This window comes from Pseudomonas juntendi (genome assembly GCF_021560075.1).
In the GTDB taxonomy this organism is placed as follows: domain Bacteria; phylum Pseudomonadota; class Gammaproteobacteria; order Pseudomonadales; family Pseudomonadaceae; genus Aquipseudomonas; species Aquipseudomonas juntendi.
In genome coordinates, this window is sequence record NZ_CP091088.1 from 1,759,519 (window position 1) to 1,814,187 (window position 54,669).

Here is a 54,669-nt window from a genome sequence, read left to right on the forward strand (position 1 = left end):
TTTACACGCGTGCATCCGTGCGGGCTAAGGGCCAGCATCACTGGCCCTCATCAGTCGGCTGATGGTGCCCCGATCAGTGATGCGCGCTATCCACCGCAATGCTCTCGCCGCTCACCGCGAGGTAGCTGGCGTTGCGGTTGGCGAGGGCGTAGTGGATCAGCCCACCCAGGCCGGCGCCGAAGAACCAGGAGAACTGCGACAAGGTCTCGAAGGCTGGCACCAGCGCCAGCACGATGGCGATCAGTGCCGCCGGCACGAATGCCGCGACGGCACGCAGGTTGACCCCGCCGCTGTAGTGGTAGGCCGCCTGCCTGCTTTCGCTGTAGAGCTGCGGCAGGTTCACCCGGCTGCGGCGTACCAGGTAGTAATCGGTGACGATGATGCCGTACAGCGGGCCGAGCAGGGCGCCCAGGCCACCGAGAAAGTACACGATCACTGAGGGGCTGTTGTAGAGGTGCCAGGGCAGGATCACGACCGCAATGGCGGCACTGAGCAAGCCTGCGCGGCGGAAATTCAGCAGGTTGGGTGCCAGGTTGGTCAGCACGTAGGCCGGGGCGACGAAGTTGGCCATGATGTTCACTGCCACGGTCACGATCAGGAAAGCCAGGCAAGCCAATACCAGGCCGGCGGTGTTGGGGATGGCCGCAACGATTTCGGTCGGGCTCTGCACCAGCTTGCCATCGATGCTGAACTGCGCACCGGCCAGTACCACTGCAATTAGGGCAAAACCAAGCATGTTCACCGGCAGGCCCCAGAAGTTGCCTACGCTGATGGTGCGCCGGTCCGGGCAATTGCGCGTGAAGTCACAGAAGTTGAGAATCATGGTGCCGTACAGCGAGACCCACAGCGCAGCAGCGCCGAGCACTTTCAGCCACATGGCCGAACCGGTCGGGGCATTGCCGCTGGACCAGGCGATCGACAAGCCGCTGCGCCAGTACATCCAGCCGGCCAGGCTGGCGAAGGCGACCAGAATGATCGGCCCGGCCAACGACTCGAAGCGGCGCACCATTTCCATGCCGTAGGCGAAGATCGCCACCTGCACGCACCAGATGCCGAGGAAGGTGACCCAGCCCAGGCTCGACAGCCCGAGGATGCTGTTCTGGTCGTAGGCCTTGAGGTCTGGGGCGATGGCGGTGAGCAGTACACGCAGCACCACCGAAGCCAGGTAGGTCTGGATGCCGAACCAGGCAATGGCGATCACCGCGCGGATCAGTGCCGGAATCTGGGCACCATGGATGCCGAAGCTGATGCGGCACATGACCGGGTAGGGCAGGCCGGTTTTCTGACCCATGTAGCCGGAAAGGTTCATCAAGCCGTAGATCACCAAGGCACCGAGGGCGAAGGCGGCCAGGATCTGCGCCCCGCTCATGCCCAGGGCGAACAGCCCGATGGCGAACGAGTAGTTGGCCATGTTGTGCACGTCGTTGGTCCACAGCGCGAACAGGCTGTAGCGACCCCAGGTGCGCTTGGCGGCACGGGTAGGGGCCAGGTCGGCACTGTACAGGCGCGGGCTCAATGTCACCTGGCCGGGATCCGCCGTGGCGGTGGGGCGTGCATCAAGCTGGCTAACATCGGAACGCGAAATCGACGCCATCGGGACTCCATGATGGTTGTGTACTTTTGTTTTTGGATTTGTATACAAACAAGATTCGTACCAATCGGTCAGGCGCAGGTAATTACAGCGGGTTGCCGGTCTCTAACCGATCATTGCCTAGCGGGCGCGTATTTGAGTTGGGAATTTTGTGCACATTTCAGGTGCGCATTTGTTACCCCGCGCGCCAAGCCGAGGCGCTTGCTGTGAACAACGCAGATACACTCAGGCCATTGGTCAGCAAATGATCGGCAAATGGCCTGAAAGCGAACACAGTAGCCGCATTTGGCTGCAAGCAACGGCTGCACAGGCCCGTTTTCCAACAGGGATCCGTATCGATGTTCACCTCAGTGCGCCGCGCTGTGCGGCTTGCGATGGCCATTGCCGGCCTGTTCATTCTCGGTGCCTGGCACAGCGCTCAGGCGCAGTCGCTGCCCAGTGCTGCCGAGCTGCAGCGGTTGGCACCCGCCGCCAGTCTGGCGACCTTGGCCCTGGCGCTTACCGCCTATCACTGTGCGAGCCAGGGGGGAGGGGACAAATTGCTGACCGTTATCGATTATTCCAGGGCCTCGCGTGACAAGCGCTTGTGGGTGTTCGACCTGCGCGCCAGGCAGCTGTTGTTTGAAGAGTGGGTCACCCATGGCAAGAACAGCGGCGCCGATCTGCCGAACGCGTTTTCCAATGCGCCGAACAGTTACCAGTCCTCCGTCGGCCTTTATGAAACCGGCCAGGCCTACAATGGCAAGCATGGGCGCTCGTTGCGCCTGCAGGGGCTGGAGCCAGGGTTCAATGACAACAGCATGGCGCGGGCGATCGTCATGCACGCCGCAGCGTACGCCGACCCCAGCGTGGTGCCTAGCCTCGGCCGCCTTGGGCGCAGCCAGGGTTGCCCTGCCGTGCGCCCGGCGATTGCCGAGAAATTGATCCACACGCTGCAACGCGGCAGCTACGTGTTCGCCTACTACCCGCAGCAGGCGTGGCTGAAGCATTCGCGTTACTTGAACGCCCAACGTTGCGTGGCAAGCCCATCGATCGCCGGCAAGTGACGAGGCGCGCTTACCTCGTCAGCAGCCTCACACGCTACGCGTCAGGCCGCCGTCGACCTTGATGTTCTGCCCGGTCATGTAGGCAGCACCCTCGCTGGCAAGGAACGCGATGGTGGCGGCAATTTCTTCGGGGGTGCCGTAACGCTTGAGCGGTACGCTGTCGCGGCGTTGCTCTGTGGCCGGCAAGCTGTCTATCCAGCCCGGCAGCACGTTGTTGATGCGCACGTTATCGGCGGCGTAGGTGTCGGCGAAGATCTTGCTGAAGGCCGCCAGCCCCGAGCGGAACACCGCGGAAGTGGGGAACAGGTCGCTCGGCTCGAATGCCCAGGCGGTAGAGATGTTGATGATCACGCCACCCTTTTGCCGCTGCATATAGGGCGTCACCAGGCGTGTCGGGCGAATGACATTGAGCAGGTAAGTGTCCATGCCTTTGTGCCAGTCCTCGTCGCTGATCTCCAGGATGGGCGCACGTGGGCCGTGCCCCGCGCTGTTGACCAGCACATCGATGCGGCCCCATTTGCCGACCACAGCGTCTACCAGGCGCTGCAGGTCTTCAACCGACTGGTTGCTACCGGTAACGCCGATGCCGCCAAGCTCTGCGGCCAGGGCCTCGCCCTTGCCCGATGAAGAAAGGATGCCCACGTTAAAGCCATCCGCGGCCAGGCGCCGGGCTGCGGCGGCACCCATGCCGCTGCCACCAGCCGTGATAATTGCAACTTTGTCTACTGTCATGCTGCCTCCCAGTTTGGCGTTCATTTGATTGCGTAGGTGCTTCCACCATAGCAGCGCCCTCGGGTGGCAAGTGAGACAGTCAAGCTTCTCAGAGCCAGTAGTTAAGCTATTGGCTTGTTGCGCGTGGCAGGGGCCAAGTCGCGCAGACGCAGACCGGCGGCACGCAGATGATCTTGACGTGTGAAATTTTTAATGTATTTTTTCATGAAAAATATCTGCGAAAATTTCACGAGCGCCCAGGCTATTGAAGCCGTGCCAGAGGTTGAAGCCCTTGCAAGCGCGGGCGGCATTCAAGGGCGAGTCTTCACTTGAGTTGGTTCACCCCACAAGGACAAGAACATGAGTGCCCCCTCTGCGGATTTGCTGCTTGAAGTGCGTGCGTTTCGGGCGCAGCACCCGGCCATACGTTATGTCGACCTGATTGCGCTGGACATTCCCGGGCATTTCTACGGCAAGCGCTACCCCATCGACATGCTGGAAAAGGTTGCAGCTGGGGCACCGCTGAAGCTGCCGCAGAACTGCGTGCTGCTGGGTACCCAGGGCGGCCTTTACCCCATAGGTGACTACTGCTTTGCCGACGGCGACCCGGATGCTGTACGGCGGCTGGTGCCAGGTACGCTGAAGCCGGTGCGCTGGGAAAAAGAACCGATCGCCCAGATGCTGATCACCTCCGACGGCACCGCCAGGCCGATCGAGTTCGAGCCACGGGAAGTGCTGGCCCGCGTGCTGCAGCGCCTTGCCAGGCGTGGGATACGCCCGGTGGTGGCGTTCGAGCTGGAGTTTTACCTGTTCGACCGCGCGCTGGACAACGGCTTGCCGTGTTACCCGCGTGACACTGCCAGCGGCGACGCAGACGACCAGCCGAACATGCACATCGAGCGCCTCTCGCGCTTTTCCTCGGTGTTGCATGAAATGGTCGATGGCGCCAATGAGCAAGGCGTGCCGGCGAACGTGATCACTGCCGAGCTGGGCCCAGGCCAGTTCGAAATCAACTTCTTGCACAGCGACGATGCCCTTGCCGCGGCTGACTGGTCGGCACTGTTCTGCCGCAGTACCCGGGGCATTGCCCTGAAGCACGGCTACCGCGCCAGCTTCATGAGCAAGCCCTACCTGGATGCGCCAGGCAGCGGCATGCACGTGCACGTCAGCCTGTACGACAACGACGGCAACAACCTGCTCGCCGCTGCCGAACAGCGCAAGCTGCGCCATGCGGTGGCGGGGTGCCTGGAACTGCTGCCGCACTGTATGCCGATTTTTGCCCCCAACCACAATGCCTACCGCCGTTACGGTGCCATGGTCAACGCCGCGAGCAAGGCCAGCTGGGGCTTCGAAGACCGTGATGCGTGCATTCGCATCCCCGAATCCGACCCGCGCAACCTGCGCATCGAGCACCGCCTGGCAGGCGCAGATGCCAACCCGTACCTGGTGCTGGCGGCCATTCTCACCGGCATGGAGTACGGCCTGGAGCGGGGCGTCGAGCCCATCGCCCCGCTGAACAACGACCGCCAGAGCGGCATCGACTTCCCCAAGGACCCGCTCAGCGGCCTGGCCGCCATGCGTCATCACCCGGTGCTGGAGCAAGGCCTGGGCAGCGAGTTCGTGATGGTCTACTGCGAAAACAAGTACCAGGAGCAACTGGACTTCATGCGCCACATCGATGCCCGCGAGTATCGCTGGTTCCTGTAGCGCCTGCGGTTCGCCCCCATCCCTTGCCAACCTAAACCACGCGCAATACCCATTGCCGGAGGACGCTATGCCACGTGTGCCCGTGATCGGGATCACCGCTTGCACCACCATGAGCGGGCAGCATGCCACCCAGACCATTGCCGAGAAGTATGCACGTGCGGCAGCCAAGGCGGCGTGCGGCCTGCCCATCGTGATACCCAGCCTGGGGGAGCTGCTCGACAGCGCCGACATCCTCGAGGTGGTAGACGGACTGATCTTTACCGGTTCGCCGTCCAATATCGAGCCGTTTCACTACCACGGCGCGGCCAGTGCCGAGGGCACCCAGCATGACCCGCTGCGGGACGCCACCACGTTACCGCTGATGCGCGCGGCGATCGCCGCCGGCGTGCCGGTGCTGGGCATCTGCCGTGGTTTTCAGGAAATGAACGTGGCACTGGGCGGCACCCTGCACCAGAACGTGCATGAGGCTGGCGCATTCATGGACCACCGCGAAGGCGCGGGCGAGCCAATTGCCAAGCAATACGGCCCGCGCCACACCATGCATGTGCAGCCAGGCGGTTTGCTCGAACGCCTGGGCTTGCCGGCAGTGTTCGAGGTCAACTCCATCCACGGCCAGGGCATCGATGTGCTGGCGCCGGGGTTGAGGGTGGAGGCATTGGCGCCCGACGGCCTGGTGGAGGCGATCTCGCTGGACAACGGCCAGGGCTTCAGCCTGGCCGTGCAATGGCACCCCGAGTACCAGGTCATGGACAACCCGCAGTACCTGACCCTGTTCCAGGCGTTTGGCGCGGCATGCCGCCAGCGCTCGCTGCTGCGCCAGAACCGCAAGCAACCCACCGCGCAGCGCGCCTGCGCGACCTGACGGAGTGAAGACAATGAGTGCACAGAATTCGCAGACCCAGGCCTGGCAAGCGCTTAGCCGCGACCACCACCTGGCGCCGTTCAGCGATGTTAAACAGTTGGCCGAGAAAGGCCCGCGCATCATCACCCAGGCCAAGGGCGTATACCTGTGGGATAGCGAGGGCAACAAGATCCTCGATGCCATGGCTGGCCTGTGGTGCGTGGCGGTCGGCTATGGCCGCGATGAGCTGGCCGAGGTCGCCAGCCGGCAGATGAAGCAGCTGCCGTACTACAACCTGTTCTTCCAGACCGCGCATCCACCGGCGCTGGAGCTGGCCAAGGCGATCGCCGACCTGGCCCCGGCCGGCATGAACCATGTGTTCTTCACCGGCTCCGGTTCCGAAGGCAATGACACCGTGCTGCGCATGGTGCGCCACTACTGGGCGCTGAAAGGCCAGCCCGACAAGAAGGTGATCATCGGCCGCATCAACGGCTACCACGGCTCTACCGTGGCAGGCGCTGCCCTGGGGGGCATGAGCGGCATGCACCAGCAGGGCGGGGTGATCCCGGATATCGTGCATATCCCGCAGCCGTACTGGTTCGGCGAAGGCGGCGACATGACCGAGGCCGACTTCGGCGTGTGGGCCGCCGAGCAACTGGAGCGCAAGATTCTGGAGGTGGGCGAAAACAACGTCGCAGCCTTCATCGCCGAGCCGATCCAGGGTGCCGGGGGCGTGATCATTGCGCCGGACACTTACTGGCCAAAGGTCAAGCAGATCCTTGCCAAGTACGACATCCTGTTCGTGGCCGATGAAGTGATCTGCGGCTTTGGCCGCACCGGGCAGTGGTTCGGTACTGACTACTATGACCTTGAGCCCGACCTGATGACCATCGCCAAGGGCCTGACTTCGGGCTACATACCGATGGGCGGTGTGATCGTGCGTGACGAGGTGGCGCGGGTCGTCAGCGAAGGTGGCGATTTCAACCACGGCTTTACCTATTCCGGCCACCCGGTGGCCGCGGCGGTGGCGCTGGAGAATCTGCGCATCCTGCGCGACGATCAGATCATCACGCAGGTGCAGGACAAGACTGCGCCTTACCTGCAGCAGCGCCTGCGTGAGCTGGCCGACCACCCGTTGGTCGGTGAGGTGCGTGGCCTGGGCATGCTGGGCGCGATCGAGTTGGTAAAAGACAAGGCCAGCCGCACCCGCTACCCAGGCAAAGGCGTGGGCATGATCTGCCGCCAGCACTGCTTCGACAACGGCCTGATCATGCGCGCGGTGGGCGACACCATGATCATCGCGCCGCCTTTGGTGATCAGCCTTGCCGAGATCGACGAGCTGGTGGCAAAGGCGCGCAAATGCCTCGACCTCACGTATGAGGCTGTTCGCTGAGCGGCAGGTAGCCTCAGCGGGGCTGCAAAGCGGCCCCGGTTTGCCTGGCTGGCGCGCGCAAGGCCTGGAAGCATTTTGCTTTGCAGGTTGAATCCTGTACTTTTCAGGGCATTGTTTTTCCGTCCGAACGTCGCGATTCAACTATGAAAGTGCACGAAGAAATCGAAGGCCTGGCAGTACTGATTCGCGATCTGCGCAAGTTCAAGGGCCTGACCCTTGGCGAGCTGGCCCAGCGTATCGGCCGCTCGGTGGGGTTCCTGTCCCAGGTCGAGCGCGGTGTTTCGCGCCCGACCGTCGCCGACCTGACGGCCATCAGCGAAGAGCTCGGTGTGTCGACTGCCTACTTCTACAAGCTGGCCAAGCCCCGCGAGCTCGGCTGGGTCACCCGCCCGCACGAGCGCCGCACCTTGCACCTGGCCGGTGGCATCACCGACGTGCTGGCATCGCCCAGCATCAGTGGCGCCTTCTCCATGCTCGATAGCCACCTTGAACCTGGGGCGAGCAGCGGCGAGGAGTACCTGGACGACAGTTCAGAGCAGGGGTGTTTCGTGCTCGAAGGCGAATTGACCGTGTGGCTCGACGGCGGTGAGCCCGTTACCCTGCGCGCCAATGACAGTTTCCAGCTGCAGCCACATGCCAGCTTTCGTTATGCCAACCTGACCGGCAAACCAACGCGGGTGTTGTGGGTATTCAGCTGATGGAAAGATGACCTGCAAACACTGGGGTGGCTGCATGGGTTATCCTTGCACCCCGCAATCAACCACAAGCAGTGAATTGAACGATGGGTTTTGAACAACTAGCAGAGCTACGCGACCGCCTGCGGGCGGAGAAACAGCAGGTAAAGGCCGAAAGCGCGAAACAGCCAAAGCGCAAGCCGTCCCCGCAGGCGAAGCCGCGCGAACAGGATCCGGCGGTCGCTGCGATCTGGCCTTTGCAGAAGCATTTTCCCCTGGCCTTCCCGGTCAACCCGGCCCCCAAGGTGCCGCTCAAAGAAGGCATCTTCAAGGATGCCGAGCAACACCTGGAGCTGCTCGGGCTTACCCGTGAACAGCTGAAGCTGGGTATTTCCACCTGGTGCCGCGGCGCCCGGTACTGGGCCAGCATGGTCGAAAATGCACCGCGCCTGGACCTCAGTGGCCAAGCAGCGGGTACCGTGACTGCTGCACAGGCACTGCATGCCAAGCAGCAGGCTGCGCGGCACCGCAGCCAGGAACGCCGTAACCGGGCGAAGGCCAAGGCACAAGCTGCCGCCCCTGCCGCCGAGCCTGCTGGCGAGCAGCCTGAGGCCTGACCCGGCCCCTCGCCAACCTGGCGAACCTACTGATCGCCTCCATGCATCGGTGCCTGGGGCTGCCCTGCTGGCCAGCCCCGGGCACAACGTCAACCGCGACCGTGAGCGTTGATTGACATGTGCCTGCAACTGATCCCTGCCACTACCAGCCACTGCACCTTCGCCCGCGACCTGACTCGCCGCGCCATGCTGCCTTATTACGGCCAATACGGTCTGCTTTGGGTGGAAGACGCCTTCGACCAGGCCTGGGGCTGGCGCGAGCAGTGGTTGGTGGCAGATGGCACCGCGGTGCTGGGTTACTGCAGCCTCAGCCAGGACCGCCAGGCCCTGTTCATCCGCGAGTTGCATTTGCTCCCCGAGCACCGCGGGCGCGGTGTTGGCAGTTTGGTGCTGGAGCAGTTGGCACTGTGGGCCAGGCAGCGGCAGTTGCCGCTGCTCAGGCTGATGGTGTTTCGCAGCAATCCGGCACGCCGCCTTTATCAGCGCCATGGGTTTATCGAGATGGGTGAAGACGATTGCTTCGTGCGTATGCAGCGCGCTATCGAGTGATCGCCAGGCGCTGGCGTGTCCAGCGCGAACGGCGCAGGCATCAAGGATCCATATCGACGATCAGCCGGCACGTTGCCTACCTGCTGGCGCGCTTGACGGGTCATGTTAAACCCCGGTAAACAGTATGGATTCTCACAGTTGAGCGTCGGACGTTTCTGACGGAAGTAATGCGTTAGGCCCACTGTGAAAAATTTTGTTAAGGTGGCGGGATCCAATCGCCCTGCTGATGAGGTGTGTGCTTGATTAGGGTCTTAGTCGTCGATGATCACGATCTGGTACGAACCGGTATTACGCGCATGTTGGCCGACATTGACGGCCTGCAGGTGGTGGGTGAGGGGGACTCGGGCGAGTCGGCGCTCAAGCTGGCCCGTGAGCTGAAGCCAGATGTGGTGCTGATGGACGTGAAAATGCCCGGCATCGGCGGCCTGGAAGCCACTCGCAAACTGTTGCGCAGCCACCCGGACATCAAAGTGGTTGCAGTCACCGTGTGCGAGGAAGACCCGTTCCCCACGCGCTTGCTGCAGGCCGGCGCTGCCGGTTACCTGACCAAGGGCGCAGGGCTCGATGAAATGGTCCAGGCCATCCGCCTGGCATTTGCCGGCCAGCGCTACATCAGCCCGCAGATCGCCCAGCAGCTGGCGCTCAAGCCGTTCCAGCCACAAGGCTCGCCGTTCGACGCCTTGTCCGAGCGGGAAATCCAGATCGCCCTGATGATCGTCGGTTGCCAGAAAGTGCAGATCATCTCCGACAAGTTGTGCCTCTCGCCCAAGACCGTCAATACTTACCGTTATCGGATCTTTGAAAAACTCTCGGTCACCAGCGACGTCGAATTGACCTTGCTGGCCGTTCGCCACGGTATGGTTGACGCAAGCCTGTAAACCTCATGTCCCAAGTTTTTGATGCCAGCGCATTCCTGGCGACCTGCAGTGGTCGCCCCGGCGTTTATCGGATGTTCGACGGCGACGCCCGCCTGCTGTATGTGGGCAAGGCCAAGAACCTGAAAAAGCGCCTGGCCAGCTATTTCCGCAAGACCGGCCTGGCCCCCAAGACCGCCGCGCTGGTTGCGCGCATCGCCCAGGTCGAGACCACCATCACCGCCAATGAAACCGAGGCGTTGCTGCTGGAGCAGAACCTGATCAAGGAATGGCGGCCGCCCTACAACATCCTGCTGCGCGACGATAAGTCCTACCCCTACGTGTTCTTGTCTGACGGGGAGTTTCCCCGCCTGGGTATTCATCGGGGCGCGAAAAAGGCCAAGGGCCGTTACTTCGGCCCATACCCCAGCGCCGGCGCCATACGTGAAAGCCTCGGCCTGTTGCAGAAGGCCTTTTCCGTGCGCCAGTGCGAAGACAGCTATTACGCCAACCGCACCCGGCCCTGCCTGCAGTACCAGATCAAGCGCTGCAAAGGGCCGTGCACCGACTTGGTAAGCGCCCAGGAATATGCCGAGGACGTGCGCCATTCGGTGATGTTTCTGGAAGGGCGCAGCCAGCAGTTGGGCAATGAATTGAATGCCGAAATGGAGAAAGCCGCCATGGCCCTCGATTTCGAAAAGGCCGCCGAACTGCGCGACCAGATCAGCCTGCTGCGCCGCGTGCAGGACCAGCAGTACATCGAAGGTGGCACAGGTGATGTCGATGTCATCGCTGCCTTCGTCAACCCGGGTGGCGCCTGCGTGCACCTGATCAGCGTGCGCGGTGGGCGGGTACTGGGCAGCAAGAACTTCTTCCCGCAGGTGGGCATTGAGGAAGACCTGGCCGAGGTCATGGCCGCTTTTCTTTCCCAGTACTACCTGGGCAATGCAGAGCGCGAATTGCCAGGCGAGTTGATCGTCAACGTTGTGCACGAAGACTTCGCCGCCATTACCGAGGCCCTGCACACGTTGCGTGGGCGCGAGCTGACCATCAGCCACCGGGTAAGGGGCACCCGTGCCCGCTGGCAGCAACTGGCCGTGACCAACGCCGAGCAGGCGCTCAACGCTCGGCTGGCCAACCGTCAGCACATGGCGGCCCGCTTTGAGGCCCTGGCCGAGGTCCTGGGCCTGGACGAAGTGCCGCAGCGCCTGGAGTGCTACGACATCAGTCACTCCAGTGGCGAAGCCACCGTAGCCAGCTGCGTGGTGTTCGGCCCCGAGGGGCCGATCAAGTCCGACTACCGCCGCTTCAATATCGAAGGCATCACCGCTGGCGATGATTACGCCGCCATGCACCAGGCCCTGACCCGCCGCTATGGGCGTATCAAGGACGGCGAGGGCAAACTGCCCGACGTGCTGCTGGTGGACGGTGGCAAAGGCCAGCTGAACATGGCCCGCGATGTGATGCAGGAGCTGGGTTTCAGCGAACTGACCCTGCTGGGTGTCGCCAAGGGCGTCACGCGCAAGGCCGGTTTCGAAACCCTGTACCTGAACGACGTGCACCACGAATTCACCCTCAAGGGCGATTCTGCGGCCTTGCACCTGATCCAGCAGATCCGTGACGAAGCACACCGCTTTGCCATCACCGGCCATCGCGCCCGGCGTGGCAAGGCGCGGCGGGTGTCCAGCCTGGAAGATGTTGCTGGGGTAGGGCCAAAGCGCCGCCGCGACCTGCTGAAACATTTCGGCGGCCTGCAGGAGCTCAACCGCGCCAGTATCGATGAAATTGCCAAAGCGCCCGGCATCAGCAAAAAGCTTGCCGAATCAATTTATGCCAGCCTGCATAGCGAGTAGAATGCCGGCTCAACTTGCGGCCAGTCGTACCGATGAATATTCCAAACTTGCTCACCGTTCTACGCGTCCTGCTCATCCCGTGCTTCATTCTGCTGTTCTACATGCCGTACCAGTGGAGTTACATGGCCGCCAGCAGCGTGTTCGCGGTTGCCGCTGCCACCGACTGGCTGGACGGCTACCTGGCGCGTCGCCTGCAGCAAAGCACGCCGTTCGGTGCCTTCCTCGACCCGGTGGCCGACAAGCTGATGGTGGCGGTGGCCCTGGTGCTGCTGGTACAGACCCATGCCAATTTCTGGCTTACCCTGCCGGCAGCGGTGATCATAGGCCGTGAAATCGTGGTTTCGGCACTGCGCGAGTGGATGGCCGAGCTGGGCGCGCGGGCACACGTGGCCGTGTCCAACCTGGGCAAGTGGAAAACCGCAGCGCAGATGCTGGCGCTGGTGATCCTGCTGGGCAACCCGCCAGCGGTGACCTTCTGGGTGATCCTCGGCTATGCACTGCTGTTGGTGGCGGCGGGGCTCACACTGTGGTCGATGGCGCACTATCTGCTGGCGGCCTGGCCGCACCTGCGCGAAGGTTCGGAGCAGAAGTAAAAGTTTTTTTGAATCAAGGGGTTGACGCGGTTTTTGAAATCGCTAGAATGGCACCCATCACGACGCGGGAATAGCTCAGTTGGTAGAGCACGACCTTGCCAAGGTCGGGGTCGCGAGTTCGAGTCTCGTTTCCCGCTCCAAGTTATGATCTACAGACTTCTACTGACGTCTGTAAGTCGTTGAAAAGAGGGGCTTCGGCCCCTCTTTTCATTCCAGCGAGCGCCACGGAAATCCACCCACAGCCAGCCTTTTTTAGGCGCCAATGTAGGCACAGGAATATGGGTGAGACGGCTTCCGGATAGTTGCTGGGGCTGAGCGGGAACCATGACGAGCATAGGCCTAAGTCATCACTTAGGAGCCTCGAAATGGCACTCTCTGATCTGATCGTCCGGCAGGCCAAGACCGCCGGCAAGCGCTACACCCTCTACGACAACGACTGCCTGAGCCTGATGGTCTCTGCCGCAGGCGGCAAGTCGTGGATCTTCCGTTACTGCTGGTTGGGCAAGCAAAAGCGCATGTCTCTGGGCAGCTATCCCGCTCTCAGCCTGCGCGAGGCCCGCGCCGAGCGGGACAAGGCCCAGGTTCTGCTCGCCAAGGGCATTGATCCCCAAATCGAACGCGACCAGCGGCGGCACGCGGCCAAGCTGGCGGGCGAATACACCTTCAAGAACGTCTTCGACGCCTGGGTCGAGCATCGCCGCAAGGAACTCAAGGAAGGCCGTCAGAGCACGCTGTCGCAGATCCTGCGCATCTTCAACAAGGACGTGCTGCCTACCCTGGGGAAGATGTCGATCTACGACATTCGTCGGCCCCAGCTCGTGGGCGTCGTGGCGGCGATCGAGAAACGCAAGGCGTTCACCACCGCCGAGAAGGTCCGCACCTGGTTCAACCAGATGTTCCGCTATGCCCTGGTCATCGCCGAGGGGCTGGAAGTCAACCCGGCCGCGGACCTGGATGTGGTGGCCGAGCCCAAGCCCCCGGTGGCCCACAACCCCTATCTGCACCTGCCCGAGCTGCCCGAGTTCCTTCAGAAGCTCCGGCGCTACAACCCCCGCGGCTGGCAGACCCAGCTTGGCGTCCGGCTGCTGTTCCTGACGGGGGTGCGCACGGGCGAGTTGCGGCTGGCCGAACCTGAGCAATTCGACCTCGACCGCGGCTTGTGGATCATCCCGCCGCAGGTCGTCAAGCAGCTTCAGGACGAAATGCGCAAGGCCGGCAAGCGGCCGCAGGACGTGCCGCCCTACATCGTGCCCCTGTCCCTGCAGGCCATCGAGATCGTGCGCTATCTCCTGGGCGTAATGCGGCCGGCGCAGAAGTACCTGCTGTCGCATCGCAGCGAACTCAAGAAGCGCATCAGCGAGAACACCCTCAACAAGGCCGTGCAGCTCATGGGCTACGAGGGGCGCCTGACCGGCCACGGCATCCGCGGCACCATCTCGACGGCACTCAACGAGATCGGCTACCCGAAGATTTGGGTGGACGCGCAGCTTTCGCACTCCGACCCGAACAAGGTCAGCTCGGCCTACAACCACGCCAAGTACGTGGAGCCGCGGCGCCGCATGATGCAGGACTGGGCAGACCGTCTCGACCTGCTCGAACAGGGTGAAGTGGAAGCCGCGAGCGCGCACCTGACCATCCGCATCGACGGGGTGCCGGCGATGGCGGAAGTGGAGGAAGCGCTGGGTGCGGCCCCCACGGCGGCCGAGCCCGCTGTCACCGGCGTGCCACCCGTGGTGGCCACGCCCATCGTCGTGACTCCCAACAGCGGCGGAATCACGTTCCAGCGGCTGTCACAGGTGCCGCCGCCTCCGATGCATGCCCCGGAGCCGGAAGTCTCCGCGATCCAGCGTGAGCGCGAAGAAATGCTTGCCATCTACGAGTCGCCGAACAATCTGCCGGTCCCGCTGTTCGGCAAGCTGGCCGGGAAATCCAAGGACCAGATCAACCGCGAGCTGAAAGCCGGCAAGCTGCTGTCGATCAGCCTGGGCAACCGGGGGCAGAGGGTTCCCGACTGGCAACTGGTGCCGCTCAAGCACAAGCTGGCCCAGGTGCTCATGAACCAGTGCCCACACGCGGATTCCTGGGACCTGTACCGCATGCTGACCCAGCCACACCCCGACCTGGGGGATCGTGCGGCCATCGATGCGGTCACGCCGACCAACGTGCCCGCGATCATCCGGGTCATCATGGGCGGCTACCAGCGCCATGAGGATGCGCCCGAGGCCATTGCCATGCGGCCCATCCCCGAAGATGTGCGGCTGAGCGTCCGTCGGCTGGTAGATAGCGCAGTAGTGCTTGAGGGGGCCTAACCCCATTTCGACCTATAGCCGGGGCCATGACCTCGGCCATAGGGGCGCCACTACGTGGCGCCAGTCCCGGTGACTTGCATCGCTCTGCGCTCGAACCGCTCCGCAACGGGTTCGGCTTGCGCGTGGGGCCGCTGCAGATAGGTCACGATTTCATAGGGGCCGTCGGCGAGCGGTCGCATGGTGATTCCCCATCCATGGGCACGCTCGATGCGCGATCGCGCAGATACCCCGATGCCGTAGCCCGCTGCAACCCATAGCGCCAGCATCTCGAAAGAAACCACCCGCCGGATGCTCTTCTGGTCTGCTGGCATGAGGGAGGCCAGCCTCTCATTCAGAAGCGGACAGGCCTCTGCCTGCCAGCGATAGACGGGATAGTCCTGGAGATCGGCGATGGTGAGCTTCGCCTTGTCGACCAAGCGGGACCGAGGCGGCATGGCGACGGCCATAGTCTCCGTCCACAAGAGCTGCGTTTTGAGAGCCGGGTCGCGATCCCCCTGAAGCGACATTCCGACGTCGTAGCGGCCTTCAAGAAGCCCATCAAGCAGGACGTCCCCTGCAACCTCGAAGAACGAGAGGGTGACGTCTGGCTCTTCCGCGCGCTGTCGCGCGAGAAGCGCCGAAAGGTGTGATGACGGTACGCCCGGTGCTACGGCAAGTCTGAGACGGGGGGGCGGACTGGTGGCATCGTGCATGAAAGTCCCCACGGAGAGTGTCGATTGCGAAGACAACGCGACATGATACTAATGAGTTAAATTTAACGTGGTTAAATTTTTGTGCCTGATCGACGCTTCTGTTAATGCAGAAGCGTACTGTTCAACGAGGGCGTCCTCCGGGTACAACCAGATTTGAGGCCGAGCCAGCCCTGGCTTTCGGCAAGGCCGTGCGTACGTTTCGTGTGGATCAGGGTATTGCGCAGGAGGAGTTGGCCGCGCGGGCCGGGATTGAGCGTTCACATATGGGCAAGATCGAGCGAGGGGAACACTTGCCCTCGCTGGCCGTAATCTTGAAAGTTGCCGCAGCGCTCAAAATGAGCGGCACCGAACTGATGACTGCAACGGAACGCAATCTGCATGCCGATGCAGGCTGACGCCCCATCGGAAAGGGCTTCTATCCGTCCACCTGCGAGCGCAGGCGAGCAATGAAGCGCTCCAACGGAGGGCTCGGCGTGTCTCTTCGAGGCCGGAGTAGGTAGGTGGTAATCACGGCCGAATCTACGGCCAAAGGACGAGCAACGACATCGGCGCGCCGGCTGACCGCAAGTCTGGCGGCTGTGGTGAAGCCGAGACCGTATCCAGCCCCGACCAGTGTGAGCATCATGTCCAACGAGGATGCGTGTCCGACAATATTTGGTTCTCTCTCCAGTGGTCGCAGCAACCTTGATAGCTCGCGGCAGTAACCTTCACACACCCGAGGGTCACACAAGACCAGGGGGTGATCCCCGATCTCCTGAAGTGGAACCTCCTTGTGGGCAAGCAACTCGTGCCTGGCCGGAACAGCAATTACCAAGGGGTCTCGCCAGATGGGTTCGGCAACAATATCATTCTCGACATCAGCTGTATGTGCAAATCCAATAGTGAAATCGCCAGACCGCAGTCCGCGTATCTGTTCAGCCAATGGAACCTCAGAAAGCCGTATTTCAATCTCTGGCTCTTCCTCTCGGCAGTCCGCGAGGAACGCAGACAGGCGCTGGTCTACGGTGCCGTCTGATATAGCAATCCGCAGACTACCATTGAGGCCCGCCGCGACAGCTTTGACGTTTTCTCTGGCCTGATCCAGAACAGTGAAAAGCCTTCGAACATCCTGCAAGAACACAGTGCCCGCTGGAGTCAGACGCGTTCCTCGCCGATCACGATCAAAAAGCAATGTTCCCAGTTCGTCTTCAAGTTCCTTAATGGTGCGGGACAGTGGTGGCTGTTCAATGTGTAATCGCTCTGCAGCGCGTGTGAAGTGCAATTCTTCGGCTAATGCAACAAAACAGCGAAGGTGCCGCAATTCCATGAGCAGTTCTCCTCAATCCTATTCAGGTTCCATGGCGCATCGCATTCGGAATGCGCGGCGAAAGAAGTGAAAATCCTCCCCTATCCTGCTTGAGCCCAAAGAACATTTCAGCAGTTGGAATGAACGTCGCAACCGCGACCCGTCAAACACTCACACTCCAACATCCGCTAATGGCTCGTGGTCATCCGACGTTCACTATGTAATTGCTGGCTTTAAGCCAATGGTGGAACGGCGGGTTGATTTAATGCCTTTCACACTCACAGCATTCATCGTATTTGGCGTTCCGTGCTATCTCAGCAATAAGGTGGGAATTGTTGAGGCTTTCAAAAGCTCGGTTGTCTTGCTGCCAACCACCAAACTGCGCAGTGGCGAATGCCCGAATGCCCCCATGATCAACATATCAATGGCCTGCTCTTGTATTGTCCGAACAATGACTTCCTGCGCCTCACCTGGCGTCATAGAAGACGTCACCTCGAAGCCCGCCACCTCCAAGGCGCCCCTGGCCCACTCCAGTGACTTGGATGCATCTTTGCGTTGCGTGCCTGACATCAGCAACAGAATGGGCAAGCCGCGAAACAATGGACTGCCCGCCACCATTTCAACTCCGCGCCGCGTGACGACACCGCCGTCAAAAGCGATCATCACTCGCTGGGGTGCCTTGAAATCTTCGGTCACGGTCAGGATAGGCCGATTCAGCGCGCGAACCATGTGCTCCACATGGTGCCCCAATTCACTACGCTGCGATGTGGCCGCGTCGGCGCCGCGCCGGCCCAGTACCAGTAGTCGTACGCCCTTCGCCTGCTCTACGACAGTTTCTTCCAAATCGCCGTGACGCTGGCGCACATCGACATCGGTGGCCCCGATGGCCATCGCCCGCTCACGCAGCCGATTTAGGAACAAGCGGCCTTGTTCCCGTGCGCTCTTGGCGCGGGTTTCATCCTCTGCTGACAGTTTGGCCAGCAGACTTTCCTGGGCGTCGATACCGATCGCACCGCTGCGGTCATCGCCCATTCCTCGCTCTGGGTGGCTGTCGATGACATGCAAAAACTCCAGGGGCGCATTCATACGGTGTGCCGCCCATGCCGCGCAGTCAGCCACATAGTCCGCATACCTGGATTGATCGACGCAGGCCAGCACCTTGTTCTCGTTCTTCATGATTCGTTCTCCTTTCAATGGCCCGCAAGCATGTCGGCAGCGCCGTCCTTGTCGTGGACAGCAAACTTGTCCACCATCGTGGCGCTGGCCTCGTTCAGGCCGATCACCTCCACTTCAGTACCTTCGCGCCGGAACTTGATGACCACCTTGTCCAGCGCACTGACGGCAGTGATGTCCCAGAAGTGGGCACGGCTGACGTCGATGCATACCTTGTCGATGACCTCTTTGTAATCGAAGGTGTTGACGAAACGCTCGGCCGACGCGAAGAACACCTGGCCGGTGATGGTGTAGGTGCGCATGCGGCCTTCGTCCTCCGTGCGCGAGGACGCATGGAAGATCCGCCCCACCTTGTGGGCGAAGAAGAAGCCAGACAGCAGCACGCCGACCAGCACGCCCTTAGCCAGGTCGTGGGTGCCCACCGTCATGGCGACAGTGGCCAGCATCACCACACTGGAACTCTTGGGGTGCTCTCGCAGATTTCGGATCGAGGCCCAGTTGAAGGTGCCGATGGACACCATGATCATCACCGCGACCAGCGCGGCCATCGGGATGCGTGCCACCCAGTCGCCGATGAACACCACCATCAGCAGCAGGAACACACCGGCGGCGAGCGTGGACAACCGACCCCGGCCGCCCGATTTCACGTTGATGACCGACTGGCCGATCATGGCGCAGCCTGCCATGCCGCCGAGAAAGCCAGTCGCGATGTTCGCCACGCCCTGGCCCACGCATTCGCGGTTCTTGTTGCTGTTCGTATCGGTCAGGTCATCGACGATGGAGGCCGTCATCATGGATTCCAGCAGGCCCACCACTGCCAGGGTGGCCGACACCGGGAAAATGATCTTGAGCGTCTCCAGGTTCAGCGGCACATCGGGCAGCAGGAACACCGGCAGGCTGTCAGGCAACTGGCCCATGTCGCCCACGGTGCGGATGTCTAGGCCAAGGAAGATCGCCACGGCGGTCAGCACCACGATGGCTACCAATGGGGACGGCACGGCCTTGGTGATGTAGGGAAACAGGTAGATGATGCCCAAGCCCGCCGCCGTCATGGCATAGACATGCCATGTCACATTGGTCAGTTCGGGCAACTGGGCCATGAAAATCAGGATGGCCAGCGCATTGACGAAGCCGGTGATGACCGAGCGCGAGACGAAGCGCATCAGCGCACCGAGCTTGAGCCAGCCCGCGACGATCTGGAGCACGCCGGTCAGCACGGTGGCGGCCAGCAAGTATTGCAGGCCGTGCTCCTTGACCAGAGTGACCATGAGCAGAGCCATGGCGCCCGTGGCGGCTGAGATCATGCCGGGCCGCCCGCCGGCAAAGGCGATGATCGTGGCGATGCTGAAGGAGGCGTAGAGGCCGACCTTGGGATCGACGCCCGCGATGATGGAAAAAGCGATGGCTTCGGGAATCAATGCCAGCGCGACGACGATGCCTGCAAGCAGATCGTTGCGGACGTTGGACAGCCAGTCCTGGCGAAAGGATTTGATCATTGTTCTATTCCGAGAGAAGACTCAGCCACGGGCTGGAACGGACACAGGCGCGAAAGCGTCTTTCCGAACCCGGAATAGAAAGCCACCCCTACGCAAAAAAGGGGGCGGCAAGACGCAGTCAAACGGACGCGCAGCCTCGTGCGAGCAAGAAAGAAATGGGAGAGAAGCTGGCTCGCAGCGAGAATGAGACTTACACCGGCAAAAACTCCAATTGACTGCGGATGAATGCAAAGTCGGTGATTTTAAAGCATTTCGCCTGATGAAGGCAAAAACGGGCTTGGCTTCCATCCTTGCTTCGTGCCGTGCACGATCATCACGCGGCTTTTGTGGTGCGCCGATACATCGCGCCCCAAGCCAACCCCAGCAAGGCTGCCAGCAACGACCCTGCCAGCACGCCCAACTTGGCCGCGCCCAGCAGGGTTTCATTGTCGAACGCGAGCATGGCAATGAAGATCGACATCGTGAAGCCCACGCCCGCAAGCAGGCCAATGAGGACGATACCGCCCCACGACACGCCGGGTGGTAGCCGGCACCAGCCCAAGCGGACCATCAGCCAGCTCACGCCGACCACGCCCAACGGCTTGCCCAGCAGCAGTGCCAGGCCGACGCCGGCCATCACCCACTGCGGGCCTGCGGCGGACAGGTCAATGCCGTCCATGCTCACACCTGCGTTGGCTAGCGCGAACAGCGGCATAATTCCAAACGCCACCCAAGGGTGCAGCGCCGTTTGTACGCGCACCACAGGGGGCAGCAGCTCGCGCTGGGCCAGCCGCAATTGCTTGAGCGGCATGGCAAGGTGGTGCGTATCGTTGGCGTCATCGTGGTTGCGCAGCTTCTGCGCCGCGTACGCCACCATGTCCAGCGGGTGTTCACGCGTGGGCCGCGAAAGCACCGGCGTGAGCATACCGAGAACGACACCTGCCAATGTTGGATGCGCCCCGGTCATCAACAGGCCGGTCCAGACGATGGCGCCAGGCAGCACGTAGGCGAAGGCCGAGCCGACGCCCATGCGCTGAAATCCCAGCACCACGAGGATGCCCATCGCGGCGACGAGAAATCCCGACAGGTCCAGGCCGCCCGAATAGAACAGCGCGATGATGTCGTCGATGATCGCCAGCGCCAGTAGAAAGACGCGCACGTTGCCCGGAATGCTCCGGCCCAGCAGGGCGAGCACGCCCACGGCGAAGGCGATGTCGGTGGCCGTGGGCACGGCCCAACCCTGCAAGCGAGATGGGTCGGTATTCAAGGCCACATAGATCAGCGCGGGCACGGCCACGCCGCCCAGCGCCGCCATGATAGGCAGGCTGGCCTGGCGCAGATTGCTCAAGGCGCCTTCATGGATTTCGCGGCGGATTTCCATGCCCACGACCAGGAAGAAAATGGTCATCAGGCCGTCGTTGATCACGAAGTGCAGCGACTGGGAGACAGTGAGGCTGCCGATGCCAAGTGACACCGGCAGATGCCAGAGCGCGTGATAGCCGGGCGCAAACGGAGAATTGGCCCAGATCAGTGCCACGGCGGCGGCTATCAAGAGCACGATGCCGCTAGCGGCTTCTATGTGCAGGAAACGTTCGAGGGTGGCGAAAGCGCGCTCGGCCAGAAGTTGGGCGCGCGGTAGATCCTGCCGCGTGGTGTGGCGATTCATGGTCGTCAAAACTCCGCGTGGCGGCCCGACCGACGCATGAACCTGTCCCGCTGCGACATGCAACTAACACCCAACTGCCATTTTACAGGGTTGTAGCTAGAAGATCAGCGAGCGTGAAGTGATGCTCATCGAACTCGTTCCCCGGGCAAGAAACATGGCCGTCCATGCTGCCGTTTGCGCTTGTTGCGAACCCGAATCGCCTCCATCAACCCCACAAGCCAGCAGGCTGGACAACCCCGCATGAAGTAGATGGCCAAGCCGAACAGCCCCATTGCCGGCCAGAAGTGAGGGGTTAGCACGATGCCACCTGCCATAGATGCCACGGCCAAAACACCGCGAACCAACTGCGCTGTCACGGAAGTGCTGCAATACATGATGCGCTCCTGTCACCAGAGAACGGTGCGATGGGAATAACTGGGGGATGGCGAGGTTGCCCGCCCTAGACGAGCGTTCTGCCCCTTCCCGCCAATAAGAGGGGCGCGGCCGCCAAAACGGTTCGCGGCAGGCTCAAAAAGTCGGGCTTCGTGAAAACGCGGACGGGTGGAGTAGCGCCGCCGTGCAGATATTTCCGTTCGGTTGCGAACCGCTTTAACGACTCCCAGCCTCTAAATGAACAGCCACCGTTCTTCGCGGCCAAGTTCGCCCCTGCGCGCCGTCGCCTTGGGCGGTTCTCCCCCTTCTTCAAGGACTACGCCTATGAAATTCCGCATGACCGCCGCCTTTCTCGCACTCTCCGCGCTCGCCAGCATCGCCAGCGCCGGCGAGATCAAACCATTCAGTCAGACCGAGTTCGACCGGCTGACACAAGCCGATCAGCCCGTGGTGGTGGACGTGAGCGCGACGTGGTGCCCGACTTGCAAGGCGCAGAAGCCGATCTTGGAAAAGCTGATGAAGCAGCCCGCCTATAAGGACGTGACCGTGCTGACCGTAGACTTTGACAGCGAAAAGAGCATCGTCCGGGCCTTCAAGGTCAGCATGCAAAGCACGCTGGTGGGCTTCAAGGGCGCCCAGGAAGTGGCCCGCTCCGTGGGTGATACCACCGAGGCCGGCATCGAGAGCCTGATTCAGAAGACCACGCGCTGATGACTCTCGGACTTGGTTCTTACGGCCTCGGCTTGCTCGCCGGGGTGCTCTCCACGCTATCGCCCTGCGTCCTGCCCATCGTGCCGGTCCTGATTGGCTCGGCAGTCAACGCCCACCGGCACGCACCGCTGGCCCTGGCGGGCGGCCTTGCGTTGTCCTATGCCATTGTCGGCACGGCGCTGGCCTGGGCAGGTGCCTCGCTCGGCATCGATACAACGATCTTCCGGGGCGTGGGCGCGGTCGTCCTGGGAATGTTAGGAGTGGTGCTCATGTCCAGCGCTCTCCAGCAGCGGTTTGCGTCGCTGACGGCAGGCATCGGCAATGCTGGGAACAACTTGCTTGCGCGTGTCCAACTGGACGGTCTGACGGGGCAGTTCGTGGTGGGCCTGGTGCTCGGACTGGTTTGGAGTCCCTGCGTGGGGCCGACGCTCGGCGCGGCCATCGTCCTCGCTAGCCAAGGCACGAACCTGGCACAAGCGGGCTCGATGATGGCGGTATTCGGCGTTGGGGCAGCATTGCCTCTGGTAGTACTGGCCTATGTGTCGCGTAGCGCCATCGGCCGCACGCGATCCAAGCTCCTGCAGGCCGGCAAGGCGGGGAAAGTCCTGTTGGGCGCGATCATGGTTGCCCTGGCCATTCTGATCCTGACGGGTGCCGACAAGCCGATGGAAGCATGGCTTGTCGAACATTCACCGGCCTGGCTCACGCAACTGACGACGAGGTTCTGAGCGATGCCCCGGCCGAAGTTAACTTTCGTTTCGACCGGGTGACGCCGTGGGAAGCGTCTTGGACAGCATCGCGCGCCGCTGTGGGGAAGGACTGAGCCGCTACCTCAGCCGGCCCCACCACGTGCATAGCGTAGCGCCGCCGACCGATCCATGCCTTCTCATGGCCTGTCTGCGGCCAGGCGACGTGCTGCTGGTCGAAGGGCAGAGCCGGTTCAGCGTCGCCATCAAGTACCTGACGCAATCCACGTGGTCACACGCGGCGCTGTTTGTCGGCTCGGCCGGCAGGCCACTCGACGCCGAAGGGCGGCCTCGCTGCTTTCTCGAAGCCGATCTACGCGAAGGAGTGCGCCTGGTCAGCGTGGCCGAGTTCGCCGATTTGCACACCCGGGTCTGTCGGCCAGTGGGCTTGACCGCTGCCGAGATCGACACCCTGATCGGCTCGGCGGTGGCCCGGCTGGGCCATCAGTACGACTTGAAGAACGTGATTGACTTGGCCCGATACCTGCTGCCCACGCCGCCCGTGCCCGTGCGCTGGCGCCGCCGCATGCTCGCCCTGGGCAGCGGCGACCCGACCCGTGCCATCTGCTCGACGCTGATCGCCCAAGCCTTTGAAACGATCCGCTATCCCGTGCTTCCGCCCATTGACGCCGCGCCATCCGCGGAACCTCAGTGCCCCGGCTGCGTAGCGGAAATCCTCCATGTGCGGCACCACAGCCTGTTCGCTCCGCGTGACTTCGATGTTTCGCCCAATTTCGCCATCATCAAACCCACCCTGGAAGCCGGACTACTTCCACTTAGGAGCAACCCATGAACGCCAAGCTAACACTGCCACTTATTAACGAAGAAACCGCCCCGAGAAGGGCCGCGAATTCCTGAGCAACACGCGCAATAAGCAGGGGTTCATTCCCAGCATATACGGGGAAATGGCCCACGCCCCTGGTGCACTCTCGACCTACCTGCACGGGATGGACTGGTTCCGCAAGGAATCGGGCTTCACGCCGGCCGAGCAAGAAGTCGTGTTGCTGGTCATCAGCCGGATCAACGACTGCCACTACTGCGTGGCCGCTCACAGCATGATCGCCGAGAAGGTATCGAAGGTGCCGCCGCAGGCGCTCCAGGCGATCCGTGAGGGCACGGCGATTGATGACCCGAAGTTGCGCGCCCTGGCTGACTTCGTCAAAGAAATGGTGGAATCGCGGGGCAATCCGTCCCAGGCCAGTTTGCAGAGCTTCACCGGCGCAGGCTACAGCGAGCCGCAGGCGTTGCAAGTGGTGCTCGCTATCGCCATCAAGACGCTCTCGAACTACACCAACCACCTGTTCGACACCCCTATGGAACTAGCCTTTGCGTCCTACGCTCTGCCGGCGGTGACGAAATGAATACAGTGCACACTTTGGAGTCAACCATTACTTGCCCGAAATGCGGTTTCAAAAAAACGGAAGTCATGCCTGTTGATTCGTGCCAGTTCTTCTACGAGTGCCCGGTGTGCCATGAATTGTTAAAACCGAAGCCGGGCGACTGCTGCGTGTTCTGCTCTTACGGCACCAGCAGGTGTCCATCCAAGCAGGAAGGTGTTGCCGGAGGATGTTGTGAGTAGAAGACATGAGATTGTTAGGCGTCCGGTGGTCGCCGCCGCCGTAGGGATTCTTTGGCGAGTCGCTGACCGCACTCTACATGGGCGTGATCGCGTGGATCGCGGTAGCCATGCATGTTGACTACATTCTTTTTCCCGGACTGGGCGCTCTGGCCCATGACGTCATCAAGCGACCGCACGGCACCTGGGCCAAAGCGCCGGGGATGCTCGTTCTCACACCGCTTCTCACCGGATTGGGCATCCTGATCTTGCGACTATTCGATCTGCATGTGCCACCGGCGCTCGCCGTGGGCCTGCTGCCGTTCGTTGTTCCAGTGGTCGACTGCCGATTCGCTGTCGCTGTGGGCATTGGCACCTTGTCTCTGAACATGCTGTTCCTAGTATGGCGCAGGCTGAGAAAACACGTCTCCCACCGTCTTAACGGCGAGGCCGAGCCGGTCGAGTACGTTCATTTCTGGATGGCCTCCTGCGTTATGCCACCCAACGCCTTCGACATGTTTTCCGCGACGGGGCCGCAGTTGTCGGCGCCGTGGCGCGACGCGAGATACTTCGGATCGTTGTAGGCCAGCCAGACTTGCCCGGCCGCGTCCTGCCAGGCCAGCGCCTTCAGGGGTAGGTCGATACCGGCAGTCTGCGCGCATTCCATCAAGGGGGTGCCGCCCTGGGGATTGCCGAACACCAGAAGTTCGGTCGGCCGCAAATCCTTGCCGACCTTCTTGGCACCCTGCGCGTGATCGAGGCGCAAGAAGACGTTGATGCCCCGAGACTTGGCGGCAGTCTCGAAGCGGTCGATGGTCTCCTTGACGCTGTAAGGGCTTTGTACCGCGATCAGCCCATCGGCGGCTCCCGCCGCCGAAGCAAAACAACATGCCATCACGAGGGATGTGGCGCGCAATGCAAGCATGCAGAACTCCTTGTCAGGCCGAAGCCTGTTGGCGCTTCAAGAGTCCGCGAATCCAATGGTCGAGCGATAGTTGTCCCGGCCCGATGGCGATCAAGGCAATCGCCATCGTCGCCCAAGGCAGATGAAAGTTCGCCCACCCGTCCGGCACGATGAGTTGGATCACCGCCGTCATGCCGAGCAAGCCCAGGGCACTCAAGCGCGTACCAAGTCCGAAAATCAGCAGGATCGGAAAGATGATCTCGGCCGATCCACTGGCGAAGGCGAGCACGTCAGGCGCAGGCAGGTCATAGACCTTCCCCAGGATGTGCAGCTTGAATTCCTCTTCAAACAGAAAGCTCGCCGTCGGCGCCAGCGACAGGAAGCCGTCCCATTTGGTGAGGCCCGACTTGAAGAAGGGCAAGGCCAGTGCTACGCGAAGGAACAGCGGCGCCGCCATGCCGGCGATCTTTGTTAGCCAGTGCAATGCGCAGTTCGCCGCGCCAAGTATTCCGGGCCAACCCTTCGGCACTTGGAAGTTACTCATGATCGTTCTCCCTGGCTTCCAACTCGAAGCCGACAAAAGCGCCCATCTGGATCAATTCCCGCAAGTTCTCCGACAGGTCGAAACCGCCGTCGGTGGCGAGGGCTGTTTCCATCGCCTGCGATAGCGTCAGGCCCTGGCCGAGCGCGACCACGAAGTCATGACTCGCGGGGAGCACCTGGCGCACATCCACCTCGGCGTCGGGGCGCAGCGCCATCGTGTCCTGCGCTTCGGAGAGATCAACGGGTGCCGGCGTGCCATCGGGGGCGTTCATCCGCCAGATCGTGAAGGCTGGGAATGGCGAGCGCACCAGGCGCACGGAAGGGTGAAGCCGAAACCGCAGCATGGGTGCTTGGTCTGGCGATACGCTGGCGAGCGCGCTGGGTGCCAACGGCTCTGCTTCGCGCTCGTGGTAAGCCTCGGTCGCGGCGCGCTCGATGCGGGCCACGTCGGCGAGATAAGGCAAGGATTCCGCCGGGGGAAAGGACGCGATGAAGTCCGGGAACTCGGCTCCATAGTGCAGCAGCACCGGCGAGCCGGGCGGCATGGCGGCCGCGAAGACGCGAGCCATCGCCGCGAAGTATTCGTCGCCCACCAGCTTGACGACGCAGGGAAAGCCCGCGCGCAGCGCGTCCGTCAGGCCAACGAACACATTGTTCCGATAGACGGCAAAGCGCCGTGCGCTCGGCTCGCTGTCGGGGCCGACCAGCCCCTCGGGCACCGCGCGTTCCGGGTCGAGCAGCGCCGAGGCAAATTCCTCCAGGCGTTCAGCCAAGCGTGCCATGACGTCGCTCCTGTACGTTGGACATGCCCATCAGCACATCGGCCATCACGGCTTCCGCTTGCAGTTCGGGCCATGCGGGAATGTTGGAATCCCACTCGATCAGCGTAGGGACTGACCCGATGCGTTGGATGACCTGCCTAAAGAGGTTCCACACCCGCTCATCCACTCTTTGGTCGTGTGAGTCGATCAACAAGGGGCGTCCCTTCTCGTCCGTCTGGCGGGAGTGGCCGGCCAGGTGGACTTGCTGCACATGGTCAAGGGGGAAGTCGTTGATATAGGTGCGCGCGTCCCATTGCTGATTCGTGCTCGCCACATGGACGTTGTTCACATCCAGCAGCAGACCGCATCCGGTTCTGCGGGCGATCTCACGGATGAAATCCGTCTCGCGCCAGGTGCTCTCCTTGAACCAGATATAGGTCGCGGGGTTCTCCAGCAGCATTTGCCGGCTCAGGGCCGTTTGCACCTCGTCAATGTGCTGGCAGATGCGGTTCAGCGTCTCGTCGGTGTAGGGCACCGGCAACAGATCATCGAGGTAGCTGGTGCCGTGCGAAGACCATGCAAGGTGCTCCGACACCAGGCCGGGTTCGTACCGCTCGACCAGCGCCTTTAGGCGTTGCAAATGCGCCTGGTCGAGCGGTCTGTCGGCCCCGATGGACAGGCCCACGCCGTGCAACGACAGGGGATAGTGTTCGCGGATGGCGGTCAGGTAGCGATGGGGCGGACCACCGGCGCCCATGTAGTTTTCCGCATGGACTTCAAAGAAGCCCATATCCGGCCACGATTCGATGATCGTGTGGTAGTGATCGGGCTTGAGGCTGACACCCGCTCGCGCAGGGATTTCCCGCTCGGCGGCGTGCCCGGTTTGGTGAATGCCCATGTTGGTCCTCGTTATCGCAAGCTGATGGGCGGGGCGACAGGCCACCGCCCACCAAGGTGAACGCTGGCGTCAGGACTTGGCGGTGAGGCTGCCGTGACCGTTGGGCGTCGAGATCGTGGTGCAGGTGCCCTTGGCGACCAGCTTCCAGGCGTTGCCCTGGTAGTCGGTGGTGCTGGTGCCCGCGCAACTCGTGCCGGCGCCAGCGAAGCAGTCGTTCTGCCCCTTGAGGGCGACGCCGTAGCACTTGTCGAACTTGCCGGTCTTCATCATCTCCATGCTCTTGGCTTGGTTCTCCTGCATCTTCTTCTGCATGTCGGCCTGGCTCATGCCCTGAGAAAAAGCGGGAGCAGCGAAGGCGGCGACAAACGCCGTAGCAACAGCGGCGGACAACATACGGTTTGACATTGCAATCTCCTGAAAGGAAAGAAGCAGCCGGGTGAGCTGCGGGTAATAGGCCAGCAACTGCCAGCCTTATTTACTAGGAGGTGCCCGTCACGCAAAACGGTTCGCGGGCAGCGAAAAAAAGTTCTCGATCGCTGGTCGCCCCATCGCTTGGCAAGCGAGCGCGAGATTCGCCGTCAAGCGCAGGCGAAGGCTGGTTGTGGTTAGATAGCCCGAGGAAGGCGATCAGTACCAATTCGATAAGGCATACCGCCATGCCAGTGGAATCGCACGCAGAGGGCAACGCATGTCGCATGTGCTCTGGGCTTCTGCGGCTTATCAATGCGGACTCTTCCCACGCGGGAGTAGCCTAAAACCCTTTACTTCATCGGGGCGCGGTGACCGGAGGATGGCTCTGAACCAAGCATGTATTCGCGCACCAGTTCACGAGCGCGGTGCAGACGACTCTTGACCGCCCCAGGTTGCTCACCCAACTTGGCGGCGATCTCGGCAATGGTCAACTCCTCGAAGTCGCGCAGAAGTACCACTTCGAGGTAGTGGGCAGGCAACGACTCCAGAGCATGGGCAAGGTCGATTCTCAATTCATCGTCGGGGCGATGAAGCAGCAGCTCCTCTGCTACTTCATCAGGCAGTGGCTCGTGCTTGAACATCATTCGCGCGAGCTTGCGGCATTCGTGCTTGATGATCGTGAACAGCCACGATGAAAAGGCCGCCGCCGCTTTTAGCCCGCTGACCTTGCGAGAAATGATGAGTAGCGATTCTTGAACGGCATCATCAACGTCGCTCGCATGGCAGTGCTTGTACGCATAGCGGCGCGCATCAGCTTGGCACACCGCCAGCAAACGGGAAAGGGCGGCCGCGTCTCCAGTCTGTGCCGCCATGATTAAATTGTTTCGGTCGTTAAAAGAGGCACGCATGCTGATCTCCTGTTCCGGCTCAATGATCAGTTAATCAGTGAGCCTTTATTCCGCCCGTCGTTATGCCGCTCCCATTTTTGGGCTTGCGGCTTCGATTCCTGATCTTCTGATATACACCCGTCGCAAGCAAAGCGGGAGCTGCTATCACGCAAACCGGGCAGACAAACCTGCTAAAACGCTGGTGGCTGTCACATAGCCGCCCAGCCCGACATACAGCGTACTGTTATCCGGCGCCATCTCGCTTTCGGTTGTGACCTCCGTTTCCTTCATCATGTTCGTATCCTCACTGCGGTAGCTGCTGCTCATCAAGGCGTAACAGCCCTGGTAGCACTCGAATTGGCTTGCAGGCGACCATAGGTGTAACCCAGCACCGCACCCCAAATGAGGTGCATCATCAGGGTCATCACCGGCGCCATCATGCCGAGCTTCATCCCGAACAGACCCGCGCCGACCATCGGCATCGGCAGGATCATCATCAGCAGCCAAGCCAGCACGGAGAGGGATATGCCTTTGAGAAACGCATTTCCACCGGGGAGAAGGCCATACAGCAGCTTGAACAGAATGCCCCACAGGACGGTACCGATCATGAAGTGCGCCACCCATCCGACCATCGGGGAGGCCGGCATACCCATGTTTGCGTGTGCCATGTCCGTGAGCATGGCGACGGGATTCAACTCGGGCATCAATCCCATTGCCACCTTCATCAGCAACAGCAGCGACAGCACCACAGTGGCGGCAAACCCAGCGACCATCGAACGAATGTAACAAGACATGGTTTCAAGCTCCTCAAGGCTGGGGATCGCTGATCCCGGAATTGATGGAGGCCCTACGGCGCCCCACTTGTCCTATAGAGGCGCCGAACTGGGAAAACGATTCGGTCGATTCGCTAAATTGTTGGGCCGAGAGTCGTCTTCTCCATCTGCGGCCATCTTCCCGCCGCTCATCGCTGCAGCGTGTCACGCCGTCCAGCGACGCGATGATCGGCAAGCTGGCCTGGCGCAGATTACTCAAGGCACCTTCATGGATTTCGCGGCGGATTTCCATGCTCACGACTAGGAAGAAGATAGTCATCAGGCCGTCGTTGATCACGAAGTGCAGCGACTGGGAGACAGTGAGGCTGCCGATGCCAAGTGACACCGGCAGATGCCAGAGCGCGTGATAGCCGGGGGCAATCGGAGAATTGGCCCAGATCAGCGCCACGCCAGCGGCTATCAACAGCACGATGCTTGGCGGCTTCGATATGCAGGAAGCGTTCGAGGGTGGCGAAGGCGCGTTCGGCCAGAAGCTAGGCACGCGGTAGATCCTGCCGCGTGGTATGGCGATTCATGGTCGTGATAACTCCGCGTGGCGGCCCGACCGATGTATAAACCTGTCAGCCGCGAGATGTAACAAAATGATGATCAGAAGGCCGTGGCCAGTAAATTCGATTCGTCGGATGTGGATTTGTGCCGGTGTGCGACACCTATGCGCCCAGCCACTGCTCAATCATGTTGCGTGGTGGCACGCCGCCGGCATGCACGACTTTCCCATTGATCACAACGCCTGGCGTGCTCATCACGCCGTAAGACATGATCTCACGTAGGTCCTCAACCTTGCTTACTTCGGCTTGCAGGCCTTTGTCTTGGGTAACCTGAATGATCAGTGCGATGGTGGCCTTGCAATTGGCACAGCCTGTGCCGAGCACTTTGATATCCATGATTTTCTCCTTTGATAAAAACTGGCGTTTTGATTGAGTATTGAAATTCACAATATAAGTAGCTACATCGCATTGAGTAGCCACCCAACCAGGGTGAAGACCACCCATAGATAGAGAATAAAGGTCGCTTGCAGTTTGATGGTCATGATCTGACGCAGCATCATGAATTCAGGAATGCTGGCAGCCACAGAACTCATGCAGAAAGCCAGTGTGGTGCCGATAGGCAGGCCTTTCAGAAGCAGGCTCTCCATGATCGGGATAATGCCAGTGACGTTGGAATATAAGGGTATGCCCACCAATACCGCTGAAGGCACAGTCCACCATTGGCCGGTGCCTAGGGAAACTCTGATTTTGCTCTGCGGTCGAACCTTCAACCCATCAGGAACGACACTGTGACCCGACCCAAACAGATGACGCTTGCCACGGAATCGGACGCCGGCTTCGAACGCCATCGCAAGGCGACTCGCCGTGATGTGTTTCTGGCCGAAATGGACAAGGTGGTGCCGTGGGATCGGTTGTGCGCGGTGGTGGAACCGCACTATCCGAAGACGCCCGAACGCGGCGGTCGTCAACCGATTGGGTTGGAACGGATGCTGCGGATTCACCTGCTGCAGCAGTGGTACGCACTGTCGGATCCGGCGGCCGAAGAGGCGCTGTACGACTCGCAAGCCATGCGCCGATTTGTCGGCATCGACCTGGGGCGCGAAGGCGCACCCGACGAGACCACCATTTGCAAGTTTCGGCACCTGCTGGAAAAGCATCAGCTGGCACAGCCGCTGTTTGACGTGATCACGACGTACCTGGGCGAACACGGAATGAAGCTCTCCGAAGGCACGATCGTGGACGCGACGATCATTCATGCGGCACCGTCGACGAAGAACAAGGATCACAAGCGCGACTCGGACATGCACCAAACCCGCAAGGGCAACCAGTGGTACTTCGGCATGAAGGCGCACATCGGCGTCGATGAACGAACCGGATTGGTGCACACCGTAACCACCACGGCAGCCAACGTCGGCGATGTCACCGAAATCGCCAACTTGCTGCACGGCAGGGAAAAAGCGGTCTACGGTGACTCCGGCTATCGCGGTGCCGCCAAGCGCGTGAAACCCAAACGCGGCCGACATTTCTACATCGCCGAGCAGCGCAGCAAGGTCAAAGCCATCGCCGATGCCAAGTTGCGAGAGATCACCGAGCGCATCGAGCATCTGAAAGCATCGATACGTGCCGCGGTCGAACACCCCTTTCGGGTAGTCAAGCGACAGTTCGGTCACACCAAGGCTCGTTACCGCGGCTTGGCCAAGAATCATGGGCAAATGGTCACGCTGTTTGCCTTGGCCAACCTGTGGATGGCCAGAAAGCAACTGCTTGCCGCAGGATAGGTGTGCCTGCAGCACGCGAAAAGGCGTGCTGCAGGCACAAATCAAGGCATAAATGGCCGTTTGGATGGCCATTTGAGACTCATTCTATTTGAAGCTGGGTTCAAATACATGATTTCCGTGAATCTCGGCTTTTGATCAGACCTTCCCTAGGTTGTCAGCAAACCAGTTGTCAGGCACAAAACCATGCAATGCGGCACCGATACCGACGCCAATGACGACCCACTTCCAGACTTTCTTGAAAATGGAGATCATTTCCGCATAAGCAAAATCATGCCGTTGTCGTACCGAGAGTTTTTCAGCCTTGCCCATGCCGTTGGTGTGCTGCATGGCATTCGGCGATTTTCCCATAGCATCGATCACAAATGGTTGCAACCAGCGCTCCGCTTTTAGACTGTCCATCAAGAACCCGCCCAGGATGCCTGCCCCCATGCCAACTGCCAGATAAATGAGCGTGAATTTCCAGCCAAGCAACCCCCACAGCAACACAACCGCAATTTCGTTAATGAGCGGGGAGGTGATCAAAAACGACATGGTAATGCCAATGGGGATGCGAGCCGTGGTGAACCCCAAAAACAGCGGGATGCTGGAGCAGGAACAAAAAGGCGTTGCTGCGCCGAATGATGCCCCTAAAAGATAGCCAAGTCCGCGCCGCTTACCGACGAGATAATCTCGCACCCGCTCTGTATTCATGGAAGCGCGAAGCCAGGCGATGACGTAAATCAGCATCGTCAAAAGCAAAAGAATCTTCACTGTGTCATAAATGAAGAACTCCAGCGAAGCGCCTGCGTGCGAATCAGCAGAAACCCCAAGCAAATCAAATGCGATCCAGTTTGAGGCAGGGAGGATGTAGGAATAAGCCGCCCACCAAAGTGCTGCCAGAGCCGCGATGCTGAAAAAATACCTGCGATTCCACGATTTTGAATCAGGGCTTGGGGCTGCTGCAACAGGTCTTGGCTGGCTGCAGCAGCCCCCTTGGGCGTTAGGCGGGACAGTCATGTTCTTGCTCTCTCTATGTTTATCTGGCCATGCCGCACGATGCGACACGCTCATTGAGGAGACGAACAAGAACGCAAAAGGATTCAGCTCAGCGTGCGTGGCACATGACAGCAAACCCGCCCTGTCTCATCAAAGCCCACTTGGCAGCGCTCAACAAGACTGTCACGCAGTCGCTTTCTGGCCCTGAGGATGCGAGACTTGGCGGCAGCCAGTGTGAGTCTGTAGTCTTGAGCGTATGAACGCACAGTTTTTCCCTGAAGATCGCAGCTCTGGATGATGGAACGATCTTCTGCCGCCAGTTCCGACAAGATGCGCTCAATGCAAATATCTAATTCATCGATGGGCGCGCGCTCGCTTCCCAGCTCGGCCTCCAGATGTTCGGGCAGCTCTTCAAACGGTTTGTTTAAGCTTACCGAATCAATCAATGCGTTGCGCGCCACCTCGAACAACCAGGCACGCGGATTGGTCAGCTCACAAAAGCGCAGCCCCTGACGCATCGACTTCAGGAAGACCTCCTGCAGTAGGTCTTCCGCCATATCCCGGTCGTCCGCACGGTGAATCAGAAAAGCACGCAGCTCTTTTTCGTGTGCTCGCCATGCACGCGAGACACAATCAAAACCTGTGTTATTGAGAGACAGGGTTGGTGTGATTTTTCTCGTACTCATGATGCTTTGACATTACTCTTTGCCAGAAATGAACACCGCTCCCAGGCGCGTTGCCTTGTAGTTTGTCTTTTGCGGCGCCTTGAGCTGTACTCATGAGTCTCTGAGACGAATCAGATCGCAGCCTGTTTAACTCGAATGCTCAATGCCTCGGCACATTCCCTGCGTTCACTGTAGCGATCCACCAGGTACGGCGCCGCGTCGCGCGTGAGCAGCGTGAACTTCATCAGTTCTTCCATCACGTCCACGATGCGGTCGTAGTAGGCCGAAGGCTTCATGCGACCAGCGTCGTCGAACTCCTGATACGCCTTGGCGACCGAGGACTGATTGGGGATAGTCAGCATGCGCATCCAGCGGCCCAGCACGCGCATCTGGTTGACCGCGTTGAACGACTGTGAGCCGCCCGATACCTGCATCACCGCCAGCGTCTTGCCCTGGGTCGGGCGCACCGCGCCGACCGACAGCGGAATCCAGTCGATCTGGGTTTTCATGAGACCGGTCATCGCGCCGTGGCGCTCGGGCGAGCACCAAACCATCGCTTCGGCCCATTGCGTCAGCGCATGCAACTCCTGCACCTTCGGGTGATCGCTAGGCGCATCGTCCACCAGCGGCAGGCCAGATGGATTGAACATGCGTGTCTCGCCACCGAGCGCACGCAGGATGCGTGCGGCCTCTTCGGTGGCGAAACGGCTGTACGAGCGCTCCCGCAGCGAGCCATAGAGCAGAAGAAAGCGCGGCGCGTGGCCTGCACGTTCGGGCGCCAGCAATCGCGCCGCGTCCGGTGGCTGAAATAGCGCTGCGTCGATATTGGGGAGGTCAAGGCGCGCTTCAGACACGGCGACCTTCCGCATTGATGACTGGCTCGCCGTCTTCCTTGTTGAATGCGCCGCGCTGCGGCTGCGGCAGAATGTCCAGCACGGTTTCCGAAGGGCGGCACAGCTTCGTGCCCAGCGGTGTGACCACGATGGGCCGGTTCATCAGGATGGGATGTTGCCCGATGAAATCGAGCAACTGGTCATCCGTCCATTTCGGATCGGCCAGGCCCAACTCTGCATAGGGCGTGCCTTTTTCGCGCAGCACGTCGCGCACGCTCAAGCCGGCATCGGCCAGCAGCTTGACCAGCGTTGCGTGTGAAGGCGGCGTCTTGAGGTATTCGATGACCGTCGGCTCTTCGCCACTGTTGCGGATCAGGCCCAGCGTGTTGCGCGATGTGCCGCAGGCGGGGTTGTGATAGATGGTAATTTGGCTCATACCCTTGCTTCGATTCAGAGATTCGTGGGGTTGGTGGAATACATGCTGGCTCCAGTGAACCGCCACCGGCGGCCCAGCCGCAAGGCAACATGCACTAACAGGATGAGCACCGGCACCTCTACCAGCGGCCCGATCACAGTGGTGAAGGCGACGGGTGAGGCCAGGCCGAATGCTGCGATGGCCACGGCAATGGCCAGCTCGAAGTTGTTGCCCGCGGCGGTGAAAGCGATGGCGGTGGTGCGCGGATAGTCGGCCTGGATCAGCCGGCCCATGAAGAAGCTGATGAGAAACTGGATCACGAAGTAGAGCGTCAGCGGCACGGCGATCTTCAGCGCGTCCAGCGGCAAGCGCACCACGTCGGCGCCCTTGAGGCTGAACATCGCCACGATGGTGAACAGCAGCGCCACCAGGGTGATGGGGCTGATCCGGGGCAGGAAGGTGTGCTCGTACCAGTCCTGTCCCTTGCGCCGGATCAGTGTGCGCCGGGTCAGGAAGCCGGCCAGGAACGGGATGCCCAGGTAGATCAGCACCGCTTCGGTGATCGTCCAGAAGCCCACGTCGATGACACTGCCTTGTAAGCCGAATACAGGCGGTAGCACCGACAGGAAGAACCAGGCGTAGGTCGAGAAGAACAGGATCTGGAAAATCGAGTTGAAGGCGACCAACCCCGCGACGTACTGGTTGTCGCCACGCGCTAACTGGTTCCACACCAGCACCATAGCGATGCAGCGTGCCAGCCCGATCAGGATCAGGCCGGTCATGTATTCCGGCTGGTCACGCAGGAAGATCACCGCCAGCACGAACATCAGCACCGGCCCGATGATCCAGTTCTGCACCAGAGACAGCAGGAGCACGCGCCTGTCGGCGAAGACTTCATGCAGCGTCTCGTAGCGCACCTTGGCCAGCGGCGGGTACATCATCAGGATCAGACCGATGGCGATAGGGACGTTGGTCGTACCGACCGAGAGTGCATTGAGCGCATCGGGCAAACCGTCGAACAGCGTGCCCAGGGCAACGCCCAGTGCCATTGCAGCGAAAATCCAGACGGTGAGGTAGCGATCCAGGAAGGACAGGCGAGCGGGAGGATTCGGCAGCGAATGTCCGCTTTGAGAATTACCTTGATTCATGACATTTTCCAGTTTGCCAAAGCCCGTAGGCGCTCTACCCCTACCGGCTCCTCGGTCAGAAGAGGCACTACGGCATAGCGTTGAGCGTGCCGCGTGGCCACAGCGTCGATTTCCCGCAATTCGTTGCGTGCGCGCTGGCGCAGCAGCGGAGAATGCGGGTGCGCGGCCGCAACGCTGTTGTTGACGACCCAGGCCCACGGTTCTATGCCCGCGCGGCGCAGGTCGTCTTGCAGATTGGCCGCTTCCAGCACGGGTGTGGTTTCGGCCAGGGTGACGATGAGTACCTTGGTCTGCTTCGGGTCTTGCAACTGCATCATCGGCGTCGTGAAGTGAACGTCCGTCTCGCCCATCTGCCGGACGATGTCGCGGTGGTAGGCGCCGGTGGCATCCAGCAGCAACAAGGTATGGCCGGTCGGGGCCGTATCCATGACCACGAACTTCCGTCCCCCTTCGCGGATGGCGCGGGAGAACGCCTGGAACACCGCGATCTCCTCGGTGCACGGTGAACGCAGATCTTCTTCCAGCAGCGCCCGGCCTTCCGCATCGAGCGCTGCGCCCTTGGTGTCCATCACATGCTGGCGGTAGCGCGCAGTGGCCTCCTGGGGGTCGATGCGGCTGAGTGCCAGGCTGGGCAGCGAACCTTCCAGCGTATCGGCCAGATGCGCAGCCGGGTCAGAGGTGGTCAGCTGCACGGGCAGCCCCCGGCCCGCCAATTCCACCGCGATGGCGGCGGCCAGCGTGGTCTTGCCCACGCCGCCTTTGCCCATCACCATGATCAGTCCGTGCCCATCAGCGGCGATCTCATCGACCAGCGCAGACAAGTCCGGCGCATTGATCTGCTCGGGCAGTTCGATGGCATCGGCACTATGCGTAGCGTCGGTATCAACCAGCAGGTGGCGCAGGGCTTCGAGGCCGACGAGGTTGAACGGCTTGAGCGCGATCTGATCCCGAGGCAACGCCTGGAGTGCCGACGGAATGGCGGCCAGCGTAGCCCGCTCTCTTTCATGGATGGCAGCGGCAAGCGTATCGTTCTTGGCCTCGCTGGCAGGGAATACGCCGTTGATGACCAGATGTTGCTGCGACAGGCCAATTGCGGCCAGTTCTTCATGGGTGCGTGCCGCCTCGCGCAGCGTGGTGCGCTGCGCGCGAGCAACCAGCACCAGACGGGTGCGTAAGGGGTTGGCCAACGCTTCTACTGCTGCCTTGTATTGGCTGCGCTGCTTTTCCAGTCCCGCCAGCGGCCCCAGGCACGACGCATCGCCTTTGCCTGCTTCCAGAAAGCCGCTCCATGCGCCCGGCAGTTGCAGCAGGCGGATGGTGTGCCCGGTAGGAGCCGTGTCGAAGATGACATGTTCGTAGTCCTGCGTTAACGCCGTATCGGTCAGCAAGGCCGTGAACTCGTCGAAGGCGGCAATTTCCGTGGTGCAGGCACCCGACAGGGATTCTTCGATGCCATCCACGACCGTATCGGGCAACACGCCTCGCACCGGGCCGACAATGCGGTCACGGTACGCTTGTGCGGCCGCCTGCGGGTCGATTTCCAGTGCCCACAGGTTCGGCACGGCGGCAATCGCCGTGATGCGGTTGCCGATGCGCTCACCGAAAACCTGCCCCACGTTGGACGCTGGGTCGGTGCTGACGAGCAGCACGCGCTTGCCCTGGGCTGCCAGTTGCACGGCCGCTGCACAGGCGATGGAGGTCTTGCCGACGCCCCCCTTGCCGGTAAAGAAAAGAAAACGGGGTGGCTGGGTCAGAAAGTGCATGGAATCTCCTTGTTCAGCAGCAGCGGCCACCAGAGCAACAAGTGTCTTTTGCTGAAGAGGCTTCGAGCGACTCGATGCCAGCCCAGCGGGTCAATTCGCTTCGGCTGGGGTAGCGGCCGGCCAAGGCCACCTCTCCATCAACCAGAATCAAGGGCAGCGACTCTTGGCCTGAGCGTTCCAAAAAGCCCTTCACGGTTGGGTTTTCGGCGAAAGCAAGGGGTTGTTGAGCTAGGTTGAAGCGTTCGACCTGGGCGCCGTTTTGCTTGGCCCAATCCACATCGGCAGCGAAATTCACCAAGTTTTGATCTACTTCAACGCCACATACGGGCACCTCTAAAAACCGCCGTTTTCAGCAGCGTGCCGACTGAGGCAGACCGAGCATTTCAGTTCTGCCCATTTTTTAAGCAAATATGGCATGTTCCAGGGCGTTTTCCGCCCCATTTCTCACGCATTGATCCCCTGCAGGCGCACCTCGCTCTTTGATGGCCCGCCCTTGTAGAACGCATCCACCCCATCTTCGAGGAACCTGGCCAGGCGCTTGAGGTTGTAGCAGGCCGCCATCATGGTCATGGCCACCGCAGCGCGCACCTGGCCGATGGTGCGAATGAGCTTGCCGCCCATGTGGCGCATTTGGGCAAAGGGGTGCTCCACTCGGGCACGGATCCTGGCAATGCGCGTGTTGCGCTTCTTCTGGCATGCGCTCAGGGGCTTGCTCTTCTGGGCCTTGCGCTGGATATGCTCCCGCCAGCCCAGCACCTGGAGCATTTCGCTGCGCCGTGCGCTCGGGTAGCCCTTGTCGGCATAGACATCCCGGCTGGTGTTGTGCTCGTCGAGCACCTCATCGAAGTGCCTGCTGTCGTGCTCGCTGGCCGTGCCGGTGGCGATCTTGCGGATGAACTTGTGCTTGACGTCTACATTGATGCTCAGCTTGTAGCCGTGGTAACTCTTGCCGTGTTTCTTGGTATGGGTGGCGTCCAGGTCTTTTTGCCGGCGCTTGGCATCGCTCCAGTCCTCGGGGGTCTTGCCCTGGGCCAACTGCTCTTTCTCATCCTTGGTGAAGTGCTGGATGGGCGCGGGCACCAGGGTGGCGTCGATGATCTGCCCGCAGCGTGCAATGAACCCGTGGCCCAGCAACTGGCCATCGACCGCCTGGAACAAGGCCGTCACACCATCGGCGCCCAGGCGCTGCTGGTAATGCCAGACGGTATTGCGGTCGGGGATGGTGGCGCTGTCCTCCAGCAAGCAAAAGCGCTGGTAGCTCATGCGGTCGAGTAGTTGGTATTCCACCTGCTCGTCGCTCAGTTGGTTCAGGTACTTCAAGACCAGGATGCGCACCATGACGGATGTGGGGTACGGCGGGCGTCCGCCCTTGCGTCCGTCTCCCCGGGGCAGCAGGTCATCGATGACCTGCGTGAGGTGGTCAAAGTCAATGTGCCGGGCAATGAGCTGCAGCGGATCGCCCAGCGCTTCGATCTTGCGCTTGCGCGCGGCATCGGCAAACAGGTCGAACTTGACGGCGCTGCGGTCGGGAGGTGTGCTCATCGGAGGATTGTCTAACTGTTTGGGCGGTAGGTCAGGGTAGGACGGGGGTTTTTAGAGGTGCCCATACGCCGGTGCTGCAACACAGCGCCGGGTCGAAAATCTGGATGTTTGGCATGGGGTGTCCTTTCAAATCTGGTTGTTAACGAAGCAACGCTCTTTACTCTTGGCCGATGTTTCGCAACTCGCGTTGCAGCGACATCGCGTCCAGGCGTTGCAGTGGCAGCGACAGAAACAACTCGATGCGGCGGCGCAAGGTCAGCGCGGCATCCTTGAATGCCTTGAGTTGTTGTTCTTCGCTGCCTTCGATGGCTGCGGGATCGGGCACGCCCCAGTGCGCCGATACCGGCTTCCCTGGCCAAAACGGGCATGCCTCGCCGGCGGCGTTGTCGCAGACGGTGAAGATGAAGTCGAACACTGGTGCCCCTGGCGCCACGAATTCGTCCCAGCTTTTGCTGCGGTAGCCGGTCGTCGGCATATGCAGCCGCTCCAGCGTGGCAAGTGCCAGCGGATGCACTTCACCCTTGGGCTGGCTGCCGGCTGAGTAGGCTCGGAAGCGCCCCTTGCCCAACTCGTTGAGGATACCTTCGGCGAGGATGGAGCGTGCGGAGTTACCCGTGCAGATGAACAGTGCGTTGTATGTGGTGTCGGTCATGGCATCAGCAGTCACAGTGGGGGGGATTGGTGACTTCGCACACGTTGCCCTGGCAGCAGTGCTCGGTCAGATAGCTGAGTAGCCCGTTCATATGGGCGAAGTCGGCGCGGTAGATCAGGTTGCGGCCCTTTTGCTCGATCGTGACTAGACCCGCGTGGGCCAACTCTTTCAGGTGGAAGGACAAGGTGTTACGGGCGACGTCGAGCTGGTCGGCCAAGACGCTGGGGGTTTGCCCTTCGGGGCCGGCAACGACCAAGGCACGAAATACGCGCAGTCGTTGCGTGTGAGCCAGAGCACTCAGGGCAGAGACAGTTTGATCTTCGTTCATTGTTCGATAATACAACATTTATTGAATTGTTTGGCAAGAGTCAGTGCGAAACCGCATAGCGTCCCGGCGTGCCGCCGTCGGGTTCGCGGGCTACGGCCCCGCGCTTCGTGCCGAATTGCGGCCATCCGGCTTTGCCCCCTGACGCCTTCGGCCTTGGGGGCCTGCGCACCAGCAAGATCAGGATCGATCCGATATGGGTCAAAGAGGCGTGTCGGCGGGCGAATACATGGCTTACACGGCAGAATCTGCTCGCAAAAGCGAGAGATATGGATTATTTGGAGGACACTCGGCAAGCACATGGGCAGGTTCTATCAATAGATAGCCATGCAGCCGACGAGACTTGCGAGGTCCGGTTACTTCACAAGTCCAAATATTCAGGCCGTTGGGATGCTTGCGGTGGTATTGCAGCCGCTCGAAGCGCTTCTGTACCCATTGCCAATCCTGCTGGCTTTCCTGCTTCGCCAGCGTGCCAACTTGCGGGTGCTCCTGCGCGTAACGCTGGAAGACGCCGGGGCTGACCAGGTAGGCGGTGTCGCCCACGGTATGCACGAGCGCCTTGGCGTCGTTGATGATGAGCCGCCGCGAGGCGACGCCCTGTTGCAGCCATGCCATGAAGTGCTCGCCGGATGGCTGCGCGGCCGTGGACGCGGGCGCTGGAGGCAGTGGCTTCGCCACGGACGATGCAGGCATTTCGGGGACTGCGGCAGGCGCTTCGACCGAGACGGCTTCTGCATCCTGCCGGATGCCAGGCAAATCACCCATTCCCACCATCGCGAGCATGTCTTCCATGACATCGGGCACGGCCCGGGCAGCGGACGGGTGAACCGGGGCAGCGGCGCCGCCAGCGTCCGTCCACGGAGCGGACTGCTCCTCTTCGGCAGGAGGCGTTGCCGCGATTGCCGCCGATTGCACCGAGGCATCGGCATCTTTGTCGGCCGCTGTCGTATCGATCGCCACCGTCCCCGCGAACGGCGCTGGCCGTTCGCCGGGCTCCCAAATCAGCGCAGGTGCCAGCCGCAACAGGGTGAACGAGTGGGACCAGCCGGTCGAACTGGTCACGATTGCCCGCCAGATCGCCTTGCCGTCGGGCGTCGGCTGCAACATGCCGTGGTCTTGCAGTACGTTGAACACTGCGGTGTTGTTCGCGGGAATGCCATCGATGCCCTGGGACAGCAGGTGCGCGCGGAGCTTGTCGGAAACGGTTTTGCTCACCAGCCAGAGCGCGTCGTCGGTGAGCCAGCCATCGGAGGCCTCGGGCTGGTTCAGTTTCAGGTCCTCCTTGAGCAGGTAGCGCAGCCCGTTGACCAGCTTGCGTTGTAGTGTGTGCTTGGGCGCGGCCATCGCGCGCGCCGGATCACCGCCGAGTTCCTGGGCCACTGAGGCGCGGTCGGCCTGCACGATCAGTTCGCCCAGCACCCCGGCGTGCTCGTACTGCCCGGCCAGGACGTAAAGCAAGGATGCCCACAAGGACGGATAGCCACTGAGCCAGTCCAAGGCATCGCGGTCGAGCAACTGGCGGTAGAGCAAGCCTGTCGCGGCGCTGTGCAGGCGGTACTCGCGATCGTCGCGGTAGCGGAAGCGGTATGGCTGACGCAGCGAGCCATGCCACGGGTGCCAGGTACTGCCGTCGGCCAGCTCGATGTGCAGATCAACGGCGATCTTGCCGACGTCGTGGAGTAGCGCGGCGTAAGCGACGGCGGCGGTCCAGGCTTCGGACTGTGCGGCCTGATCTTCGGGATTGGCACCGATGGGTAGCAGATGGGACTGCCGCAGCTTCAGGCTGTAGGCGACGATTTCCAGACCATGGTCGAGCATGCCGCCGAGGTATGCGTGGTGGTGTGCTTCGGAGGCCGGGAAAGCCTGGACCAGCTCGGCGTAGCGCTCCAGTGGCGTGCGGTACAGGGTGGCGAACTGCCTGCGCGAGAGCGAGGTGCGCTGCCAGATGTGTTCCAGCAGCTTCTGCCGGCGCGGCGTGGCCAGCAGCGATGCGGCCGATTCCGGCCGCATCAACCCTTTCGGGAGGTCGGTGGCGGGGGCTGGCGACGGCGCGGCAGTGACCGGGGGCCGTTTTCGCTGGAACAGGGAGAGCATGTCGGTGTCCTGATGGCGGGCCGGGCGGGAGGCTTTTTTGCCTTTTCGAGGTAGGGCCTTTCCCCTTGCACCCCATTCCCTTGCCGTTTCGACCCTTTGGCCTTTAACCGTTTCGGTATAGCGGGGCCTGGACTGCGGCTCCAGCGTCAATGTGGAACTCGCACGAATGGATTGGACGGCGACCTGGCGCTGGCCCCGGCCTATGCTGCCGGGACGCTACACCGCCAGGTAGGCTTCCGCTCAGGCGACTAAGTTGACAAATGCGACAAAGGCGACTAAAGTGAACCCTGTCTCAAACCTACTTGGGAGCTGACCATGCCCACTGCGATCGAATTCATTGCCGACCGTCTGCCGCGCGTCACCGTGGAGGATGTGCGCCGTTTCGCGGATACCGTCGAAATCCGCAATGCCCCGGCTTTCGCGGCCGAGTTGCAGGCGTTCATTCATGAGCGCGTGGAAGCGGTGAAGCTGCCCGCCAACCTCGAAGGCGAAACGGTGGTGCAGGCCTTGCAGCGCAAGGCGGCCGCGTTGCGCTCCGACACGCGCTGGGCACCGAATGAAACCGATGTCCAGCGAGGCCGCGCCGTGCTGCTGGAAGCCTTCAACCAGCCGGACAATCTGCCGCCTGCCGAGTTCGCCAAGCTGGCGGACAAGTCGCGCCAGCAAATCTACAAGGACATCCTCGCCCGTCGGCTGCTGGCACTGAACGTGGGGCCGCGCGGCCAGAAGCTGCCCGACTGGCAGCTCGACCCGGTGAAGCAGCAGTTGACCCAAACCGTGCTTCAGGAGGTCGAGGGCATCGACCACTGGACGATCTACCGCGCGCTGTCCGAACCGCTCGAAGGCCTGGGCGGTCGCTCGCCGGTGGATGCGGTCACGCATGGCACGATCGACGACGTGGCGGAGGCCGTGTTCAACGTGCTGGGCGTGCAGGTGCATTGAGGCGAGACCACCATGAGCCGCAAGCTGCCTTCGTTTCTGATCGATGCCGGTGAATTGCTCCAGCACGTGAGCCGCGTCGTCTATCGGGGCAGCCCGCTGTACTATGGCCGCAGCAGCACGAATCGCTACGATGGCCCGACGGGGGCCTACGGCGTGCTCTACCTGGGGCGCGACCTACCCACAGCGCTGATGGAGTCGGTGTTTCACAAGCACCAGTGGCTTGAAGACACGAATCGCTCCATCGCCTTGAAGGAAGTTCAGGCCCGGATGGTTCGCGCAGTAGGCGTACTGGACGACGTTCTTCTGGCCGACCTCACGGCGCCGGGCGTCATGGCGGGCTACTTCGGCCTGAATCTGGAGCAGTTGGCCAGCCGCGACTACATGCACACGCAGCAGGTGTCCGCACAGGTGCATGCAATGCTCGGGGACGACGGCGAGCCGTTGTTCGACGGGGTGCTCTACCCCTCTCGCAACAACTATCCCGCCGCGAGCATCGCCCTGTTCGAGCGTGCCGGAGCGAAGGTCAGCGTCATCGAGGACATCGACCTGGTTGACCATGTGGACTGGCCGCGGTTCGTTGCCACCTACCGCATCGGCGTGGAACCCGATCCCGGCCCGGTGGAGCCGGAGGACGAAGCGTCCTGAAGCAGCAAGAAAGCGCATTGAGGCCTCAAACCGAATGAATTGGAGCAAACTGAAATAGGTATTCCTCAGCAGCAGGAGACGACCATGAACACGACGACCCGCACCAGCACCGCAGAACGCCTCGGCCGCGCCTTTGGCCGCGGATGGCGTGCCTATGCGCGTGGCGAACGGCGGGCGTCGAATTGGCTGGTATTCAGGGGGGTGCCGCGAGCTGGTGCTACCGCACTTGTGTGGGTCTTCAAGCTGGTTGTGCTCGGGGTGCTGCTCTACGTTGCTTTCTGGTTCGCACTCGTGCTGCTGGGCGTGGTGGTGGCAGGATGGGCTATGAATCAGCACCATCCCGATGAAGAAGGGTTTGAACTGCAGTACCCAACCATTGAGGAACTGCGGGCCACGCCCGGCTACGATCCCAACCTGTACAACGATACATCCCACGAGATGTACCAAGACGACTGACGCCGAAGGTCATTCGATCATTTGAGCTTGCCGCCTGAGACAGCACCTGCTCCTTTGCCACCAGCGCTTCCTGCATCCTTTGTGGCAGTGGCGAACGTGTTGGCGATCGCACCGGCACGTACACCGACCCAGGTGAGTGCGCCAATCCAGAACGTAGGCAGGACGATGAACATGGTGCCCATGATGAACATCAGAAGCATGTCTCCAAAGGCATTGTTCAATCCCACCAGCGGGTCGAAGTTTGTGTGCGGCCGATTCCACCCGAAGCCCCAGCCGTAAAGCGCATCGAGGATGGTGCTGTCGATCCAGCGGGCGAGCTGGAACCAGAAGTCCACGAAGAACAGCGCGAACTGCACGACGCTGACGGTGACGACCGTCTTCAGGTCATAGGTGCCGATGACCAGCACGAGCGGAATGCAGATGACCAGTGCCATCTTGAGCAAGGCGAGGACCATGGGCAGAGACTGTCTCACGACGTCCATGGCGGGAAACGCGGCAATCGCGCCGACTGCCATGCCGACGTCGCCCGTGGCGCGCGTCACGATGTTCGGCAGGGTCTTGTCGATCTGGCCGCCGTAGTCTGTATAGACACTGCCCTGGTTCAACTTCTGCTGCCGCGGGGAGGCAATGGCGCGGATCACCGAGTCGTCCACCTCGGCCCTGCTCAGAAACCCGGCCCAGCCTGCGAGGCGATTGAGCAGGCTCGGGTCCACCTGACCCAGCAGGCGTGTCCGCAGGCTGTTGCTGCCATCGGCCCACCACTGCCTGCAGGTCGGATAGCCGCCGCCGCTGGCCACCTGCGCAAGCCCGGCATCGCGGTTGCTGTCGTAAGGCCAGTCGTCGCGCGGCGTGCTTGAACGGTACGTGTCGTAGTAGCCGTTGGTGTCGGTGAAGAACCTCGATCCGATCCAGGTCACGTCGTGCATCTGCTGCTCATCGAGCTGAGGGCGCTGCATGAACAATTTGGCCCGTGCAGGCCCGTAGCAGTCCCGCGAGAAATCCGCCACTTCCTGGGCCAGCACGGGATCGTCAATGCGCGTGGCGTCGATCTCCATGCGCATTTGCCGAAGGTCCGTGCCACATGGGATCGCCGCCACCGAGGCGCTCGTCACGGCGCGCGAGAGCGCGTGCATGAAGGCCCACCAGACCGGCACTTTCGCCGACTGGTTGTTGATGGTGCTGAAGGACTGCGACCAGCCGGTATCCGTGGGCTGAGGCACGCTGACTTGGCACTGGGCCGAGCGCGAGCTGTCGTACTGGATGGTGTTGAGGTCCACGTCGATGAACGGAATGCCCGCGAACATCACCACCACGATGGCGACGAATACCCGGTTCTCGATGCGTGCAGCCGAGAGCAGGCCTTTGTTGCCCTCGTCGGCGCCTTCCGCTCGGGCCTTCAGCCACTCCTGCACGATGATGGCGACGAAAGGCAGCGCGAATACCCCGCTGGACACCAGCACCGCCCAGATGCCGTTGTTGACGATCCAGGACACGAGGGTGAGGTAGTACTCCAGATAGTCGGTCGTGAAGAGCGTCATGGCCCCGATCTCCCCTCAAGCGGCCTGCATCAACAGGCTGGTTTCCAGCGCGACGATGGCGACGACGCCGGCGACCTCGGTGCGGATCAGCCGGCGCCGCGCCTGCCCATCCGTCCCGGTTTGGTCTTCGCGGGCCAGCACCCGGCGGCGCATCCAGAACCATCCATAGGCCGTTGCCGCGTACACGCACAGCCGCCATACCAGGAAGTAGCCCGAAGCAGCCGCCAGCCACCGCTCCCAGCCGGCCACGCTGCCGACGAGGTAGATGCCGAGGATGTTGGCACCCACGGCGGCGACGACGAGCACCACCGTCCACAGCAGCACCTTCGCCGCGCGCCGGCTGAACAGCCAGCGCGGGCGCAGCCATCCGGCGCGGATTGGGTTCATGGGTTGCCTCCCGGAGTGCCCCTCTGGAGCCGGTCGAGGCGATCGGGAACAGGATCACCCTCGTAGATGCCACGCGAGCCAGCCGCGCGCGTGCCGTGGCGCTGGATGATGGCCATGGGCGAGTTGTTGGCCAACTCGCGACGCAGCTCCAGTTCGGTCTTGAGATTGCGGATCTCCTGGTCGAGCGTGTCGCTTTCGTGGTTCACGGCCTCGACCGCCAACTGGTTCGCCGCCACGTTGGGCTCTTTCTTCCCGGTCAACAGGGTCCGCTGGAGCAGCAATGCCTTCTCCAAGACGGACGACAGCGCGACCTCCGAGGCCAGGCGGCGTGCCAGCAGGTCCTGATCAGGTTCGTCGCGCAGCGCCTCGATGACGCCGCGCGTGATGGGCAGCGACGTGCTGCCGGCCGCGCGCAGGTTCTCGAACGTGGTGTTGCGCGTCCCCGAGATCAGCTCCTGCAGGGCTTCCAGCTTCGTCTCGTATTCCTCCTGGATTAGCGGCGTCAACCCGACGCCGGGCACGGTCTCGGTCTTGGTGCAGGAATCGCAAGTGCGCTGCTCCTGCTCCCCGAGCACCCGCGTCGCCCATTCGACCGCTTGCTGCGGCGAGGTCCAGGTCTGGCAGGACAGGCTTGCGCAACTCGCGGGCGCGATGGACGACGTGTCGGTCACGCCGCGGCCGTTGACCAGGTTGTAGCCCGCACGGGTCACGTCGCCGACCACCCGGATTGCACGCTGGCCCGCGCCGCCGGCATTGCTGCCGCCCACCCAGGGCACGCCGTCGTTGCCGCGCCTCGTCTCGGCCTGCTCGATCGCCGAAACGGCATCGGTGCTCGACACGGCATCGCGCAGCGCCATGCCTTCGGCCATTTGGCTCCAGCCGAGCTGACCGCCCGCCATGTCGGCCATCTTCTCGGCCATGGCACGGCACGTCAGCTTGGAGCGATCAAAGTCCAGCCGCGCCTGCAGCACGCCATTGGTGAGCAGGTTGTAGAGGCCGGGATCGGCGCGTTGGATGATCAGCGCAGGCAGGGACGCCACGGCGCTCGTGGCGCTCTGAATCACATTGCTCATGATCTGCTGAAAGCCGTTGGTGATGCCGTTGAGCTGGTTGCGCAGCGTGGTCTGGATGCTCATGTCGCCGCAGATCAGGTTGCTGTTCCAGCCCACGCCCACGCCGATCGAGCGCATGCCGGCCGCACGGCCCATCGACACGGCGCTGCCGCCGCCGATCGAATACATCACCTCGTCGCCGAGGATGGGGCCGCTGGTCTGGTATCCAGCCTGCGCCCACGCGAGGCCGCAGCCCAGGGCGAGCGCCCCGGCCAGCGCCGTGGGACGCAGCAGGCGACGCGCCTGGGTGGAGAGGTTCATCAGTTCAGGACGCTTCATCGCCGTATCCTCAATAGAAATCGACGCTGCCGAGGAACACCTGGCCCCGGCGTTCGCAGCACGCATAGGGCCGCCACAACGCCCAGGCGTAATCACCTTGCTGCGCCTGGGTCAGGAAGCCGCTGCGTGGGAAGACCGTGCAGGACGAGGACAGGACGGGCGTGAGTTCCTGCCACTTGCCGGTGGAAGCATCGCCCTCCATCAGCGCACCGGCGGGCCAGTAGCCGGGCCGCGAGTTGGCGAGCAGCGGCTGATAGACGTGGATCTGCCCGCGGCGCGTGACAACATCGCCCGCACGCTGGGCGACGACTGCGCCGGCCTTGTGATCGTCGGCCTGATGCAGAAAACCGCCACGCGGATACACGTTGCCCCATAGGTTCATCGTGGTGCGTGCGCCGACCTCGCGCCGGCCCGGAATCAGCGCTTCCGGGTAGGCCATCTCGGGCACGTTGTAGCGCCAGGCCAGCGTATCCAGCGTGCTGAGCAAGTACGGCATGAACGCCGTGCCCGCGCCCTCGCAGAAGTAGCCCGACGACGAGACGAACTGGTTGAACACCTCGGCGCCGGGGTGGCCGATGACGTCCGCGTTCTTGAATTTGGCGAGGTTGTTTTCGTGGTCCTCGTTCGTCGTCCCGTCGCCGCCCGCCTGGGCGGACGGGTTGGGCGTGCTCATCGCCCGGACTTCGACCCAGGGGTTTTCGCCGGTATTCGAGTACGACGACACCACCGCATCGGGGATGTAGTGGCGCACCTTGATCGACGTGCGAACCGTACAGCCGGTCCAGGTGCAGTAGAGCCAGTAGCAGATGCCGACGACGCGGTATTCGAGGCAATCGGGCGAAGCCACCGAGCCGACGATGGTGGCGGTGTTGAGGGCGTAGCTGCCGGTGGCACTGAGCAGCAGCACGGACGCCACGCCAGCGCGCAGGCGGCGCATCAGGTCGAATGCTCGGGTCACGGCTGGGTCCTCCGGTGCTGCTCGATGCGCGCGATGGCGCGAGCCACGTCCGGCTCGCCATAGACCACGTAACGCTGGTCCACCACGACCGCTGGGAGGCTGGTGACGCCCAGGCTCCAGGCGTCGGTGACGCCCTGATATGCGGAGGCGATGCGGCGCTGGAGGTCGGCGCCGCCGCTTGAGAGCCGACGCTTGACGATGGCCGTCGCCTGTTCGGGATCGGTGGGCAGTTCCGCTGAAAGCTCCGCTTCAATCCTGTGAGCTTCGTCCAGCTCGATCAGCCGCTCGCCGCCCATGGTCTTGACCGGGTGGCGGCTGTCGGTGACGACCACCACGTCGGCGGCGAAGGTGGCCGGGCTGAAAACGGCCAGAGCTGTCGGCAGCGCCACGGCCAGGCCGAGGGTTCGCCAGCCCGGCGCGAACCTGGAAAGAGATGCTGGCATGTCGCGTGCCCTTGAAGTTGATCAGAGCAGTAGTCAAACGCGAAGCCGAAGCGGCCCCAACAAACAATGCGCATCGCGCACTGCCCGCATACCTGCTTGTCTCGCGCCCATGAAAAAGCGGAGGCCGAAGCCTCCGCGTGGATTAGCAAGCCGATGCCGTCGCTATAGCAGGCCGGATTCCGCAAACGAGTACGGCGTGCCTTGGCCGACGATGAGGTGATCCAGCACCTTCACGTCGATCAGCGACAATGCCGCCCTCAGCGTTTGGGTCAACGCGCGGTCCGCGCTTGACGGCTCCGTGCAGCCCGAAGGGTGTTGGTGAGAAAAAATGACCGCTGCCGCATTCAGTTCCAAGGCACGCTGCACGATCGGACGCGCATGCACCGAGGTCGAATGGATCGTGCCTCTGAACATCGGCTCGTAGGCCAGCACCTCGTGCATGCTGTTGAGGAACACGATGGCGAAGATTTCATTGGGCTCGGCGGCCAGTTTCAGGCGCAGGTAGTCCTTGACGGCGGCGGGCCGTTCCAGGGATGGCCCCTTCTTGAAGACCCGCTGCTCCAGCAGCGCGATGCCTTGCCGGATGATCCAGTCATCGGATTGGGACGCGGGGGCAAAACGTGGCTCCACGCAGGAGTCGTTGGCGACGAGAGACATGGCGGACCTCCAGAAAGTGAGCGGAGGGCGCCACCCTGGGAGGGCAAGCCCTCCTGGGGATGGAAACTGCGGAACAAGGTGCATCCATCACCGCGCGGCGGTGATTGTTCGCGGCCAGGATGCGAAAGCGAACGGGTAGCGGTCAGCGCGGCGAGCCGCGCCGTAGCCTTCAAGACCGAGGACTACCTGGGCATGTCGCCGACAACGTCGGCAGGCATTTCGGATGTGGGGGTGGCGGGCGAAGCCGCCGCGTCGCTGGCCATGTCCCCAGCCGCCAGCATGTCCATGGCCGACAGCAAGGCATCGCCCTCGATAGGCCCCTGCAGCAGGATGGCCTGGCCCGTCTGGCGATCGAGCAGCCGCAGCGACGGCGTGGCGGTCACGCCGCTCTTGGTGGCTTCTGAGGCCTGGACGCGAATGGCGGCGCCGGGACGTTCGCTTGCCATGCACTGCTTGATGGCTGGCGTGGATTCGGGGTACTGAAGCCCGTCGGGCAATCCTTGGCCGTCGCTGCGCGTATGGGCATAGACCCATTCGACGGCTTGCCAGAACGCAGCATGCCCGCCTGCTTCGGCGGCGCACTCGGCCAGGCGGGCCTCGTCCGACGCGGCCGGCTCGTGCGCGGCCAGCGGCTGGTGGTGCCATTGCAGCGCCACGTCGGTGTTGTTGCCGACCCAGTGCTTTAGCTGGGGGAAGTACTCCCGGCAGAACGGGCATTCCAGGTCGGCATAGAGCGTCAGCGTGAAGCGGCCCTCCGGGTTGCCCATCTGCCAGGGAGGGCCGGAGGGCTGCATGATGCTGGCCGGCGCGGGCGGCTGTGGCGAGGAATCACCGGGCGTCCGGGACACCCGCCAGATCAGGACCAGTGCGACCAGCGCAGCAGCCAATACCCAGGACCAGCGAGGCCGCCAGCGGCGACGGCGGAACGCCTGGACCTGCATCGGAATGGAAGGACGTTTCTGTTCCATGGCGTTCTCCGGTTTACGACAGTTCCAGGGCCGGCGACTCGATGCCACGGGCCTGGTCGATCTTCTCGGCTACCTTGAAGGCCGCTTCCAGTTCGGTGCAGCCGTATTGCTGCATGAGCTGGTAGCGCTCGGCCTTCTCTTCGGGTTCGGTCTGCGCAAGCGCGAGGTACAGGCTTGGCGGCACGGCGCGGAACAGCACTTCCATGCTCTTGGAGAGGATGACTCCCTCGGTGAACTTGCCCGCCTCCTTGCGGGCCGACAGCATCAGCGCCTTCTGCGCGGGCGAGAGTTCGCGGAACCGCGCGATCTTCTCGACTTCATCGGGCGGCATGCTGAGACAGATCCACCACTCGATCATGTTGAGCATGGGCTCCGCGGCGCGCGGCAAGTCGTCGATGTTTTGCGTCGCGAGCCAGAACCAGGCCCCCAACTTTCTCCACATTTTTGTAATTTTCACGACGTAGGGCGCGAGCAGCGGGTTCTTCGTGATGATGTGGCCTTCATCGGTGACGTTGATGATCGGGTGGCCCAGGTACTGGTCGCGTTCGGCGATGTTGTTCACCGTGCTGATCAGGCTGATGTAGGCGATGGAGAGCTGGGCGTTGTAGCCCTCCCGTGCATAGGTCGCCAGATCGACCAAGGTGATGTCGGCTTCGGGCCATGGCGTGCCGTCGCGGTCGAACATCTCGCCGTCCGTGCCTTGGCAGAACATATCCATCGCGTCCGCCATCTCCAGCAGCCGCACGCGCCGCATCTCGGGCAGCGTCGGGTCCTGGCCGCGAGTGCGCAGCGCGTTGCGCACGTCGCGCGTGAGCACCGTGCGCTTCTCGCTACCACCCCCGCCGTGGCAGTGCTCGGCGGCGTCGAGGATGCACTGGCGGATCAGCGAGCGGTCGGCCCGCGTCATCCGGGCTTCTTCCTTGTCCTCGCCGCCCGTGATCATCAGGCGGGCCGTGATCTCCAACTCGCCCAGCACATCGCGCTGCTCGTCCGACTCCATGGCCGAGGCGTCCGGGGGCAGGTCTTCATCCAGCGCATCGGCATCGAGTGTCTGCACGTCGCTCGGCGTCTCGATCAGCCGGCGCGCGTCGGCGAATGGAGCGAGGCTGATGCCCGAGCCAGGGGCCAGCTTGACCCGGTTCACGGTCAGGCCCAGGCGCTTGGCGAAATCGCTGAACAGACCGAAGCTGTTGCCAGCCTCCACGATGAACAACCGTGGCCGGTAGATCGCCGTGACCTGGTTCAAGAGGTTGTTGAGCGTCGCGGACTTGCCCGAGCCTGTGGGGCCGAACAGAAACAGGTGGGCATTCATCTGCCGATCCAGGCGGTTGAGCGGGTCGAAGGTGATCGGGCCGCCACCGCGGTTGAACATCGTGATGCCAGGGTGCCCCGTGCCCTGGGCACGACCCCACACCGGCGCCAGGTTCGCCGCGTGCTGGGCGAACATCAGTTGGGTGTACCACTTGCGCCGATCCTGGCCAGGGTTGTAGCAGCACGGCAGCCAGCGCAAGTAGCTGTTGAGGGGTGCCACCTCGTCGTCCTCGCGCACCGGCTGCAAGCCGGCATTGAGCATCACGTTCGCCAGGTCCAGTCCGCGCCGGTCCAGTTCCGCTTCGTCGCGTCCGCGCAGGTAGAACGCCAGCGTCCCCCGGTAGAGCTTGTGCGCGCTGCCGATGAGGGAGCGGGCTTCCTGCACGTCCTTCAACGTCTGCTCCGACGCCAGCGTCTCGCCCACGGCCTTCTTCGCCAGGTGGTTGAGATCCGCTTCCAGGACATCCTGCGGCGTGGCGACCATCGTGAGACAAAGCAAGGTGTCTTCCGGCATCTGGTCGAACAGCGTGTTGATGGCATCCCCTTTGCGGGTCTCGCCGGTCAGGTGTCCGGTGCCGGGCGGCATGCGCAGCCGGTCGGAGATCAGCACGCGGTGCGGCATGCCGTCGAAGTACCAGGTGCCGTGCTCCACGTCGGAGCGTGGCTGACCGAAGAACAACCGCTGGCTGAAATCCCGCCCGCTCGCCAGCTCGATCTCGCCGGCCTCGCTTTCTTCGGTGCTGTCGGGGTAGCGCGCCAGCGCGTAGAAGCGCTCCCGATCCTCGGCGCCAGGCCCGAGCATCGCGGGGCGCGGATTGAACCACCGCAGCAGCCAGTCGTGGACGTCGGCCGCGACCATGCGCCGCGCCTGGATGCCCGCGTTGGCCAAGCCGCCGCACAGGCGGTCACAGACGATGTTCAGCATCTGCTCGGGCGTTTGGCCGCGGCGGCTTGCCTGCCCCTGTCCTTGTCCGCTCACGCGGCGATAGACCACCATGCGCACGCGCCGCGTCTGGCCGCGCCAGCGCAGCCGCGTGACCACCGTGTCCTCGAACAGCCCGCCCGGCTTGGCCACCGCGCGCAGGTGGTGGCCGAAGAAGCGCAGGTAGAACTCGGTGAACGCGGTATCGCGGGCGCGCGGCTGCACGTAGTCGCGCAGGGCCTGCATGTACTGGTCGAAGCTGGGCTCGTCCTGGGCGTAGAGCTGGAGTACCCAGGGGTTTTCGTCCAGCTCATCGAAAGAGTCCTGGAGCGCGTTCTCCAAGGCATCGCGGGCATGCGCGAGCCAACCGGGTTCCCGGCCCTCGGTGCCCAGCGGCACCAGCTCGTAGAAGGCAGCGACCGACTGCCCATCCTCCAGCAGCATGGACTTTGACTGTGGCAGGAACTCCACCCAAGGCAGCAGTTCCGCGAACGACGGCGCAACGTCGTACAGCGCCTGCTCGTCGGCTACCGTCGCCGGCCTGCGGCCCTGGACCGCTGCGCCGGGTTCGGGGATGCCGGCCTGGTGCAAGGCCTGGACATGGAGCTGCCAGCCGTCTGGCTTCTCTTCGTCGCCGATGCCGGATGCGGCCAGCTTCGGCCAGGGAAGTTTCCAGCGCATCAGTAGTCCTCCACGCGCTCGCCCGGCATGGCGTACTGCACGCGCTGATAGAGGGGGAAGACCGTCGTGTAGCCCGGCACAGGTACAGGGTCCGAGCCCGCCAAGTGTGGATACACGTACATGACGAGATCGGGATTCGGCAGCCGGTGGAACTGGCGATAGACCTCGTTGCGTGCGGTGCGCGTGTAGCGCGTCTGCTCGGCGGGCGCGGCCTGCACGTCGGCCTCGGTCAGCGGCCGGCGCAGGCTCTGGCGGGCATCGAGCAACTGCCGGCGTGCCGCCTGGCCGGCGCTCCCGCCGCCGTCGCCGGCGTTCTGCTGCCAGATGTCCATCATCGTGCTGTCGCCGTGGGGCAGCAGCTTTTCCTTGCTGGTGGCGCAGCCGCCGAGCACCGCGACGGCGAGGGCCAGCGCCAGGCCCCTATTCAAGTTCGAGAGCATGGCTTTCTCCTGCGCGGTGATCGACCTTGCGGCCTTCGGGATCGAAGTCGATGGCGAGCGGCTTTTCGAGGTGGACGGCGACCTTCGCGCCGGGCTGGACATAGACGGCCGCGAACGCCTGCCCGTACAGCTTGTTCACCCAGTCCGCCATGTCGCGCACGCCACCGGCCAGGATGCGGCCCACGGCCTCGTTGCCCGAGATGCCGACGCTGCCGATGGAGCCGTCGGCGCCGACGTAGGACATCTGGCCGCTGTCGCTGTCGATCAGCGAGGCCACGCCGGCACCGGCCGCGGTGATCAGGGCCTGCGAGCCGAGGTATTGCTGGGCGTTGCTGCGCCGCTCGCCGCTGACGCAAGGGATGCCATACGGATCGCTGATCCAGCCCAGGCCGTCGCGCTGCTGGTTGTTCTGCTGGTTGCCTTCGCGGTCTTCGGGAATCGTGCGAATCGTGCCGTCGTTGAAGACGAACGTGATGCTGCGCACCTGGCCGCGCACGCATGAAAGTGTCCAGTCGCCCGACGCGGTGCCGCTGAACACGGCGCCGGCCACGTCGGGAATGTCGATGCCATTGGCCGTCAGGTTGTCCGGGCCGACCAGGACT

General features: G+C 62.3%; 59 protein-coding genes, 1 tRNA gene and 1 pseudogene (1 of these 61 only partly in view). 22 read left to right on the forward strand and 39 right to left on the reverse strand.

Going from position 1 to position 54,669, the window contains the following annotated elements; genetic code table 11:
• Positions 1–73 precede the first annotated feature (73 nt).
• Positions 74–1,594, reverse strand: coding sequence for an NCS1 family nucleobase:cation symporter-1 (locus L1P09_RS08070; protein WP_009686315.1), 1,521 nt, complete (start codon positions 1,592–1,594; stop codon positions 74–76).
• A 335-nt stretch (positions 1,595–1,929) separates the two neighbouring features.
• Between L1P09_RS08070 and L1P09_RS08075 the strand changes: the two genes are divergently transcribed.
• Positions 1,930–2,637 carry a murein L,D-transpeptidase catalytic domain family protein gene (locus L1P09_RS08075; protein ID WP_177331323.1) on the forward strand — a complete coding sequence of 236 codons (708 nt, stop codon included), beginning with the start codon at positions 1,930–1,932 and terminating at the stop codon, positions 2,635–2,637.
• Positions 2,638–2,664: 27 nt separating this feature from the next.
• Here L1P09_RS08075 and L1P09_RS08080 read toward each other — a convergent pair whose 3' ends face one another.
• Positions 2,665–3,369: an SDR family oxidoreductase gene (locus L1P09_RS08080; protein WP_009686317.1), complete on the reverse strand. Its 705-nt coding sequence runs from the start codon at positions 3,367–3,369 to the stop codon at positions 2,665–2,667.
• A gap of 339 nt (positions 3,370–3,708) precedes the next feature.
• On the opposite strand from L1P09_RS08080, the gene L1P09_RS08085 reads away from it, so the two are divergent.
• From L1P09_RS08085 to L1P09_RS08135, 11 genes are all read left to right on the forward strand, one after another.
• Entirely contained in the window at positions 3,709–5,055 is a 1,347-nt protein-coding gene (locus L1P09_RS08085; protein ID WP_154211435.1) for a glutamine synthetase family protein, read from the forward strand.
• Between the two features lie 67 nt (positions 5,056–5,122).
• The gene (locus L1P09_RS08090; protein ID WP_192439821.1) at positions 5,123–5,917 is read left to right on the forward strand and encodes a gamma-glutamyl-gamma-aminobutyrate hydrolase family protein; all 795 of its coding nucleotides are present in this window, start codon (positions 5,123–5,125) and stop codon (positions 5,915–5,917) included.
• 13 nt (positions 5,918–5,930) lie between these two features.
• Positions 5,931–7,289, forward strand: a complete 1,359-nt coding sequence (locus tag L1P09_RS08095) for an aspartate aminotransferase family protein (protein WP_235768721.1) — start codon at positions 5,931–5,933, stop codon at positions 7,287–7,289.
• A gap of 143 nt (positions 7,290–7,432) precedes the next feature.
• Entirely contained in the window at positions 7,433–7,987 is a 555-nt protein-coding gene (locus tag L1P09_RS08100; protein ID WP_009686321.1) for a helix-turn-helix domain-containing protein, read from the forward strand.
• Between the two features lie 83 nt (positions 7,988–8,070).
• Positions 8,071–8,580, forward strand: coding sequence for a ProQ/FinO family protein (locus tag L1P09_RS08105; RefSeq protein ID WP_009686322.1), 510 nt, complete (start codon positions 8,071–8,073; stop codon positions 8,578–8,580).
• A 117-nt stretch (positions 8,581–8,697) separates the two neighbouring features.
• Complete coding sequence (locus tag L1P09_RS08110) at positions 8,698–9,129, forward strand: GNAT family N-acetyltransferase (RefSeq protein ID WP_054904191.1); 432 nt, start codon at positions 8,698–8,700, stop codon at positions 9,127–9,129.
• Positions 9,130–9,368: 239 nt separating this feature from the next.
• Positions 9,369–10,007, forward strand: a complete 639-nt coding sequence (gene gacA, locus L1P09_RS08115; protein ID WP_003251380.1) for a response regulator transcription factor GacA — start codon at positions 9,369–9,371, stop codon at positions 10,005–10,007.
• A gap of 5 nt (positions 10,008–10,012) precedes the next feature.
• Positions 10,013–11,836: an excinuclease ABC subunit UvrC gene (gene uvrC, locus L1P09_RS08120; RefSeq protein WP_232892003.1), complete on the forward strand. Its 1,824-nt coding sequence runs from the start codon at positions 10,013–10,015 to the stop codon at positions 11,834–11,836.
• A gap of 32 nt (positions 11,837–11,868) precedes the next feature.
• A complete protein-coding gene (gene pgsA / locus L1P09_RS08125) occupies positions 11,869–12,429 on the forward strand; it encodes a CDP-diacylglycerol--glycerol-3-phosphate 3-phosphatidyltransferase (protein WP_029885978.1) in 561 nt (186 codons plus the stop codon).
• 64 nt (positions 12,430–12,493) lie between these two features.
• Positions 12,494–12,569: transfer RNA gene (locus L1P09_RS08130), tRNA-Gly, on the forward strand.
• Positions 12,570–12,794: 225 nt separating this feature from the next.
• Positions 12,795–14,738 (forward strand): tyrosine-type recombinase/integrase, encoded by a 1,944-nt coding sequence (locus L1P09_RS08135; protein ID WP_022580566.1) that lies wholly within the window; start codon positions 12,795–12,797, stop codon positions 14,736–14,738.
• A 50-nt stretch (positions 14,739–14,788) separates the two neighbouring features.
• Here the strand turns inward: L1P09_RS08135 and L1P09_RS08140 are convergent, their stop codons facing one another.
• A complete protein-coding gene (locus L1P09_RS08140) occupies positions 14,789–15,430 on the reverse strand; it encodes a substrate-binding domain-containing protein (protein ID WP_024008255.1) in 642 nt (213 codons plus the stop codon).
• A gap of 104 nt (positions 15,431–15,534) precedes the next feature.
• Here L1P09_RS08140 and L1P09_RS08145 point away from each other — a divergent pair, with 104 nt between their 5' ends.
• Complete coding sequence (locus tag L1P09_RS08145; RefSeq protein ID WP_023912020.1) at positions 15,535–15,825, forward strand: helix-turn-helix domain-containing protein; 291 nt, start codon at positions 15,535–15,537, stop codon at positions 15,823–15,825.
• 20 nt (positions 15,826–15,845) lie between these two features.
• Here the strand turns inward: L1P09_RS08145 and L1P09_RS08150 are convergent, their stop codons facing one another.
• The 4 genes from L1P09_RS08150 to nhaA all read right to left on the reverse strand — a co-directional run bounded on the left by L1P09_RS08150 (position 15,846) and on the right by nhaA (position 21,029).
• Entirely contained in the window at positions 15,846–16,736 is an 891-nt protein-coding gene (locus L1P09_RS08150; protein WP_022580563.1) for a LysR family transcriptional regulator, read from the reverse strand.
• A gap of 288 nt (positions 16,737–17,024) precedes the next feature.
• A complete protein-coding gene (locus L1P09_RS08155; protein WP_022580562.1) occupies positions 17,025–17,891 on the reverse strand; it encodes a universal stress protein in 867 nt (288 codons plus the stop codon).
• A 14-nt stretch (positions 17,892–17,905) separates the two neighbouring features.
• Entirely contained in the window at positions 17,906–19,384 is a 1,479-nt protein-coding gene (locus L1P09_RS08160) for a SulP family inorganic anion transporter (RefSeq protein WP_022580561.1), read from the reverse strand.
• Positions 19,385–19,697: 313 nt separating this feature from the next.
• Positions 19,698–21,029: a Na+/H+ antiporter NhaA gene (gene nhaA / locus L1P09_RS08165; protein WP_022580560.1), complete on the reverse strand. Its 1,332-nt coding sequence runs from the start codon at positions 21,027–21,029 to the stop codon at positions 19,698–19,700.
• A gap of 696 nt (positions 21,030–21,725) precedes the next feature.
• Here nhaA and L1P09_RS08170 point away from each other — a divergent pair.
• The 5 genes from L1P09_RS08170 to L1P09_RS08190 all read left to right on the forward strand — a co-directional run bounded on the left by L1P09_RS08170 (position 21,726) and on the right by L1P09_RS08190 (position 24,437).
• Positions 21,726–22,112, forward strand: a complete 387-nt coding sequence (locus tag L1P09_RS08170; RefSeq protein WP_022580559.1) for a thioredoxin family protein — start codon at positions 21,726–21,728, stop codon at positions 22,110–22,112.
• On the forward strand, positions 22,112–22,840 hold the full coding sequence (locus L1P09_RS08175) for a cytochrome c biogenesis CcdA family protein (RefSeq protein ID WP_023912021.1): 729 nt from the start codon (positions 22,112–22,114) through the stop codon (positions 22,838–22,840). Before L1P09_RS08170 ends, L1P09_RS08175 begins: the two co-directional genes overlap by 1 nt.
• Positions 22,841–23,000: 160 nt before the next feature.
• Positions 23,001–23,651 carry a YiiX/YebB-like N1pC/P60 family cysteine hydrolase gene (locus L1P09_RS08180; RefSeq protein WP_022580369.1) on the forward strand — a complete coding sequence of 217 codons (651 nt, stop codon included), beginning with the start codon at positions 23,001–23,003 and terminating at the stop codon, positions 23,649–23,651.
• Positions 23,652–23,763: 112 nt separating this feature from the next.
• Positions 23,764–24,219, forward strand: a complete 456-nt coding sequence (locus tag L1P09_RS08185; protein WP_022580370.1) for a carboxymuconolactone decarboxylase family protein — start codon at positions 23,764–23,766, stop codon at positions 24,217–24,219.
• Positions 24,216–24,437 (forward strand): GDCCVxC domain-containing (seleno)protein, encoded by a 222-nt coding sequence (locus L1P09_RS08190; RefSeq protein ID WP_071557723.1) that lies wholly within the window; start codon positions 24,216–24,218, stop codon positions 24,435–24,437. The genes L1P09_RS08185 and L1P09_RS08190 overlap by 4 nt, the downstream gene beginning before the upstream one ends.
• Positions 24,438–24,882: 445 nt before the next feature.
• Here the strand turns inward: L1P09_RS08190 and L1P09_RS08195 are convergent, their stop codons facing one another.
• From L1P09_RS08195 to L1P09_RS08240, 11 genes and pseudogenes are all read right to left on the reverse strand, one after another.
• Positions 24,883–25,338, reverse strand: a complete 456-nt coding sequence (locus L1P09_RS08195; protein WP_022580371.1) for a DUF302 domain-containing protein — start codon at positions 25,336–25,338, stop codon at positions 24,883–24,885.
• A 13-nt stretch (positions 25,339–25,351) separates the two neighbouring features.
• A complete protein-coding gene (locus L1P09_RS08200) occupies positions 25,352–25,861 on the reverse strand; it encodes a DoxX family protein (protein ID WP_022580372.1) in 510 nt (169 codons plus the stop codon).
• Entirely contained in the window at positions 25,854–26,642 is a 789-nt protein-coding gene (locus tag L1P09_RS08205) for an HvfC/BufC N-terminal domain-containing protein (RefSeq protein WP_023912023.1), read from the reverse strand. Before L1P09_RS08205 ends, L1P09_RS08200 begins: the two co-directional genes overlap by 8 nt.
• A complete protein-coding gene (gene bufB, locus L1P09_RS08210) occupies positions 26,626–27,519 on the reverse strand; it encodes an MNIO family bufferin maturase (RefSeq protein WP_022580375.1) in 894 nt (297 codons plus the stop codon). Before bufB ends, L1P09_RS08205 begins: the two co-directional genes overlap by 17 nt.
• Before the next feature lie 69 nt (positions 27,520–27,588).
• Positions 27,589–27,819, reverse strand: coding sequence for a BufA1 family periplasmic bufferin-type metallophore (locus L1P09_RS08215; protein WP_223865769.1), 231 nt, complete (start codon positions 27,817–27,819; stop codon positions 27,589–27,591).
• A 461-nt stretch (positions 27,820–28,280) separates the two neighbouring features.
• Positions 28,281–28,838 carry an RNA polymerase sigma factor gene (locus tag L1P09_RS08220; protein WP_022580377.1) on the reverse strand — a complete coding sequence of 186 codons (558 nt, stop codon included), beginning with the start codon at positions 28,836–28,838 and terminating at the stop codon, positions 28,281–28,283.
• Between the two features lie 144 nt (positions 28,839–28,982).
• Positions 28,983–29,111, reverse strand: coding sequence for a hypothetical protein (locus L1P09_RS26155; RefSeq protein WP_022580378.1), 129 nt, complete (start codon positions 29,109–29,111; stop codon positions 28,983–28,985).
• 32 nt (positions 29,112–29,143) lie between these two features.
• Complete coding sequence (locus L1P09_RS08225) at positions 29,144–29,611, reverse strand: DUF6789 family protein (protein ID WP_022580379.1); 468 nt, start codon at positions 29,609–29,611, stop codon at positions 29,144–29,146.
• 184 nt (positions 29,612–29,795) lie between these two features.
• Positions 29,796–30,120: pseudogene (locus L1P09_RS08230) on the reverse strand (Na+/H+ antiporter NhaA); the annotation flags it as partial.
• A gap of 180 nt (positions 30,121–30,300) precedes the next feature.
• On the reverse strand, positions 30,301–30,534 hold the full coding sequence (locus L1P09_RS08235) for a thioredoxin family protein (protein WP_022580381.1): 234 nt from the start codon (positions 30,532–30,534) through the stop codon (positions 30,301–30,303).
• A gap of 62 nt (positions 30,535–30,596) precedes the next feature.
• Positions 30,597–30,986 (reverse strand): permease, encoded by a 390-nt coding sequence (locus L1P09_RS08240; protein ID WP_071557724.1) that lies wholly within the window; start codon positions 30,984–30,986, stop codon positions 30,597–30,599.
• Here L1P09_RS08240 and L1P09_RS08245 point away from each other — a divergent pair.
• The gene (locus L1P09_RS08245) at positions 30,945–31,916 is read left to right on the forward strand and encodes an IS5 family transposase (RefSeq protein WP_024007913.1); all 972 of its coding nucleotides are present in this window, start codon (positions 30,945–30,947) and stop codon (positions 31,914–31,916) included. The two genes, L1P09_RS08240 and L1P09_RS08245, sit on opposite strands and share 42 nt — an antisense overlap.
• Positions 31,917–32,051: 135 nt before the next feature.
• On the opposite strand, the gene L1P09_RS08250 is transcribed toward L1P09_RS08245, so the two are convergent.
• The 11 genes from L1P09_RS08250 to mobH form a co-directional block, all read right to left on the reverse strand.
• The gene (locus L1P09_RS08250) at positions 32,052–32,912 is read right to left on the reverse strand and encodes a permease (protein ID WP_023912026.1); all 861 of its coding nucleotides are present in this window, start codon (positions 32,910–32,912) and stop codon (positions 32,052–32,054) included.
• A gap of 83 nt (positions 32,913–32,995) precedes the next feature.
• Entirely contained in the window at positions 32,996–33,577 is a 582-nt protein-coding gene (locus L1P09_RS08255) for a sigma-70 family RNA polymerase sigma factor (protein WP_023912027.1), read from the reverse strand.
• Between the two features lie 110 nt (positions 33,578–33,687).
• Positions 33,688–34,425: an arsenical resistance protein ArsH gene (gene arsH / locus L1P09_RS08260; protein WP_023912028.1), complete on the reverse strand. Its 738-nt coding sequence runs from the start codon at positions 34,423–34,425 to the stop codon at positions 33,688–33,690.
• The gene (arsC, locus tag L1P09_RS08265) at positions 34,403–34,825 is read right to left on the reverse strand and encodes an arsenate reductase (glutaredoxin) (protein ID WP_022580387.1); all 423 of its coding nucleotides are present in this window, start codon (positions 34,823–34,825) and stop codon (positions 34,403–34,405) included. Before arsC ends, arsH begins: the two co-directional genes overlap by 23 nt.
• Positions 34,826–34,839: 14 nt before the next feature.
• Positions 34,840–35,952: an ACR3 family arsenite efflux transporter gene (arsB, locus tag L1P09_RS08270; protein ID WP_023912029.1), complete on the reverse strand. Its 1,113-nt coding sequence runs from the start codon at positions 35,950–35,952 to the stop codon at positions 34,840–34,842.
• Complete coding sequence (gene arsA / locus L1P09_RS08275) at positions 35,949–37,715, reverse strand: arsenical pump-driving ATPase (RefSeq protein ID WP_023912030.1); 1,767 nt, start codon at positions 37,713–37,715, stop codon at positions 35,949–35,951. The genes arsB and arsA overlap by 4 nt, the downstream gene beginning before the upstream one ends.
• A gap of 13 nt (positions 37,716–37,728) precedes the next feature.
• A complete protein-coding gene (arsD, locus tag L1P09_RS08280) occupies positions 37,729–38,046 on the reverse strand; it encodes an arsenite efflux transporter metallochaperone ArsD (RefSeq protein WP_050597112.1) in 318 nt (105 codons plus the stop codon).
• Positions 38,047–38,159: 113 nt separating this feature from the next.
• Positions 38,160–39,257, reverse strand: coding sequence for an IS5-like element ISPa100 family transposase (locus tag L1P09_RS08285; RefSeq protein WP_022580390.1), 1,098 nt, complete (start codon positions 39,255–39,257; stop codon positions 38,160–38,162).
• 157 nt (positions 39,258–39,414) lie between these two features.
• Entirely contained in the window at positions 39,415–39,909 is a 495-nt protein-coding gene (locus tag L1P09_RS08290) for an arsenate reductase ArsC (RefSeq protein WP_022580391.1), read from the reverse strand.
• A 4-nt stretch (positions 39,910–39,913) separates the two neighbouring features.
• Positions 39,914–40,237, reverse strand: a complete 324-nt coding sequence (locus tag L1P09_RS08295) for an ArsR/SmtB family transcription factor (protein ID WP_023912031.1) — start codon at positions 40,235–40,237, stop codon at positions 39,914–39,916.
• Between the two features lie 231 nt (positions 40,238–40,468).
• The gene (gene mobH, locus L1P09_RS08300) at positions 40,469–42,328 is read right to left on the reverse strand and encodes a MobH family relaxase (protein ID WP_023912032.1); all 1,860 of its coding nucleotides are present in this window, start codon (positions 42,326–42,328) and stop codon (positions 40,469–40,471) included.
• 315 nt (positions 42,329–42,643) lie between these two features.
• Here mobH and L1P09_RS08305 point away from each other — a divergent pair, with 315 nt between their 5' ends.
• The 3 genes from L1P09_RS08305 (at position 42,644) to L1P09_RS08315 (ending at position 44,371) form a co-directional block, all read left to right on the forward strand.
• Positions 42,644–43,270, forward strand: a complete 627-nt coding sequence (locus L1P09_RS08305) for an integrase (RefSeq protein ID WP_022581026.1) — start codon at positions 42,644–42,646, stop codon at positions 43,268–43,270.
• Between the two features lie 12 nt (positions 43,271–43,282).
• Positions 43,283–43,915, forward strand: a complete 633-nt coding sequence (locus tag L1P09_RS08310) for an RES family NAD+ phosphorylase (RefSeq protein ID WP_022581025.1) — start codon at positions 43,283–43,285, stop codon at positions 43,913–43,915.
• Between the two features lie 84 nt (positions 43,916–43,999).
• A complete protein-coding gene (locus L1P09_RS08315) occupies positions 44,000–44,371 on the forward strand; it encodes a DUF3742 family protein (protein WP_022581024.1) in 372 nt (123 codons plus the stop codon).
• 17 nt (positions 44,372–44,388) lie between these two features.
• Here the strand turns inward: L1P09_RS08315 and L1P09_RS08320 are convergent, their stop codons facing one another.
• The 10 genes from L1P09_RS08320 to L1P09_RS08365 form a co-directional block, all read right to left on the reverse strand.
• The gene (locus tag L1P09_RS08320; RefSeq protein WP_022581023.1) at positions 44,389–45,909 is read right to left on the reverse strand and encodes a conjugal transfer protein TraG N-terminal domain-containing protein; all 1,521 of its coding nucleotides are present in this window, start codon (positions 45,907–45,909) and stop codon (positions 44,389–44,391) included.
• 15 nt (positions 45,910–45,924) lie between these two features.
• The gene (locus tag L1P09_RS08325; RefSeq protein WP_022581022.1) at positions 45,925–46,296 is read right to left on the reverse strand and encodes a hypothetical protein; all 372 of its coding nucleotides are present in this window, start codon (positions 46,294–46,296) and stop codon (positions 45,925–45,927) included.
• Complete coding sequence (locus L1P09_RS08330; protein WP_022581021.1) at positions 46,293–47,687, reverse strand: integrating conjugative element protein; 1,395 nt, start codon at positions 47,685–47,687, stop codon at positions 46,293–46,295. The genes L1P09_RS08325 and L1P09_RS08330 overlap by 4 nt, the downstream gene beginning before the upstream one ends.
• Positions 47,688–47,697: 10 nt before the next feature.
• Complete coding sequence (locus L1P09_RS08335) at positions 47,698–48,624, reverse strand: TIGR03756 family integrating conjugative element protein (RefSeq protein WP_155661894.1); 927 nt, start codon at positions 48,622–48,624, stop codon at positions 47,698–47,700.
• 17 nt (positions 48,625–48,641) lie between these two features.
• Positions 48,642–49,088 carry a TIGR03757 family integrating conjugative element protein gene (locus L1P09_RS08340; protein ID WP_022581019.1) on the reverse strand — a complete coding sequence of 149 codons (447 nt, stop codon included), beginning with the start codon at positions 49,086–49,088 and terminating at the stop codon, positions 48,642–48,644.
• Positions 49,089–49,250: 162 nt separating this feature from the next.
• A complete protein-coding gene (locus L1P09_RS08345; RefSeq protein ID WP_023435210.1) occupies positions 49,251–49,745 on the reverse strand; it encodes a JAB domain-containing protein in 495 nt (164 codons plus the stop codon).
• 182 nt (positions 49,746–49,927) lie between these two features.
• Positions 49,928–50,713, reverse strand: a complete 786-nt coding sequence (locus L1P09_RS08350) for a DsbA family protein (RefSeq protein ID WP_022580333.1) — start codon at positions 50,711–50,713, stop codon at positions 49,928–49,930.
• 13 nt (positions 50,714–50,726) lie between these two features.
• Positions 50,727–53,627, reverse strand: a complete 2,901-nt coding sequence (locus tag L1P09_RS08355; RefSeq protein ID WP_023435211.1) for a conjugative transfer ATPase — start codon at positions 53,625–53,627, stop codon at positions 50,727–50,729.
• Positions 53,627–54,067 carry a TIGR03751 family conjugal transfer lipoprotein gene (locus tag L1P09_RS08360; protein ID WP_023435212.1) on the reverse strand — a complete coding sequence of 147 codons (441 nt, stop codon included), beginning with the start codon at positions 54,065–54,067 and terminating at the stop codon, positions 53,627–53,629. Before L1P09_RS08360 ends, L1P09_RS08355 begins: the two co-directional genes overlap by 1 nt.
• Positions 54,048–54,669, reverse strand: the end of a protein-coding gene (locus L1P09_RS08365) for a TIGR03752 family integrating conjugative element protein (RefSeq protein ID WP_022580331.1). 797 nt of this gene lie beyond the right edge of the window; the window shows 622 of its 1,419 coding nt (coding positions 798–1,419); the start codon falls outside the window, past its right edge; the stop codon is at positions 54,048–54,050. Before L1P09_RS08365 ends, L1P09_RS08360 begins: the two co-directional genes overlap by 20 nt.

Excerpts from the sequence above, each read along its gene's own strand:
- L1P09_RS08145 (WP_023912020.1), top strand. The coding sequence starts at position 15,535 with ATGCAGAAGCGTACTGTTCAACGAGGGCGTCCTCCGGGTACAACCAGA.
- arsH (WP_023912028.1), bottom strand. The coding sequence starts at position 34,425 with ATGCGGAAGGTCGCCGTGTCTGAAGCGCGCCTTGACCTCCCCAATATC.
- L1P09_RS08295 (WP_023912031.1), bottom strand. The coding sequence starts at position 40,237 with ATGAACGAAGATCAAACTGTCTCTGCCCTGAGTGCTCTGGCTCACACG.
- L1P09_RS08225 (WP_022580379.1), bottom strand. The coding sequence starts at position 29,611 with ATGTCTTGTTACATTCGTTCGATGGTCGCTGGGTTTGCCGCCACTGTG.
- L1P09_RS08315 (WP_022581024.1), top strand. The coding sequence starts at position 44,000 with ATGAACACGACGACCCGCACCAGCACCGCAGAACGCCTCGGCCGCGCC.
- L1P09_RS08075 (WP_177331323.1), top strand. The coding sequence starts at position 1,930 with ATGTTCACCTCAGTGCGCCGCGCTGTGCGGCTTGCGATGGCCATTGCC.
- L1P09_RS08330 (WP_022581021.1), bottom strand. The coding sequence starts at position 47,687 with ATGAAGCGTCCTGAACTGATGAACCTCTCCACCCAGGCGCGTCGCCTG.
- L1P09_RS08235 (WP_022580381.1), bottom strand. The coding sequence starts at position 30,534 with ATGGATATCAAAGTGCTCGGCACAGGCTGTGCCAATTGCAAGGCCACC.
- L1P09_RS08140 (WP_024008255.1), bottom strand. The coding sequence starts at position 15,430 with ATGCACGATGCCACCAGTCCGCCCCCCCGTCTCAGACTTGCCGTAGCA.
- L1P09_RS08335 (WP_155661894.1), bottom strand. The coding sequence starts at position 48,624 with ATGCGCCGCCTGCGCGCTGGCGTGGCGTCCGTGCTGCTGCTCAGTGCC.
- L1P09_RS08245 (WP_024007913.1), top strand. The coding sequence starts at position 30,945 with ATGACGCTTGCCACGGAATCGGACGCCGGCTTCGAACGCCATCGCAAG.
- L1P09_RS08310 (WP_022581025.1), top strand. The coding sequence starts at position 43,283 with ATGAGCCGCAAGCTGCCTTCGTTTCTGATCGATGCCGGTGAATTGCTC.
- arsB (WP_023912029.1), bottom strand. The coding sequence starts at position 35,952 with ATGAATCAAGGTAATTCTCAAAGCGGACATTCGCTGCCGAATCCTCCC.
- L1P09_RS08080 (WP_009686317.1), bottom strand. The coding sequence starts at position 3,369 with ATGACAGTAGACAAAGTTGCAATTATCACGGCTGGTGGCAGCGGCATG.
- L1P09_RS26155 (WP_022580378.1), bottom strand. The coding sequence starts at position 29,111 with ATGATGAAGGAAACGGAGGTCACAACCGAAAGCGAGATGGCGCCGGAT.
- L1P09_RS08190 (WP_071557723.1), top strand. The coding sequence starts at position 24,216 with ATGAATACAGTGCACACTTTGGAGTCAACCATTACTTGCCCGAAATGC.
- L1P09_RS08290 (WP_022580391.1), bottom strand. The coding sequence starts at position 39,909 with ATGACCGACACCACATACAACGCACTGTTCATCTGCACGGGTAACTCC.
- L1P09_RS08340 (WP_022581019.1), bottom strand. The coding sequence starts at position 49,088 with ATGCCAGCATCTCTTTCCAGGTTCGCGCCGGGCTGGCGAACCCTCGGC.
- L1P09_RS08100 (WP_009686321.1), top strand. The coding sequence starts at position 7,433 with ATGAAAGTGCACGAAGAAATCGAAGGCCTGGCAGTACTGATTCGCGAT.
- L1P09_RS08110 (WP_054904191.1), top strand. The coding sequence starts at position 8,698 with ATGTGCCTGCAACTGATCCCTGCCACTACCAGCCACTGCACCTTCGCC.
- nhaA (WP_022580560.1), bottom strand. The coding sequence starts at position 21,029 with ATGAATCGCCACACCACGCGGCAGGATCTACCGCGCGCCCAACTTCTG.
- L1P09_RS08320 (WP_022581023.1), bottom strand. The coding sequence starts at position 45,909 with ATGACGCTCTTCACGACCGACTATCTGGAGTACTACCTCACCCTCGTG.
- L1P09_RS08195 (WP_022580371.1), bottom strand. The coding sequence starts at position 25,338 with ATGCTTGCATTGCGCGCCACATCCCTCGTGATGGCATGTTGTTTTGCT.
- L1P09_RS08175 (WP_023912021.1), top strand. The coding sequence starts at position 22,112 with ATGACTCTCGGACTTGGTTCTTACGGCCTCGGCTTGCTCGCCGGGGTG.
- arsA (WP_023912030.1), bottom strand. The coding sequence starts at position 37,715 with ATGCACTTTCTGACCCAGCCACCCCGTTTTCTTTTCTTTACCGGCAAG.
- L1P09_RS08355 (WP_023435211.1), bottom strand. The coding sequence starts at position 53,627 with ATGCGCTGGAAACTTCCCTGGCCGAAGCTGGCCGCATCCGGCATCGGC.
- L1P09_RS08085 (WP_154211435.1), top strand. The coding sequence starts at position 3,709 with ATGAGTGCCCCCTCTGCGGATTTGCTGCTTGAAGTGCGTGCGTTTCGG.
- L1P09_RS08240 (WP_071557724.1), bottom strand. The coding sequence starts at position 30,986 with ATGGCGTTCGAAGCCGGCGTCCGATTCCGTGGCAAGCGTCATCTGTTT.
- L1P09_RS08345 (WP_023435210.1), bottom strand. The coding sequence starts at position 49,745 with ATGTCTCTCGTCGCCAACGACTCCTGCGTGGAGCCACGTTTTGCCCCC.
- L1P09_RS08090 (WP_192439821.1), top strand. The coding sequence starts at position 5,123 with ATGCCACGTGTGCCCGTGATCGGGATCACCGCTTGCACCACCATGAGC.
- L1P09_RS08215 (WP_223865769.1), bottom strand. The coding sequence starts at position 27,819 with ATGCAGGAGAACCAAGCCAAGAGCATGGAGATGATGAAGACCGGCAAG.
- L1P09_RS08185 (WP_022580370.1), top strand. The coding sequence starts at position 23,764 with ATGGCCCACGCCCCTGGTGCACTCTCGACCTACCTGCACGGGATGGAC.
- L1P09_RS08200 (WP_022580372.1), bottom strand. The coding sequence starts at position 25,861 with ATGAGTAACTTCCAAGTGCCGAAGGGTTGGCCCGGAATACTTGGCGCG.
- L1P09_RS08070 (WP_009686315.1), bottom strand. The coding sequence starts at position 1,594 with ATGGCGTCGATTTCGCGTTCCGATGTTAGCCAGCTTGATGCACGCCCC.
- pgsA (WP_029885978.1), top strand. The coding sequence starts at position 11,869 with ATGAATATTCCAAACTTGCTCACCGTTCTACGCGTCCTGCTCATCCCG.
- L1P09_RS08305 (WP_022581026.1), top strand. The coding sequence starts at position 42,644 with ATGCCCACTGCGATCGAATTCATTGCCGACCGTCTGCCGCGCGTCACC.
- L1P09_RS08105 (WP_009686322.1), top strand. The coding sequence starts at position 8,071 with ATGGGTTTTGAACAACTAGCAGAGCTACGCGACCGCCTGCGGGCGGAG.
- bufB (WP_022580375.1), bottom strand. The coding sequence starts at position 27,519 with ATGGGCATTCACCAAACCGGGCACGCCGCCGAGCGGGAAATCCCTGCG.
- L1P09_RS08360 (WP_023435212.1), bottom strand. The coding sequence starts at position 54,067 with ATGCTCTCGAACTTGAATAGGGGCCTGGCGCTGGCCCTCGCCGTCGCG.
- L1P09_RS08205 (WP_023912023.1), bottom strand. The coding sequence starts at position 26,642 with ATGGCACGCTTGGCTGAACGCCTGGAGGAATTTGCCTCGGCGCTGCTC.
- L1P09_RS08160 (WP_022580561.1), bottom strand. The coding sequence starts at position 19,384 with ATGATCAAATCCTTTCGCCAGGACTGGCTGTCCAACGTCCGCAACGAT.
- L1P09_RS08095 (WP_235768721.1), top strand. The coding sequence starts at position 5,931 with ATGAGTGCACAGAATTCGCAGACCCAGGCCTGGCAAGCGCTTAGCCGC.
- L1P09_RS08285 (WP_022580390.1), bottom strand. The coding sequence starts at position 39,257 with ATGAGCACACCTCCCGACCGCAGCGCCGTCAAGTTCGACCTGTTTGCC.
- uvrC (WP_232892003.1), top strand. The coding sequence starts at position 10,013 with ATGTCCCAAGTTTTTGATGCCAGCGCATTCCTGGCGACCTGCAGTGGT.
- arsC (WP_022580387.1), bottom strand. The coding sequence starts at position 34,825 with ATGAGCCAAATTACCATCTATCACAACCCCGCCTGCGGCACATCGCGC.
- L1P09_RS08250 (WP_023912026.1), bottom strand. The coding sequence starts at position 32,912 with ATGACTGTCCCGCCTAACGCCCAAGGGGGCTGCTGCAGCCAGCCAAGA.
- L1P09_RS08150 (WP_022580563.1), bottom strand. The coding sequence starts at position 16,736 with ATGGAATTGCGGCACCTTCGCTGTTTTGTTGCATTAGCCGAAGAATTG.
- L1P09_RS08255 (WP_023912027.1), bottom strand. The coding sequence starts at position 33,577 with ATGAGTACGAGAAAAATCACACCAACCCTGTCTCTCAATAACACAGGT.
- L1P09_RS08155 (WP_022580562.1), bottom strand. The coding sequence starts at position 17,891 with ATGAAGAACGAGAACAAGGTGCTGGCCTGCGTCGATCAATCCAGGTAT.
- L1P09_RS08220 (WP_022580377.1), bottom strand. The coding sequence starts at position 28,838 with ATGCGTGCCTCTTTTAACGACCGAAACAATTTAATCATGGCGGCACAG.
- L1P09_RS08180 (WP_022580369.1), top strand. The coding sequence starts at position 23,001 with ATGGCCTGTCTGCGGCCAGGCGACGTGCTGCTGGTCGAAGGGCAGAGC.
- L1P09_RS08350 (WP_022580333.1), bottom strand. The coding sequence starts at position 50,713 with ATGGAACAGAAACGTCCTTCCATTCCGATGCAGGTCCAGGCGTTCCGC.
- mobH (WP_023912032.1), bottom strand. The coding sequence starts at position 42,328 with ATGCTCTCCCTGTTCCAGCGAAAACGGCCCCCGGTCACTGCCGCGCCG.
- L1P09_RS08135 (WP_022580566.1), top strand. The coding sequence starts at position 12,795 with ATGGCACTCTCTGATCTGATCGTCCGGCAGGCCAAGACCGCCGGCAAG.
- L1P09_RS08170 (WP_022580559.1), top strand. The coding sequence starts at position 21,726 with ATGAAATTCCGCATGACCGCCGCCTTTCTCGCACTCTCCGCGCTCGCC.
- L1P09_RS08325 (WP_022581022.1), bottom strand. The coding sequence starts at position 46,296 with ATGAACCCAATCCGCGCCGGATGGCTGCGCCCGCGCTGGCTGTTCAGC.